Source organism: Mumia spirodelae (assembly GCF_050632745.1).
Classification (GTDB): Bacteria; Actinomycetota; Actinomycetes; order Propionibacteriales; family Nocardioidaceae; genus Mumia.
The window spans coordinates 1-54,875 of the sequence record NZ_JBODSD010000001.1 but is presented as its reverse complement, the minus strand read 5'-3'; the positions used below and the strand labels follow the sequence as shown (position 1 = coordinate 54,875).

Sequence of the window (54,875 nt, the reverse complement as noted above, 5' to 3'; positions counted from 1 at the left end):
GCAGGGACGTCGCGCGCCGCGTTGGCGTGCAGCGTCCCGCAGCCGCCCTCGTGACCGGTGTTGAGCGCTCCCAGCAGGTCCACCACCTCCGCACCCCGCACCTCACCGACGACGAGGCGGTCCGGGCGCATGCGCAGCGCCTGGCGTACGAGGTCGCGGAGCACCACGCTCCCCGCCCCCTCGACGTTGGCGGGTCGCGACTCGAGCGCGACCACGTGCGGATGGTCCGGCCGGAGCTCGCTCGCGTCCTCGACGACGAGCTGCCGCTCGGCACCGTCGGACGCGGAGAGCATCGCCGACAGCAGGGTCGTCTTGCCGGTCCCGGTGCCGCCGGTGACGAGGAACGCGACTCGCGCGCGCACCACCGTGCGGAGCACCTCGCCGATCTCGGCGGTGAAGGCGCCCCGCTCGGCGAGCTCGTCAAGGGTGAACGCGCGCCGGGCGGGCACGCGCAACGACAGGGCCGTGCCCGGCCGGGCGATCGGGGCGAGCACCGCGTGCAGGCGCGTGCCGTCCGGCAACCGCACGTCGACGAACGGCGAGGCGTCGTCCAGCCGGCGTCCGGCCGCGGCGGCCAGGCGCTGCGCGAGGCGCCGCACGGCGTCGTCGTCGTCGAACTCCACGTCGGTGCGTTCGAGGCCACGGCCGCGGTCGACGTAGACGGCACGCGGCCCGTTGACGAGGACGTCGGTCACCCCCTCGGCCCGCAGCAGCGGCTCGAGAGGACCGGCACCGACGGTCTCGCGGTGGAGGGCGTCCACGACCGCGAGCACCGTCGTGTCGCCGTGCACGTGTCCGCCCGCACGCAGGGCCTCCGCGACACGGTCCGGGGTCGGACGCACCCCCGCAGCCGCGATCCGGTCCCGGACCTCGACGACGAGCCCGCGGTCCGGGACGCCTGGACGCTGCCTCACGCCGCGAGCTCCGGCGCGAGCGTGGACCAGACCGACCGCGCCGCCGCGCGCACGGCGGTGCGGCGGGCGAGCGGCCCCACGCCCTCCTCCACCGCACGCCGGAACCTCGGGTCCTCCCCGACCGTCGCCAGGAGAGGCAGGTCGAGGGTCTCGGCGACGAGGTCCGCGGGCAGTCCGCCCCGACGCCGGCGCACGACCACCCTGACGTCGGTCGACCACGCCGACACCCGGCGTACGACGCCGGTCGCCGCCCCGACCCCTCGCACGTCCGCCGGCACGACCACGACCAGCACCGCCGCGCGTGCCACGACCTCCACCGCGGCCTCGTCGAGGTGGCGAGGGAGATCGACGACGACCAGGTCGTGGACGCGACGCACCGCCGTCAGCACCGACCGGACCACCTCTCCAGGAGCGGGGTCGGTGATCCCCCGCTCCCACGAGAGCATCGCGAGCCCGTCCGAGCGCGGGAGCGACCGACGCAGCGCCGCACCGCTCAGCCTGCCGTGCGTCGAGGCGAGGTCGCCCCATCGAAGCCCCTCCACACCCTCGCCCCCGAGCAGCAGGTCGACACCGCCGCCGAGGGGATCGCCGTCGACGAGGAGCACGTCACCACCGCCGCTCCTCGCGTCGCCCGCGGCGCAGCACGCGACCGCGGCCGCCAACGACGACGCACCCGCACCACCGCACCCTCCGACGAAGGCCAGCACCGGCGCGTCGTGCGCTCGACCGTCCGCCCGGTCGGCGAGGACCTCGGCCAGCGCGTCGTCGTCGCGAGGCAGCACGAGCACCTGCTCCGCACCGACCGCGAGGGCGGTGCTCCACGTGGACGGCGGCGGGTCGGCACCGGCCACGACCAGGACGTCGCCCCGCCGCTCGAGAGCCGGTGCCACGTCGGCCAGGAGCACGTCCGCGCCGAGCACCACGACCGACGCGCCGGTCCAGTGCGCACGCGCCGCACCGAGCTCGGGGCACACGACCGGCTCCACCCCGGCGCCGGCGCACAGCCGCAGCACGGCGTCGAGGAGCGGCTCGGAGCCGGTGACCAGCAGCGGCCGCGACGGCACGGCGTCGTACGAAGGAGGCATGCCCGCACAGTGGGTCCGGACGAGGGCGAAGGGCCGCGGTCAGCGTCGACCTGGGGACGACCGGACCCTGGGGACGACCTCGACGCGCCCACGCCCCGACCCGTTATTCGGCGGTGCCTGTCGTACCCCGCTGTCTATGCTGAGCCCGTGACCACGTCCGGCGCGACGCCCGTCCCACCCGCGAGCACGCGCTCCGCGGCCTTCTTCGACCTCGACAAGACGATCATCGCCAAGTCGAGCACGCTCGCGTTCTCCAAGCACTTCTACGACTCGGGCCTCATCAACCGCCGCTCGGTCCTGCGCAGCGCCTACGCGCAGTTCATGTTCGCGCTCCAGGGAGCCGACGAGTCGCAGATGGAGAAGATGCGCGCGTACCTCACCCAGCTCGTCGAGGGCTGGGACGTCGAGACCGTCCGCCAGGTCGTCGCCGAGACGCTCCACACCGTGGTCGACCCGCTCGTCTACGTCGAGGCCGTCGAGCTCATCGCCGCCCACCACGAGGCCGGGCGCGAGGTCGTCATCGTGTCCGCGTCCGGCTCGGAGGTCGTCGAGCCGATCGGCGCGCTGCTCGGCGCCGACCACGTGATCGCCACCGAGCTCGTCGAGGAGGACGGCCGCTACACCGGCGAGATCCTGGTGTACGCCTACGGCGAGAACAAGGCCACCGCCATCCGCGAGCTGGCGGAGCAGGAGGGCTACGACCTCGCCGAGTCGTACGCCTACTCCGACTCCGAGACCGACGTCCCGATGCTCGCCGAGGTGGGCCATCCGTCGGCCGTCAACCCGGACAAGGCGCTGCGTCGCGTGGCCCTGGAGGAGGGCTGGCCGATCCTCGAGTTCGACCAGCCGATCGCCCTGCGGAGCCGGGTCTCGCTGGACTCGACGGGGAGCAAGGTCGCGGTCGCCGGGCTTGCTGCGGCCGCCGTCTCCGCTGCCGCCGGGGTCGCGTTCCACCAGCTCAAGCGTCGTCGCTCGGAGTAGTCGCCGCCGTCGCCGGACCCCGGAGATTGTTATCCGGGAGGGGTAGCCGTATGCGGGACGAGCAGGTACAAAGGAGACAAGAAGGCGGCAGGCCGGACACTCGGTACCCACGCGGCGACCTTCCCGTCCTAGAGGGATATCGCTCACGGGAGAACCCATCGAGGCCCCGGAGCGGTGCTACGGAGTTCAGGACGCTTGGTAACCGAGTCAAAAGCCAGCCGAGGACGCGCCATCTCGTGCAGGTGGCGCGTCTGCCTGTTCGGTGGGCCGTGGCCCACCTCCCGAGCTGACGCGCACGCTGGCTGGGGCACGCTGGCTGGGGCACGGCGGGCTGGGGCCGTACGGCGGGGGCTGGGGCTAGGCGGTCAGGTCGAGGCGGACCAGGGCTCGGCGCTTCCCCCGGCGCTCGACCAGCGTGAACCCCGCCTCGAGAAACACGTCCAGCCTCCCGTGGTAGCGCTCGTCCGCCGGCACCGAGCTGCCCTCGACGTCGACCGGATAGCCCTCGACGTACCGTGCTCCACGCTCGCGGGCGTACGACACGGCTGCGTCGAGCAGCTCGCGCGAGAGACCCGTACGGCGCGCGTCCCGGCGGCTGTAGAAGCAGACGACGGACCACGTGTCCGAGAGGTCGCGCCCCTTCTCCACCGCCGCCACCCGCGACCGGCTCAGACGGACGTTGCACGCCCGTGGCGAGACGGCGACCCACCCCGACGCGACGCCGTCGACGCGGGCGACCAGGCCGAACGGCGTACCGGCCTCGACGCGGGCACGCACGTGCGCGTGACGCTCGTCGGGCGTGCTCTGCGAGTAGTCCTTCGCGGTCATCGAGAAGTACGAGCACCAGCAGCCGCCCTGGACGCCGCCAGGAGCGAACAGCTCCTCGAAGGTGTCCCACGTGCCGGCGTCCACCGCGACGATCTCGACCCCGTCCGGCGACGACCCACCGCGTCGCGAGGTCATCCGCGCCGCCGCGGACCCTTCGGCGGCTCGACCGGCGCGGCCTCGGCGCCGTCGGCGTACGCCTGCGCCGCGTACAGCAGCCACCGGTGCACCCCCGGGGTGCCGTCGGTCTCGTACTCGCGCAGCAGCTTCGCGTAGCCCGCCCCCGCCAGCCGGTGTCCCGCCTCCGGCACCGTCAGGCTGGCCGGGTCCACGCCCTTCGCGACGAGGACGAGACGCTCCGCCGCGCGGGCCACCAGCCCGTTGTCCGACGCGAACGCGCCGGCGGTCGCGATCTCGGCGTGCACCACCGCAGCCACGAGCAGTCCCGGCGCCTGCGTCGGGGCGACGACGGCCTGCGCCAGCGTCCCGAGACGACGTGCCCCCTCCGGCGAGACCGGTCGGCCGAGCTCGTCGTCGGCGACCCGTCCGCGGGCCACCAGCGCGTGGAGCCGCGCGATCGCCTGCAGCGGCGCCGTGCTCCACGTGGGCACCAGCCCGAGCATCTCCGTGCTCATTCGGGCGGCGGCGAGGGCGAGAGGATCGGCCTCACCGCGCCGCAGGCCGTCAGGGTCGTACGGGGCACCCTCGATCGCGGCGCTCGCGGCCGCGCCGAGCAGCAGGGAGTCGGCGGTCATCTCGGGGGTGCTGCGGCGGAGCCCGCGGTCGCGCAGCAGCGAGTCGATGCCGTCGCGGGTGGCGGCGAAGGCCGACGGCACGCCGTCCAGCTCGACCAGCGCAGAAAAGGGGTCAGGCACGCCCTGCAGAGTACCTGGGCCGAGATGACCCGTTGGTAGCCTCGGCCGTGTGGACAGGTCCCCTGAGCGCGCACGCGGGTTCGACGCGTGCGCCAGCGAGTACGCGCTCGCCCGGCCGTCCTACCCCGAGCGCGCGGTGCGCTGGCTCGTCGGCGACGAGCCCGTACGCGTCCTCGAGCTCGGCGCCGGCTCGGGGCAGATGACCTCGGCGCTCGCCAAGGCGGGCCACGACGTGGTCGCGCTGGACCGCTCGGCCGAGATGCTCTCGCAGCTCGCCACGCGCCTCGACGTCCCGGTCGTGAGGGGAGTCGCCGAGCGTCTGCCCTTCCACGCCGGTGCGTTCGACGTCGTGGTCGCCGCGCAGTCCTTCCACTGGTTCGACCCCCTGCGTACGCTGCCCGAGCTCGCACGCGTGCTGCGGACCGGCGGCCGGCTGTCCCTCGTCTGGAACACCCGGGACGAGTCGGTCCCCTGGGTCCGCCGCCTCACCTCGATCATCGACGCCGAGCCGGACGACCTGGAGGAGATCACCGACTCGTTGCCGCTGTCGGGCTTCTTCGACCTGCCGGAGTCGTCCAACTTCGGGTTCTGGCAGCAGCTCGACCTGGACTCGCTCCTCGCGCTCGTCGCGTCCCGCTCGTACATCGCCGCGAAGCCCGCCGCCGAGCGCGAGCGCGTCCTCGAGCAGGTGAAGGGCCTGTATGACAGCCACGCCAGCGGCCACAACGGTCTGCGCATGCGCTACGCCACCCGGTGCTTCCGCGCGGAGGTGCACAAGGACGCGCTCAACGACCCCGACGGTCCCGGCCGCGGGCTGCGCGTCGACCTGGGCTAGGGCGAACGGTCGCCGCGGTCGCCGTGCCTCTGAGGGCGCCGCGCGCGTCTGCTGTGAGCGAACGTGGTCGATTCCGATGGCGCGGACTTGGGTCGCCCGCCTAGCGTGAAGGGGTGACCACCACGTCGCTCGTCCCCGTCCAGCCCGCACCGGAGCCCGCCCCGCTGCTGCGCCAGGCGCTGGGTGACGCACTGCGAGACGAGCGCCGCACCCGCGGCCGCACGCTCCGCGACGTGGCCAAGTCCTCGCAGGTCTCGCTGGCGTACCTGTCCGAGATCGAGCGCGGCCAGAAGGAAGCCTCGTCGGAGATCATCGCCGCGGTCTGCACCGCCCTCGGCATCACGATGCTCGACCTGGTCGCCTCGGTCGCCCGCACGTACGCGCTGCACGAGGGCCACGGCCCCGTCCGCGCCGCCGGTGCACCTCCGTGCCCGGTCGCGATGGCCGCCTGACCTGGTCGCCGTGACGGCCCCGGAGCACCCCGCCACGACGCGTGCTCCGCTGGGCTCGCCGGTCCGCCAGGTGACCACGAAGTACGGCGGCCGCCCGCACTGGGAGTTCGACACCGTCCTCGCCGCCACCGACGACGCCGGCGCCTGGCTCTACATGCCCGCCGGGTCCCGGATGGTCCGTCCCGGCCGGGACGTCCGCACGGTCGTGCCGAGCATCACGCTCATCCCTCGCACCGACCCGTACGTCGCGACCTTCCACGCGGTCGAGGACGACCCGACCGGCCGACTGCGGTGGCGGCTCTATGTCGACATGACGACTCCCGCGGTGTGGGAAGGACCGGACCTCGTGACCATGCTCGACCTCGACCTCGACGTCGTGCTGACCGTCGACGGGGCGGTCGAGCTGCTCGACGAGGACGAGCTCGCCGAGCACCGGGTGGCCTTCGGCTATCCGGACGACCTGGTCGACGTCGCGGAGCGGTCGGCCGAGGACGTCGTCCGCGCGATCGGCGACGGTGCGGAGCCGTTCGGCTCGCTCGGCTGGGACCGGCTGCGCGACGCGGTGCGCGCGTACGGCGGCTGACCCTCAGGCCCTCGACCACACGCCGAGCTCGTTGCCGCTCGGGTCGAGGAAGTGGAACCGGCGACCACCCGGGAACGCGTACGGCCCCTCGACCACGCGGCCGCCCGCAGCCGTGACCGCGTCCGCGCAGGCCTCGAGGTCCTCGGCGTACAGCAGGACCAGCGTGGTCCCGCGCACCACCTCGTCGGCGCGACGCAGGCCTCCCGCCTCCTCGCCTCCCGCCTCTGCGGGCGTGCGGAAGCCGGCGTAGTCGTCGCCGTACGGGACGATCTCCCACCCGAACGCGGCGCGGTAGAAGTCACCGGCGGCCGCGAGGTCGGTGACCGCGATCTCGACGTAGTCGACGGAGCTGGGGACGAGGTGCTCGTGAACGGACATGCCCTCACCGTGGCACGAGGCTCTGACAGTCGGCGGCCGACGCAGGTCCGCGGGGCGGCGGGGATCAGTACGCTGGACGGGTGCGCTTCCTCAACGACCTCCAGCCCCCCGGCGACCTGACCTACAGCGACGTGTTCATGGTGCCGTCGCGGTCCGACGTCGTCTCGCGCTTCGACGTCGACCTCACCACCCCGGACGGTGTCGGCACCACGATCCCGGTCGTCGCCGCCAACATGACCGCGGTCTCCGGGCGCCGGATGGCCGAGACCCTCGCCCGCCGCGGAGGTCTCGCCGTCATCCCGCAGGACATCCCGCTCGACGTCGTCGCGCGGTCGGTGGCGCAGGTCAAGGCCGCGCACCCGGTGTACGACACACCGGTGTCCGTCGCTCCCCACACCACCGTCGGCGAGGCGCTGAGCCTGCTGCCGAAGCGCGCGCACGGTGCCGTCCTCGTCGTCGAGGGCGACAAGCCGCTCGGCGTGGTCACCACGCACGACGGCGCCGAGGTCGACCGCTTCGCGCAGGTCCACGAGGTGATGAGCTCCGACGTCCTCACGCTGGACGCGGCGGACGACCCCCGCACGATCTTCGACGCCCTGAGCGAGCGCCACCTGTCGTACGCCCCGGTGCTCGACGGCGGGCTTCTCGTCGGGGTCGCGACCAAGAAGGGCGCGCTGCGCTCCACGCTCTACACGCCGGCGCTCGACCCGCAGGGCCGCCTCGAGGTCGGTGCCGCGATCGGCATCAACGGCGACGTCCGAGGCAAGGCCAAGGCGCTGCTCGCCATGGGCGTGGACGTGCTCGTCGTCGACACCGCCCACGGCCACCAGGACAAGATGCTGCAGGCGCTGCCGCTGGTCGTGGCCGAGCGGGACGCGCACGAGGCGGAGACCGGCCGGCGGGTTCCGGTGGTCGCCGGCAACGTGGTGTCCGCGGAGGGCACGCGCGACCTGCTGGCCGCCGGGGCGGACATCGCGAAGGTCGGCGTCGGTCCGGGCGCGATGTGCACGACACGCATGATGACCGGCGTCGGGCGGCCGCAGTTCTCGGCCGTGCTCGAGTGCTCCGCGGCCGCGGCGGAGCAGGGGGCGCACGTCTGGGCCGACGGCGGTGTGCGCTACCCGCGCGACGTCGCCCTGGCCCTCGCCGCGGGCGGCGCGAGCGTGATGATCGGCTCGTGGCTCGCCGGCACGTACGAGAGCCCCGGCGACCTGCGCACCGGCGCGGACGGCCGCGCCTACAAGGAGTCGTTCGGGATGGCCTCCGCCCGCGCCGTCTCCAACCGGACCCGCGACGCGGCGGGCTTCGAGCGGGCGCGCATGGCGCTGTTCGAGGAGGGCATCAGCAGCTCGCGCATGTTCCTCGACCCCGAGCGCCCAGGCGTCGAGGACCTCGTCGACCAGATCATCGCGGGGGTGCGGTCGTCGGCCACGTACGCCGGTGCACGGACCATCCCCGAGTTCGCCGAGCGCGCCGTGGTCGGCCTGCAGAGCGCCGCCGGGTACGAGGAGGGGCGCCCGCTGCACGCCAGCTGGTGAGGCCGGCGGCCACGGTCAGTCGTCGTCGCCGAGACCACGCGCCGCGAGCGCGTCGCCGGTCTCCTGGGCCCGCGCCACGACGCGGATGACGAACGGGGACAGGTACGCCCGTGGCCGGCGCTCGAGCCCCCGCGCACGTGCGGCGTCGCGGGTCTCGAGCGCGATCGCGATCGTGCCGGGGATGGCCTGGACGGCGAGGCCGACGGTGAGCGCGACGCGCTCCGGGTCCGCCCCGAACCGCCGGAACGGGGTGATCCACCGGATCATCGCGTCGAGCATCGCGTTGACGGGCGTCGTCGCGGTGAGCACGACCGCCGCCAGAGCGAGGGCGAGCAGGTCGACGACGGTCTCGATGGCGCGGTCCGGCCCGTTGAGCCACCACTGGAACGCCGCGACGACCGCGGCGACCAGGAGCACCCCCCGCGCTGCCCGCAGCAAGGATCCGAGCGCGACCTGGGCGAGCACGGCCGCACCCAGGGCGAGCGCGAGGAAGATCCACGACGCCGGCATGCTCCGCACCGCGACGACCGCGATGCTGAACACCGCGAGCGCGCTGACCTTCACCCCGACGGGCAGCCGGTGCACGATCGAGTCGCCCGGCTGATGGATCCCGACGAGGACGGGCGTGCTCACCGCGCGGCTCCCGTCCGCGCCTCCACGGACGCGACGTAGTCGTCGACCGCGGCCTCCGCCGGACCGTCGTACCGGATGCGCCCGTCCTCCACGACCAGCACGCGGTCGCAGCGGCGGGCCAGCCCGAGGTCGTGGGTGACGAGGACGAGCTGCTGGTCCAGGCCGAGGAGCACGTCGCCGACCGTGCGCGTGTTGGCGAGGTCGAGCAGCGTCGTCGGCTCGTCGGCGACCACGACCGCCGGCTCCACGGCCAGGACACCGGCGAGCGCGAGCATCTGCCGCTGCCCTCCGGACAACGCGTGGACGCTGGTGTCGGCGAGATCGGCCAGCCCGAAGGAGCCGAGCACCTCGATCGCGCGCGCACGTCGGGCGGCGGCTCCCTTGACGTGCCGCCGCAGCGACAGCTCGACGTCCTCGACGCAGGTCGGCATCACGACCTGCGCCGCCGGGTCGGTGAACACGAACCCGACCCGGCGGCGTACGCGTCCTGCGTCCCGCGCGACGTCGACGCCGTCGACGAGGACACGACCCGTGGTCGCGTTCACGAGGCCGTTGACCAGACGCGCGAGGGTCGACTTGCCGGAGCCGTTCGCGCCGACGATCCCGATCCGCGGCTCCGTGAGCTCGAGGGTGGTGGGCTCGAGCACGACCTTGGGGCCGTGCGGGGTGTCGACGGTGACGCCGGCGGCGTCGAAGGTGAGGGTGGGCACGGTCAGGGGTGCAGCAGCTTCGGGAACGCCCGGTGCACCTCGGCCGCGATGATCGCGACGAACGCCGTCTTGAGCAGGTCGCCGGCCCAGAACGGCACGTCCCAGCTCGCGGCGGTCCACAGCGAGACGTCCTGGTGCAGGGCCATGCCGATGATCCCCATCGGGTGGATCACCAGGATGCTCGCGGTGATCGAGCAGCAGAACACCCACACCGCGCGGGTCTTGCGGGTCGGGCCGGCGACGTACTTGACGAGGAAGCCGCCGAGCGCGGCGGCGAACGGGAAGCTGATCAGGTAGCCGGCGCTGATGCTGGTGAACGCGCCGAGGCCCGAGGAGTGCTCGGCGAAGACCGGCAGCCCGATGGCGCCGAGGGCGAGGTAGAGCGTGACGGCCGCGAAGCCGCGTGCCGGACCGAGGAGGCAGCCGGTCAGCATGACCGCGAAGGTCTGCAGGGTGATCGGCACACCGGCGGAGCCGACGGGGATCGCGCCGATGTAGGCGCACGCCGAGATGAGCGCAGCGAAGGCCGCGATCAGGGCGAGGTCGGTGGTCGTGAACCGGCGGCGCGGCGGGGCCGGCGCGGTCGTCGTGGCGTCGGTGCTGGCGTCGAGCGTCATGTCGTCTCCTGAACGGTGTTCACCTGAACGGCGTTCAGGCTAGCCGATAAGGTGGCGCCATGGCCAACAGCCTCCAAGACGTCGTGGACGGAGCACTCACGGTTCTCGACACCCACGGGCTCGAGTTCCTCTCGATGCGACGGGTCGCGGCCGAGCTCGAGGTGCAGCCCAGCGCGCTCTACCACCACGTCCCCAACAAGCAGACGCTGCTGGCGCTGATGGCCGACGAGATCCTCGCCCGGGGCCGGCGCGAGGAGCCGGACGGCGCCTGGGACGACCGCGTCACCGCGCTCTGCCACGAGTACCGCAACGCCATGCTCGCGGTGCGCGACGGGGCCGAGGTGGTCGCGACCGCCTCCGCGTTCGGGCTGGGGGCGCACGAGCCCGAGCAGCGGCTCGTCGCGGCGCTCGACGGGTTCGACGACGACGTCGCGCTCACGGGTGCACGGACGATCATGCTGTTCGTCCTCGGGCACGCGTCGGCCCGCCAGATGCACGAGCAGGCCAGCGCCACCGGCGCGATCGCGCACGACGAGTCGATCGGGTCGGCCGCGTCCTTCGACCTGGGCCTCGGACTCATCATGTCCGGGCTCCGGTCGGCGCTGCCGACCGTCACCGTCTGAGCAGACGCCGACCCGCGAGGCGGCACCTGCGTCAGGAGCGTCTGCTACCGCATCATCTCGCTGAACGCCGACGCCGGCGACGGGGTCGGCGCCTGCGTCTGACCGCCGACGATCTGGCTGGCGAGACGGAACACGTCGATGAGCAGCCGGTCGAGTGTGTCGACGAGCGCCGCCTCGTTGGGCGTGCTGCTCCGGAACAGCTGGGTGTCCACGCTGCGGTGCGCCTCGACCCAGCCGATCGACGACCAGGCCTCGGCGACCGTCGTCGCGACGTCGCCGCGGTAGTCGCTGGTGAGCCGCAGACGCGCCCCACCGCGGTGGCTGAAGATCACGATGCGCCGCATGGACGACGGGCCCTTGGTCGTGGCTTCATGGATGATCTGCCAACCGGGATACGCGGTCACGTTGCTCTCTTCTTCGTTGCTTGCGGTCGCCGAACCAACCTGTCCAATACCGCCCCCGTGCGCGTCATCCTAGCCCCTGGGCGCCCGGTCTTTCACCCACTCCCCCGGGAGTGTCCTGCGTCACACCCGGAACTCGCGATCACTGATATTTCAACGAAGTTTCGTCGAGTGCCGGGCGGATCCCCGGTGAGGCCCGTCACAACCGGCGTACCCCTTGCCGCCCGGCGGCGCCCGCACGCCGTACGCCGCCTGCCGCCGGTCGCACGGGGGCCACCGCTGGGCGATCTCGTCTGCTCCCGCAGTCCTCGCGGCGTGTGACCGGGGGCACAATGGGCGCGGAACGTCTGTCGAGACCTGAGGAAGTGCCGTGGGAGAGTCGCTGTCCAACCTGTTGCACGAGAACCGCCGCTTCGAGCCGCCCGCCGAGCTCGCGGCGCACGCCAACGCGACGGCCGAGACGTACGAGGTCGCGTCCGAGGACCGGCTCGCCTTCTGGGCCGAGGCGGCGCGGCGCCTCGACTGGGAGAAGCCGTTCACCGAGGTCCTCGACTGGTCCAACCCGCCGTTCGCGAAGTGGTTCGCCGACGGCGCTCTCAACGCCTCGTACAACTGCGTGGACCGCCACGTCGAGGCCGGCCGCGGCGACAAGGTGGCGTTCCACTGGGTCGGCGAGCCGGAGGGCGACACCCGCACCCTCACCTACGCCGACCTCAAGGACGAGGTCAGCAAGGCGGCCAACGCGATCGAGGAGCTCGGCGTCGAGGAGGGCGACCGGGTCGCGATCTACATGCCGATGATCCCCGAGGCCGTCGTCGCGATGCTCGCGTGCGCGCGGATCGGCGCGGTCCACACCGTCGTGTTCGGCGGCTTCTCCGCCGACGCGCTCGCCAGCCGCGTGATCGACTGCGGCGCGAAGCTCGTCATCACCGCCGACGGTGGCTACCGGCGCGGCGCACCGTCGGCGCTCAAGCCCGCCGTCGACGAGGCCGTCGCCAAGGTCGAGGCCGAGCAGCCGGGCCTCGTCGAGAACGTCCTCGTCGTCCGCCGTACGGGGCAGGACGTCGCCTGGAACGGCGACGTCGACATCTGGTGGCACGACCTCGTCGACGAGTCCTCGACGGACCACCGCGCCAAGGCGTTCCCGGCCGAGCACCCGCTTTATGTCATGTACACCTCCGGCACGACCGGCAAGCCGAAGGGCATCCTGCACACCACGGGCGGCTACCTGACCCAGGCGGCCTGGACGCACTCGGCGGTGTTCGACCTCAAGCCGGAGACCGACGTCTACTGGTGCACCGCCGACATCGGCTGGGTCACCGGCCACTCCTACATCGTGTACGGGCCGCTGGCGAACGGCGCGACGCAGGTGCTGTACGAGGGCACGCCCGACAGCCCGCACAAGGGCCGCTGGTGGGAGATCGTGCAGCAGTACGGCGTGACGATCTTCTACACCGCCCCGACGGCGATCCGCACGTTCATGAAGTGGGGTGCGGAGATCCCCGCCGAGTTCGACCTCTCGAGCCTGCGCGTGCTCGGGTCGGTGGGCGAGCCGATCAACCCCGAGGCGTACGTCTGGTACCGCGAGACCATCGGCGGCAACCGGACGCCGGTCGTCGACACCTGGTGGCAGACCGAGACCGGCGCGATCATGATCTCGCCGCTGCCCGGCGTCACCGCGGCCAAGCCCGGGTCCGCGATGCGACCGATCCCGGGGATCAGCGCGGAGGTCGTGAACGACGACGCCGAGCCCGTCCCCAACGGCTCGGGCGGCTACCTCGTGCTCACCGAGCCGTGGCCGTCGATGCTGCGCACCCTGTGGGGCGACGACCAGCGGTTCATCGACACCTACTGGTCGCGCTTCGAGAACGTCTACTTCGCCGGCGACGGCGCCAAGAAGGACGAGGACGGCGACATCTGGCTCCTCGGCCGTGTCGACGACGTCATGAACGTCTCCGGCCACCGGCTGTCGACGACCGAGATCGAGTCCGCGCTCGTCTCGCACCCGAAGGTCGCCGAGGCCGCCGTGGTCGGTGCCGCCGACGACACGACCGGTCAGGCCGTGGTCGCGTTCGTGATCCTGCGCGAGTCCGCCGGCGACGGGGGTGAGGAGATCGTCGCCGACCTGCGCGCCCACGTCGCGAAGGAGATCGGCGCGATCGCGAAGCCCAAGTCGATCATGGTCGTCGCGGAACTGCCCAAGACCCGCTCGGGCAAGATCATGCGCCGCCTGCTCCGCGACGTCGCCGAGAACCGCCAGGTCGGGGACGTCACCACGCTGGCCGACTCCGGCGTGATGGACCAGATCAAGACCGGGATGGCGTCCTCCTCGGAGGACTGACCCGCGACACCCGCCCAGGACGTCGTACGCCGGTGGTCACCGCCGTCGCGGACGACGTCCTGGGTCGGCGCTGGGCGGGGCGATGCCCCGGCAGCGCGCTGATCCCCTAGGCTCGACTCGACCGCACTGCCGACGAGGAGTCGTGATGTCCCACCCAGGAGCCCCCGGATCCGCGGACGGTGCCGAGCCCACCATCGGGCGGCTCGTGTCCGACATCAGCCGCGACCTGTCGACGCTGGTGCGCGGCGAGATCGCGCTCGCGAAGTCGGAGCTCCGGGTCAGCGCGAAGTCCGGCGCCGCCGGCGCAGGTCTTCTCGTGGCGGTCGGCGTGCTGATGCTCTTCGTGATCGGCATGCTGTCGATGGCGGGCGGCTTCTTCTTCGCGTGGGTCTTCAACCGCGACATCCCGCTCGGCTTCACCTGGGGCTTCCTGGTGATGACCGGCGTGTGGATCCTCGTCGTGATCATCTGTGCCCTCGTGGGCATCCGGTTCCTCAAGAAGGTCAAGGCTCCCGAGAAGACGATCGCGACCGTGCAGGAGATCCCGGCGGCGCTGAAGGGTCAGGTCGACCCGCGGACGACGATCGACCTGCCGGTCGCCGCCGCCGCGCCGGCGACCCCTGAGCGCACCTCGGGCAAGCACGCGCGGTGACGTCGTACGCGGGCTGACCGCGCCTCCGACCGTGAGCCCTAGGCAGTCTGAGCGCGTCCGGACCTGAGCCGGACCACGAGACCGACCACCACGGCGAGCACCCCGGCGGCGCCGAGCGCGACCATCCACGTCCCGTACGACGTCACGATGGCGTCGTGGAGGTGCGTCATGAGCGTCCTCCCGAACCCGGCGGTCGCCGCAGCCTCGTCGACCGCCTGGTCGCCGCCGGTGATCACCAGGGCCATCTCGACCACGGCGACGACGATCAGCCCGGCACCGAGCAGCGCGAGCGTCGTCCCGCGCCGGCGTGCGACCAGCAGGCACGCGACGACCAGGACGACCGACGCCCCGAGCAGCACCCACGACCACGACGAGAGGTCGCGCGCCCGGTCGAGCAGGTCGCGCTGCTCGGGGGTGCCGAACGCGACGACGAGGTCGCCGGGCGCGCTCAGCTGCGTCCCCAGCCGCCGGTTCGCGGCGTCGGCGACGAGGTTCACCATCGGGGTCAGGTCGACCCCGAGCCGCCCGTCGAGCTCGGCGGGAGGGATGTCGGTGACGTTGAGGCGGTGCGACAGCGCGCTTGTCTCGGCCCACGCGGCGTCGAAGCCGTTGAGCTGGGTCATCTGCTCGGCGACCCGCCGGACCACGGGTTCGGCGAGCCGCCCTGCAGCACCGTCCAGGCCGGCGCCCTCGACCACCCCGTCGGTGACGGTCTCGGCCAGGGCGGCGCGAAACTCCGGGTCCTCGCCCAGCGGACCGGCGAGCGCCACGTATCCGGACTCGTCGACGATGGTCCGCTCGAACCACAGACCCGGTGCCGTGGCGGCGACGGCGACGAGCGCGAGCAGGCCGAGGAGGAAGGACGCCACGGTGCGCATGAACGCAGCCTAGGGGGCGAGCGGTCGCGCGCGGGACGCCGTGCGGGAGGTCAGGGGGTGTCCACCCGGTCGACCAGCCAGGTGGTGCCGCGGCTGTCGCGGCTCATCGTGACCTTGTACTCGCCCACCGACGTCGGCACAGCGACCCTGACGCGGGTCTCGGAGCCGGCCATGATGCGTGCCTCGCCCTCGGGCTTCGCCGCCTTCAGCGACGACGGGTCGACGAACGAGAGGACGGACATCGCGACCGAGGACAGCTGCGGCCGGAGCTCGGAGGTCCACTGCTCGACCGGGACGTCGGGGCGCGCCCACAGGACGACGACCCGGGAGGCGGACTCCTTGGCGAGCTCGTCGGCCTCCTTCGAGCCGAGCGTGCCCGTCTCGACCGAGTGGGAGGGGTTCGTGGCGCCGTCGGCTTCGTCGGGGGACCCGTCGCCGCCACCGCAGGCCGAGACGGCCAGCATCACGAGAACGACAGCGGCCAGCAGTCGGGTCTTCACAGATCTCCTTCGATGGGACGACGACGGCGGACATTCTTCCTCGTCGGGTTCCCCGAAAGCGAATGCGTGACGAGCACAGGTGTCGAGGAGTGACGTACGTCACACGAGGTCAGGCGCACGGGCCGGTGTCCAGGGCCTTGGTAGCGCGGACGCCGTCGCGTGCCGCGTCGCCGACCTGCCCCGCCGTCAGCGCGTAGCCGGTCGAGGAGTCCGAGATGGACGCGGCGAAGATGACCCCGAGGACCCGACCCTGCTCCGAGATCACCGGACCGCCCGAGTTGCCGGGCCGGACCAGCGCCCGCAGGGCGTACACCTCGCGGACCACCTGGGTCGAGCCGTAGATGTCCGGGCTGCGAAGACGCTGCTCGGACCGGATCCGCGCGGCGCGGGCGTCGAACGGACCGTTCTCCGGGAAGCCCAGCACCGCCGCGCTCTGCCCCTGCACGGCGTCCTCGTCGAACGACAGCGCAGGCGCGCCGAGGCCCCGGACGCGGAGCACCGCGACGTCGAGGGTCGGGTCGTAGTGGACGACCGTGGCGTCGTACGTCGTCCCGCGCACCGTCACCGTGGGCTCGTCCACGCCCGCGACCACGTGGGCGTTGGTCATCACGCGCTCCGGGGCGTACACGAACCCGGACCCCTCGAGCCCGCGGTCGCACTCGGCGCGCCCGGTGACCCGCGCGACGCTGCGCCGCGCCGACGACACCTCCGGGCGCTGGAGCACCGCGGGGTCGGGAGCGGCGGCAGGCTCGATCGTCTCGGGGGCGAACGGCTCCAGGTAGCGCGGGAAGAGGGTGGCGTCGACGACGGTGTCGAACGAGTGCAGCGCCGTACGGACGCCCTGCGGCATCACCGAGTCGACCCCGGCGAGCACCTGGGACCCGCGCACTGCGGTGGACGCGCCGGGGATCTGCGATCCGGACACCGCGTAGCCGAGCGCCCAGCACACGACCAGCGACGCGACCGCGCTCAGGGCCACGCCGAGGACCGCGTCGAGCGACCGGGCCGGCGGGTGCGTCACGCGGGCCCGCAGCTGCGCGCCCACGTGCGAGCCGGCGGCCTGCCCGGCGGAGGCGAGGACGAGCACGATGACGACCGCCACGAGCGAACGGACCAGGCCGTGCTCGAGCCGGCTCAGCAGCAGCGGAGCGAGCACCAGGCCGACGATGCCGCCGAGGATGAGACCGACCATCGCGACCGCGCCCGCGACGAAGCCGCGCAGATAGCCGAGGACCGCGTACGAGACGACGACGAGGAGGACGACGACGTCGACGACGTTCATCGACGTCGCCCGCGGGCGGCGTCGGTCTCGATCTCCTCGACCAACGGGTCGCGGGCGGTGCCGGGATAGGGGACGACGCGTCCGGCGTCCCAGGGTCGCTCCCAGCCGACCGCACCGAACAGGCGCGACACGATGCCGGCCGTGAAGCCCCACAGGGTGAGCCCGCCGTTGACGGCGAAGCCCGGACCGACCCAGCCGGACGGGTGCGACACCGAGAAGCGGTTGGCCGGATCGGTCAGCTCGCTCACCGGGCTGCGGAAGACGCTCTCGACCTCGACCGGGTCGACCGCGCCGACCGGGCTCGGGTGCCGCCACCAGCCGAGGACCGGGGTGACCGCGAAGTTGCTCGGCGGGAGCCAGAGCCGGGGCAGCGTGGCGAAGACGTCGACGCCGTCGGGGTCGAGGCCCACCTCCTCCTCCGCCTCGCGCAGCGCCGTCGCGACGGGTCCCTCGTCCTCGGGGTCGGTCGCCCCGCCGGGGAACGCGATCTGGCCGGCGTGCGAGCGCAGCGAGTGGGCCCGCTCGGTGAGAAGGAGGTCAGGACCGGACTCCCCGTCGCCGAAGAGCACGAGCACGGCGGCAGGACGGGCGGTCGAGGGGGCTTCGGGCATGGAGGGCGACAGGAAGCGCGGGCTGTCGATCCCCCGCCCGACCTCTGCGACCGGCCGCAGCCACTCGGGCAGCGCGTCGTCGCCGACCAGCTCACGCTCGTACGTCATGGGACCTCCTCATGCCAGATCGACGCCGAGGTGCTCACGGACCAGCGATCGCAGCTGATCGTACGACGTGATCGGCGTCCGCTCGGTGGCGACGACCACACCGGTTGCGTCCACGAAGACGGTCTGCGGCAGCCCGACGACGCCCAGACCCTTGGCGACGGACTGGTCGGGGTCGGAGACGAGCGGGTAGGTGACGCCCGACTCCTTGGCCAGGCGCAGCGCACCGGCGGGGTCGGGATCGCGGTAGTTGATGCCGAGCATCGCGACCTCGTCGCCGGCCTCGGCGTGCAGCTGCGCGAGGTGCGGGAGCTCGTCGCGGCACGGACCGCACCACGTCGCCCAGATGTTGACGACGGTCGGTTGCGCCGGCAGACCGGGGAGGCTGACCGGCGCTCCACCGCCGAGACAGTCGAGGAGGACGCCGGGCAGGCCACCCTCGACAGCACCCCGCCGGTTGGTCCGCGGGCAGTCCTCGATCCCGGCGTCCGCCTTCAGCGCGCGCAGCTCCGGGGTGTCGACGACGCTCGACCCGGCCTCGTCGGAGGTCGCCGCGCCGCCGTCCGACGGCTGCAGGTCGTCGCCGCCGCAGGAGGACAGGACGAGCGCGGCGACGAGCGCCAGGACGGAGGCCAGCGCGCGACGTGAGCGCGCAGGGCGGCGCCGCGCCAGGGGCGTACCGGTCATGCCCGTCCCTCGGTGCGGAGCAGCTTTGCGGCCACCTCCGGGTCGGTCGGGCCCTCGCCGAACGACGGGCACCAGCGCGCGATCGAGCACGCGCCGCACGCCGGCTTGGTGGCGTGGCAGCAGCGGCGCCCGTGCCAGATCAGGCGCTGGCTCGCCATCGTCCAGTCCTTCTTGGCGATCAGGAGGTCGAGGACCATCTCGGCCCGCACCGGGTCCTTGAGCGCGGCCGCATCGAGGAAGCCGAGGCGCTTGCCGACCCGCTGCACGTGGGTGTCGACCGCGAAGCCAGGGATGCCGAACCCGTTGCCGAGCACCACGTTTGCGGTCTTGCGCCCGACGCCGGGGAGCGTCGTGAGGTCGTCCATGCGTGGCGGGACCTCGCCGCCGAAGTTGTCCACCAGCGCCGTGGCGAGCGCGATGATGCGCTCGGACTTGGCGCGGAAGAAGCCCGTCGGCTTGATGATCTCCTCGACCTCGGAACGGTCGGCCTCGGCGAGGGCGCGGGCGTCGGGATAGCGGCCGAACAGCGCCGGACGCACCGCGTTGACCCGGCGGTCGGTGGTCTGCGCGGACAGCACGGTGACGACCAGGAGCTGGAAGGCGTCGTCGAAGTCGAGCTCGATGTCGGCGTCGGGGTAGGTCTCGGCGAGCACCCGGTCGATCTTGCGGGCACGGCGGACCTGGGACGTCTCCGGCGCAGGCACCTCGGGGAGCTTCGGCTTGGCGCGACGGGGGGAGGCGGCACGCCCTGCGGTGGTCTTCGGCACGGTGCCAGCGTACGGTGCGGTGACGACACGTACGGCGCGGTCGGTGGCGCCGAGTTGTCCGGATGAGGGACAATCGAGGTGCGTGACATTTTCTTCGGTCAAGGAGAACCCGTGGACAACGACGTACTGCGCCAGGCACCGCTCTTCTCGGGTCTGGACGACGAAGCGGCCGAGTCGCTCGGCTCCCAGATGTCGTCGGCGCGCCTGCGTCGGGGCGAGGTGCTGTTCCACGAGGGCGACGAGGGCGACCGTCTCTACATCGTCACCGACGGCAAGATCAAGCTCGGCCGCAGCTCGGCCGACGGTCGCGAGAACCTTCTCGCGATCCTCGGTCCCGGCCAGATGTTCGGCGAGCTCTCGCTGTTCGACCCGGGCCCGCGCTCGGCGACCGCGACCGCGGTGACCGACTCCGAGCTCACCAGCCTCAGCCACGACGACCTGACCAAGTGGCTCAACGACCACCCCAACGTCTCGCGCGCGCTCCTGGGCCAGCTCGCCTCGCGCCTGCGCCGGACCAACGACGTCGTCGCGGACCTGGTGTTCTCCGACGTCCCCGGCCGTGTCGCGAAGGCGCTCATCGACCTGTCGCAGCGGTTCGGGCGCAAGGCCGACGACGGCATCCACGTGCACCACGACCTCACGCAGGAGGAGCTCGCCCAGCTGGTCGGCGCCTCGCGCGAGACGGTCAACAAGGCGCTCGCCGACTTCGCGATGCGCGGGTGGGTCCGTCTGGAGCCGCGCTCCGTCGTGATCATCGACCCCGAGCGGCTGTCCAAGCGCGCTCGCTGACCCTCGCGAGCCACTCCCTGCGCGCCCGCGAGCCACTCCCTGCGCGCCCGCGAGCCACTTTCCGCGCATTCGCGAGCCACTTCCCGCGCGCCCTGTGGATAACCGCGGCACCACCTGGGCCGATGGCGCTTCGATGGGTCGATGGTCGAGGTCCTCAACGACGGTCACCCGTTCCGCAGTCACGAGTGGCGCGACGCCGGGTTCGGGTCCGAGCACGAGCTCCGGCGGGCGCGGCGAGAGAAGCGCGTACGGCCGGTGTTCAAGTCCGTCTACGTCGATGCGTCGGTGCCCGACACCCGCGATCTGCGCATCGCAGCCGCCCATCTCGTCGTCTCCGAGCACACGGTCGTGTCCGACTGCTTCGCGTCGTGGCTCTACGGCGTCGACACGTTCCGCCCGAGCGACCGGCATCTCCTGAAACCGACCCTGGTCGTGCCTCACGGCTCCGGCCGCGTGCGGGCGGTGGGAGTGTCCTGCCGGCAGGCGGTCCTGCCCGGATCCGACGTCACCGAGGTCGCGGGGATCCGGGTCACGACACCCGTGCGCACGGCATCGGACCTTCTCCGCAGGCTGTGGCGACCGTACGCTCTCGCGGCCGCCGACGGCATGCTGCGCGCGGAGCTCTTCGTGCTCGAGGACCTGATCGCGTACGTGGATGCGCTCAAGGGCTATCGCGGTGCGCCCCAGGCACGCGAGCTCGTACGCCTCGTCGACAGGGGCGCGGAGTCGCCGGGCGAGTCCTGGCAGCGGCTGCGGATCGTCGACGCTGGATTTCCGCGTCCCGCCACCCAGCTGCACGTCGTCGACGAGCTCGGGCGCAACCGCTACTTCGACATGGGCTACCGCGAGCTGTTGGTCGCCAGCGAGTACGACGGGCGAGAGTTCCACACGACCGACGAAGCCAAGGCTCGTGACGCGGACCGGCGGGGCTACTTCGAGCGACGGTTCGGCTGGCGGTTCGTACTCGGGACGAAGGAACGCATCCTGGGCAAAGATCCTGCCTTCGAGAACGAGCTCGGCGCGATCCTCGGCATTACTCCGCGCTCACGCCGCTGGTGACGCTCGCGAGCGCACCGAAAGTGGCTCGCGGCCGCACGGAAACTGGCTCGCGGCCGCACGGAAACTGGCTCGCGGGGGTCAGGCGGTGCGGAGGTAGTCCAGCTGCGCCCGCACGGACAGGGTCGCGGCCGGCCACAGGACCGGGTCCACGTCCGCGTACACCGTGCGTACGACGTCCTCGGCCGTCTCCGCTCCGGCGTCCAGCGCCGCACGGACCTGCGCGAGGCGCTCCTCGCGGTGCGCGAGGTACGCGTCGACGACCGCGCCGGCGTCGGGAAGGACCGGCCCGTGCCCCGGGTACAGCCGCACCGTCCCCTCGACGGAGTCGACGGCGGACCGCAGGGCGCGCAGCGACGCGAGGTACGGCCCGAGCGCACCGTCGGGGTGGGCCACGACCGTCGTCCCGCGGCCCAGGACGGTGTCGCCGGTCAGCAGCGCCGCGTCGTCGCGCAGCAGGAACGAGACCGAGTCCGTGGTGTGGCCCGGCGACGCGACCACCTCGAGACGCACGCCGTCCACCTCGACCGTCTCGCCGTCGACGAGCGGGTCGGCGTCGAGGCACAGCGCCGGGTCGATCGCCCGCACCGGAGCCGCCGCCAGCTCGGCGAACCGCTGGGCGCCCTCGGTGTGGTCGTGGTGGCGGTGCGTGAGGAGGACGACGCCGACCGGGGCCGCGACCTCGAGCACACGCCGCAGGTGCGGTTCGTCCAGCTCGCCGGGATCGACGACGACCGACCGCGCTCCGGCACCGGCTTCCGGCGCCCGCAGCACCCAGGTGTTGGTCCCGTCCAGCGTCATGTGGCCCGGGTTGTCCTCGCGCACGCACGTCGCCCAGGGACTCACTGCCCCGCCGTCGAACCGCTCGGTCATGGCAGCTCCGTCTCCAGGTAGAAGGCTCCGTCGATCTCCACCAGCCGCGGCTCGATCGGCGCGATCCGTCGCTGCGCCGCGGCAGCGAGCGCGTCGCCCGCGGAGTCGAGCGCAGCCAGCTCCCGGCACGTCACCGACGTCGGGGGCAGCATCGCCATGTCTCCGGCCTCGACCGACGCGAGCGCGGCGTCCAGCGACATCCACGACGCGTGGTCCGCCTCGCCGGTGAGCGACCCGACCCGCTGCCCCTCGGGCATCACGGCGACGAAGAACCGGGTGTCGAACCGCTTCGGCTCGAAGTCCGGCGTGATCCAGTGCGTCCAGGCGGCGAGCAGGTCGGTCCGCAGCACGAGCGAGCGCCGCCGCAGGAAGTCGGAGAACGCGAGCGTGTGCGCCTCCAGCGCCTGGCGGTCGGCCTGCCAGTCCGCTCCGCTGGTGTCGTCCACCACCGTGCCGGCGTCGGGTCCGGCGAGCAGCACGCCCGCCTCCTCGTACGTCTCCCGGACCGCCGCGCACACCAGCGCCCGGGCCACCTCCGTCGAGCATCCGAACCGCTCCGCCCACGCCTGCGGCTCCGGACCTGCCCACGCGACGTCGGTGTCGGAGTCGCGCGGATCCACGCCGCCGCCCGGGAAGACGTACATCCCGGCGGCGAACGACATCGAGCGCTGTCGCCGCATGAGGTACGCCTCGACGCCCTCGGCCCCGTCGCGCAGCAGCACCACGGTGGCCGCGTCCCGCGTCGGGGCGACCTCGCCGCGGTCACGGCGTTCGGCGTGCTCGGCGATCGACGGGGGCAGCGGCACCCGCATCGTCATGCCGACAGCTCGACGACGAGCTCGACCTCCACCGGCGCGTCGAGAGGCAGGACGGACACACCGACGGCGCTGCGCGTGTGCGCGCCCACCTCGCCGAACACGGCACCGAAGAGCTCGCTCGCACCGTTGGCCACCGCAGGCTGCCCGGTGAAGTCCGGAGTGCTCGCCACGAACACGACCGCCTTCACGACGCGCGCGACCCGGGAGAGGTCGCCGTCGACCTGGGACGCCACGGCGGCGAGCGCGTTGAGCGCGCAGAGGCGGGCGCACTCGTACGCCTCGTCGGCGGTCACGTCCGCTCCGACCTTGCCGGTCGTGATGAGCGACCCGTCGCGCATCGGGAGCTGGCCCGACGTGTAGACGTACGACCCGGTCCGCAGCGCCGGCACGTACGCCGCCACCGGCGGGACGACCTCCGGGAGCGTGAGGCCGAGCTCGGCGAGGTTCTCCTCGGGCGTCGGCATCAGGATCCCTCCACCGGGCGCTTGAAGTAGGCCACGAGGTTCTCCGGGTTCATCCCGGGGACGATCTGCACCAGCTCCCAGCCGTCCCGACCGAAGTTGTCGAGGATGGCCTTCGTCGAGTGCACGAGGACCGGGGCTGTCATGTACTCCCACTGCGTCATGGATCGACTGTATCCGCACCCGCCTTCGGGCCACCCTCTACGCTCGACATCGTGGCGGGCGAGAGACGGCTCCACGTCGTGACGGGCAAGGGCGGGACGGGCAAGAGCACCGTCGCTGCCGCACTCGCCCTCGGCCTGGCCGCCGAGGGACGCAAGGTGCTGCTCTGCGAGGTCGAGGGGCGCCAGGGCATCGCGCAGCTCTTCGACGTCCCCCCGCTGCCGTACGAGGAGCGTCAGGTCGCCGCCACCGACGACGGCGCGGTGTACGCGCTCGCGATCGACGCGGAGGCGGCGCTCCTGGAGTACCTCGCGATGTTCTACCGGCTCGGACGGGCGGGCAAGGCGCTGGACCGGTTCGGGGTGATCGACTTCGCGACCACCATCGCCCCCGGCGTGCGGGACGTGCTGCTGACCGGCAAGGTCTACGAGGCGGTACGCCGGCGCGAGGCCGACGACTCGTACACCTACGACGCGGTCGTCCTCGACGCCCCGCCGACGGGCCGGATCACGCGGTTCCTCAACGTCAACGAGGAGGTCGCGGGGCTCGCCAAGGTGGGGCCGATCCGCAGGCAGGCGGACTCGATCATGACGATGATGCGCTCGCGTCGTACGGCGGTGCACCTCGTGACGCTGCTCGAGGAGATGCCCGTCCAGGAGACGATGGACGCGATCAACGAGCTCACCGACGCGGGGCTCGGCGTGGGGCACGTCGTCGTCAACCAGGTCCTCCCCTCACCCCTGTCCGAGGCCGCCGCCGAGCGGATCGCCTCGGGCGCCCTCACCGCGGCCTCCGTCTCGCGGAGCCTGGCCCGCGTGGACGTCGCGGTCGATCCCGACGCCGCCGACGGGCTGCTCACCGAGGGTCGCGAGCACGTCGCCCGGCAGCGGCTGCAGGCGCACCAGCGGGCGGTGCTGCTCGAGGCCGACGCCCCCGTGGTCGAGCTCCCGCACCTCGAGGGCGGTGTCGACCTCGGCGGCCTGTACGCCCTGGGTCGGCGCCTGGTCGAGGGAGGCGTGCGGTGAGCCCCGCCGGTACGCCGTCGCGCACCGGCACCCGTACGGGGTCGCGCACGGCGTCGCGGACCCGTCCTCCCGCGCGCAGCCGCACCCTCGACACGGGACGCGGCGCGGAGACCTCCCCGGTGCTCGACGTCGACGCGATCCTGGACGACCCCACGATCGAGATCGTCGTCTGCTGCGGCTCCGGCGGGGTCGGCAAGACCACGACCTCGGCCGCGCTGGCCCTGCGCGCCGCCGAGCGCGGACGCAAGGTCTGCGTGCTCACCATCGACCCCGCGCGCCGTCTGGCGCAGTCCCTGGGCCTCAACGCGCTGGACAACGTCCCTCGCCCGGTCGAGGGCGCCGGCGCCCAGGGCGGCTCGCTCGACGCGATGATGCTCGACATGAAGCGGACCTTCGACGAGGTCGTCGAGGCGCACGCCTCTCCCGAGAAGTCGGCCCAGATCCTGGCCAACCCCTTCTACCAGGCGCTCTCCAGCTCGTTCGCGGGCACGCAGGAGTACATGGCGATGGAGAAGCTCGGTCAGCTGCACGCGGAGGCGGTCGCAGGTGGCGAGGCCCCGGGCGGCGAGGGGCGGCGCTGGGACCTGATCGTGGTCGACACCCCGCCGTCGCGGTCCGCGCTCGACTTCCTGGACGCGCCCGAGCGGCTCTCGTCGCTGCTCGACGGGCGGCTGATCCGGCTGCTGCTCGCTCCTGCCCGTGGCCCCGCCCGCATCTTCTCGGCCGGGTTCGGGATGGTGACGTCGGCGCTCAACAAGGTCCTCGGCGCCCAGGTGCTCACCGACGTCCAGACCTTCGTCGCCGCCTTCGACACGTTGTTCGGCGGGTTCCGTCAGCGTGCGGAGGCGACGTACGCGCTGCTGCAGGACCGCGGCACCGCGTTCCTCGTCGTCGCCTCGCCCGAGCCGGACGCGATCCGCGAGGCGTCGTACTTCGTCGAGCGGCTCAGCCAGGACGACATGCCCCTGGCAGGCCTCGTGGTCAACCGGATGACCGTGCCGGCGTTCTCGCTCGACGGCGACGACGCGCACGCGGCGGCACGGCGCCTGGAGGGCCGGTCGCGCCCGACCGCCGACGACAAGGTCGTGGCCGGGCTCCTCGAGGTGCACGCCCGCGGCGAACGCGTGGCTGCGCGCGAGCGGCGCGTCGTCACCGGGTTCGTGGCGGCGCACCCGCGGGTCCCGCGCGTCGAGGTGGCCGGCCTGGCGACCGACGTGCACGACCTCGCAGGACTCACCGAGATCGGCGACCTGCTCTCCGGCCAGCAGCCGGCCACGGTGGGCGACTGAGGCTCAGGTCGGGTGAAGGCTCAGACGGCGACCGGGGTGCCGGTCGGCTGGCTCGCCCGCGCGGCCTCGAGCAGCGAGCGCCACGAGGTGACGTTGGGCCGGCGGCGCAGCAGCGCACGGCGCTCCCGCTCCGTCATGCCGCCCCAGATGCCCCACTCGATGTCGTTGTCGAGTGCCTCGGCGAGGCACTCGAGCTTGACCGGGCACGACCGGCACATCTGCTTGGCGCGGTTCTGCTCCGCGCCCTTGACGAACAGCGCGTCCTGTGATTCCTTGCAGGCGGCCACCGTGGCCCAAGACTCGTTCCAGCTCATGATCCGAACACCCTCCCCGAGACGATCACCGAGATTCGCTGGTGATACACACAGCCTCTCGGTGTCGCAGGGGCCATACCAGACCCCCAGGGATCATTCGCCATAGTTCTTTCGGACTATCAGTGGGGAGGTCGACGTCCGCGAGCAGTTGGTGCCTGACCGGCGCTCCCGTACCCTGGGGCCCATGAATCTGGGCCCCAGTCGACACGACGACGAAGGCGTGGGGGCGGCGCGTGCCATCGGCTCCATGGCACTTCTCAGCCTCTTCGCCGGAGTGCTCGTCGCCGGACTCGCGATCCCGGTCGCCGCGTTCGTCGGAGTCACCTCCAACAGCGTGGCCCGCGGCTTCGACGAGCTGCCGCTCGAGCTCCGCGAGACCCCGATCCCGCAGCGGTCCAAGGTCCTCGCGGCCGACGGCTCGCTGCTGACCTACTTCTACTCCCAGAACCGGCAGGACGTCCCGCTGTCGAAGATCTCGCCCGTGATGCAGCAGGCGGTGGTCTCCATCGAGGACGCGCGGTTCTTCGAGCACGGTGCCCTCGACATCAAGGGCACGCTCCGCGCCCTGGTCAACAACGCGACCGACGGCCAGACCCAGGGCGGCTCGTCGCTGACCCAGCAGCTCGTCAAGAACATCCTGGTCCAGCAGGCCTCCACCCCGGAGGAGCGCCGCGCCGCGACCGAGGTGACGCCGGCCCGCAAGATCCGCGAGCTGAAGTACGCGATGTCGTACGAGGAGAAGCACAGCAAGCAGAAGATCCTCGAGAACTACCTCAACATCTCCTACTTCGGTGACGGCGCGTACGGCGTCAGCGCCGCTGCACGGCACTACTTCTCCGTCGACGCCTCGGAGCTCTCCCTGACGCAGGCGGCGACGCTGGCCGGCCTGGTGAAGAACCCCGTCGAGTACGACCCGGTGACCTACCCCGAGAACGCCCTGCGCCGCCGCAACATCGTGCTCTCGGCGATGGAGGCCCAGGGACTCATCACGCGGTCGGTCGTGCAGGCCGCGATCGAGCAGCCGCTCGGGCTCAAGATCACCCGCTTCTCCAACGGCTGCGTCAGCACCAAGGCGCCGTTCTTCTGCGACTACGTCCGTCGCTACCTGCTGCAGGACGAGTCGCTCGGCAAGAACGAGGACCAGCGCCTCCACACGCTCGAGACCGGCGGCCTGGTCATCAAGACCACCTTGGAGCCGAAGTTCCAGCGCGCCGCCGACAAGTCGGTCCAGGGCCGCGTGTCGCCCACCGACAACGCGATCGGCGCCCAGGCGCTGGTCGTCCCGGGCACCGGCGCGGTGCGCGCGCTCGCGCAGTCGCGGCCGATGGGCAACAACAAGAAGGCCGGCGAGACCTACATCAACTACACCGTGCCCAAGTCGCTCGGTGGCGCCAACGGGTTCCAGGCCGGGTCGACGTTCAAGGCGTTCACCGCCGCGGCGGCGCTCGAGAAGGGCTACCCGACCAACACCTTCTTCAACTCGCCGCAGTCGATGAACATCAGCGGCTTCAGCCAGTGCGACAAGCAGGGCGCGGGCTCGTGGCAGGTCAGCAACTCGACCGGCGCGGGCGGCTTCGACCTGACCCGCGGCCTTCGCCAGTCGGTCAACACCTACTTCGCCCAGCTCGAGCGTCTGGTCGGTCTGTGCTCCACCACCAAGATGGCCGCGAAGATGGGCATCCCGGTCCCGGACATCAACGACACCTACCCGTCGTTCACGCTCGGCACCCTCGACGTCAGCCCGCTCGACATGTCGGCGGCGTACGCGACGTTCCCGGCGCGCGGCAAGTACTGCGAGCCCATGCCGGTCACGCTGATCACCAACAACAAGGGCGAGACCGTCAAGGACTACAAGCCGACCTGCGAGAAGGTGCTCTCCACGGCTGCGGCCGACTCGATGAACCAGATCCTGCGCGGCGTCCAGGAGGGTGGGTTCGGCAACGCCCTCCAGCTCGACAAGCCGTCCGCGGCCAAGACCGGTACGACCCAGAACAGCCGCGCCGTGTGGTACATGGGCTACACGCCCAAGCTGGTGACCTCGTCGATGATCGCCGGCGCCAACCGTGACGGGCACTGGAAGTCCCTCATCGGCACCGAGCTCAACGGCACCACGATGTCGTTCAACTCCGTCGGTGGTGCAGCGCTCGCCGGTCCGATGTGGGCCGACACCATGCGCGCGATCATGGACGACCTGCCCTACGCCAACTTCGAGTCGCCGGGCAGCCTCGGACCGCGTCCGTCCGACACGCCGCTCGCCCCCAAGAAGGAGCCCAAGAAGAAGGGCGGCGGGGGCGGCGACAACGGCGGCGGGGGCGGCGACGATCGACCCGGTCGCGGCAACGGCGGCGGCGGTGGCGGAGCCGGCGGCGCTGGTGGCGGCGGCGGTGGTGGCGGCGGCGGAGGCCGCGGCTGACCGCAGCCGAGACGTGTGAGCGGCGGGCGCCTCAGGCGCCCAGCTGCTTGCGCACCTCGGCCGCGAGCGCGGCACCGTCGACCCGACCCTCGGTCCGCGGCTTCAGCAGTCCCATGACCTTGCCCATGCCGCGCATGCCCTCGTCCGCGGCACCCGACTCCTCGATCGCCGCGGACACGAGGGCGCTCACCTCGTCGGCTCCGAGCTGCTCCGGCAGGTAGTCGGCCAGGATCCCGGCCTCGTCGCGCTCCTTCTGAGCGAGCTCCGGGCGGTTGCCCGCGTCGTACGCCTCGGCGGCCTCACGACGCTTCTTGGACTCGGAGGTGATGACGGACTGCACCTCGGCGTCGGACAGCTCCTTGGCCTGCTTGCCCGCCGTCTCGGCCCTGCTCACCGCGGACAGCACCATGCGCAGCGTGGACGCCCGGAGGGAGTCGCGCTCCTTGATGGCGGTGGTGAGGTCCTGGCGCAGTCGGTCCTTGAGCTCGCTCATGCGGCCATCATCGCCCACGGCGGGCGTCGCGAGCACACCGATTCCCCCGCCACGGGTGTGGCACCCTTGCAGGCGTGCACCCCCTGACGAAGACGCTCCTGGCCACCGCAGCCACCGGCGCGGGCGCGCTCGCGTACGCGTCGCTCTACGAGCGACAGGCGTTCGTGGTCCGCGAGTTCGACGTCCCCGTCCTCCCCGCGGGAGCGCGCCCGATCACCGTGCTGCAGATCTCCGACGTGCACATGACACCCGGTCAGACCCGCAAGCAGCACTGGCTGCGCAGCCTGGTCGAGTACGAGCCTGACCTCGTCGTCAACACCGGGGACAACCTCTCGCACCTCGAGGCCCTGCCGGCGGTCCTGCACGCGTACGAGGACCTGCTCGACGTGCCCGGAGTGTTCGTGTTCGGCTCCAACGACTACTTCACGCCGACGGTCAACAACCCGGCGCGCTACCTCCTCGGCCCTTCCGGCATGCGCCGCCGCTCGCCGGACCTTCCGTACGAGGAGATGCGCACCGCGTTCACCGACGCGGGCTGGATCGACCTCAACAACGCGACCGGGCGCGTGGACGTCCGCGGGCTCTCGCTGTCGTTCGCCGGCCTCGACGACCCGCACATCGACCGCGACGACCTCGCGGCGATCCCCGCCTCCGCCGACCCGACCGCCGACCTCGCGGTCGCCGTCGTCCACGCGCCGTACCTGCGGGCGATCGACGCGTTCAACGTCCAGGGCTACCCGCTGATCCTCGCGGGGCACACGCACGGTGGGCAGCTGCGCGTCCCGGGGTTCGGGGCGCTCGTGACCAACTGCGACCTCGACCGGCGCCGCGCGCGGGGGCTCCACCAGCACCGGACGGCCGGGCACGACAGCTCGTGGCTGCACGTGTCCGCAGGGTGCGGGACGTCGCCGTACGCGCCCGTCCGCTTCGCGTGCCGACCCGAGGCGTCGGTGCTCCGGATGCGTCCGGTAGACTCTCCGAGGAACTGAGCGCGGGACCTCTCGCAGGACGTTCCACCCGCACGAGTGCGGGGGCCACGGGGTGTGGCGCAGCTTGGTAGCGCGCGTCGTTCGGGACGACGAGGCCGCAGGTTCAAATCCTGTCACCCCGACAGCGTGAGCCCCGGATCCAGCAGGGTCCGGGGCTTCGTCATACCCGGGCCTCACCCCTGACGGGCGATGCGAGACCCTCCCCTCCCGCAGAGGGTGGACCCATGGCTACGTACTCCGAGGACCACCCCGACTTCACGAACGCCGATCGTGGCTTCGTCGGCACGATCACACCGGCCGCCATCACCGACGCCTCCGGCACGGTGATCTTCGACGCGGACGCGCTCTCGTTCGCCGCCGGGGACGCGCCCGCGTCGGTGCACCCCAGCCTGTGGCGACAGGCGAAGCTGACCGGACGGCACGGCCTGTACGAGGTGGCGCCCGGGTTCTACCAGGTCCGCGGCTTCGACATCTCGAACATGACGCTGGTCGAGGGAGACACCGGCGTCGTGGTCATCGACCCGCTCGTGAGCGCGGAGACCGCCGCCGCGGGGCTGGCGCTCTACCGCGAGCACCGTGGCGACCGCCCGGTGACCGCCGTCGTCTACACCCACGCCCACATCGATCACTTCGGCGGCGTGCTGGGCGTCGTCGACGCGTCCACCGACGTCCCGATCGTGGCACCCGAGCACTTCCTCGAGCACGCGGTCTCGGAGAACGTCTACGCCGGCGTCGCGATGCTGCGCCGCGGCTACTACTACGACGGCCACCCGCTGGACGCGTCTCCGTCGGGCTCGGTCGGCATCGGCCTCGGCCCGCGCGCCTCCGCCGGGACGGTGGGGCTGCTGCCGCCCACGCTCGACATCACCGCCACCGGGCAGGAGGAGACGCTCGACGGCATCCGGTTCGTCTTCCAGCTGACGCCCAACACCGAGTCGCCGGCGGAGATGAACTTCTTCTTCCCCGACCACCGGGTGCTCTGCATGGCCGAGAACGCGACGCACAACATGCACAACCTGCTCACCCTGCGGGGCGCGCAGGTCCGCGACTCGCGGATCTGGTCGCGCTACCTCGCGGAGGCCGTCGAGCTGTTCGCCCACGACAGCGACGTCGTCTTCTCGTCGCACCACTGGCCGACCTGGGGCACCGACGCGATCATCGGGTTCCTCACCGAGCAGCGCGACCTCTACGCGTACATGCACGACCAGACGCTCCGGCTGATGAACCAGGGCCACACCGGCAGCGAGATCGCCGAGACGCTGCAGACACCGTCGTCGCTCGAGGACGCGTGGAGCACCCACGGCTACTACGGGTCGCTGAGCCACAACGTGAAGGCGATCTTCCAGCGCTACCTCGGCTGGTACGACGGCAACCCCGCCCACCTCTGGGAGCACACCCCGGAGAACAAGGCGAGCCGGTACGTCGAGCTGCTCGGCGGCGTCGACCAGGTGGTCGCCGCGGTACGCCGGTACGCCGACGCGGGCGACCTGCGGTTCGCGGCGGAGCTCGGCAGCCACGCGGTGTTCGCCGAGCCGGGCAACGCCGAGGCGCGCGAGGCGCTCGCGACCGTCCTCGAGACGCTCGGGCTCGGCGCCGAGAACGCGACGTGGCGCAACTGCTACCTCACGGGTGCGTACGAGCTCCGGGGCGGCGAGCCGACGGGCTTCGTCTCGGCGAGCGGCATGGCGAGCGCGCTCACGACCACGCAGCTGTTCGACACCCTCGCGATCCGGCTCGACGGTGCGAAGGCGGCCGGGACCACGGCCAGCATCCGCTGGGAGCTCACCGACAGCGCGGAGGCGTACCGGATGGAGCTGTCCAACAGCGCGCTCGTCCACTTCCCGACGAAGCGTGACGACCCGGCGGACGTCACCGTACGGCTGACGCGTCCGCAGCTGCTCGCGCTCTTCGGCACGGGAGCGCTCGAGGGCCTCGACACCTCGGGTGACGCGAGCGTCCTCCCGACGCTCCTCGGGCTGACCGACGAGCCGGATCCGATGTTCAACGTCGTCGAGCCCTGAGGCTGCGCGGGGGTGGCCCGACGGCCACCCCCGTCGTACGGGAACGGCGTCTATCGTGTGGCCATGCCCACTCCTCAGGTGACGCACGAGGTCCTCTGGGAGCCCGCTCCCGACGCCCGCCGTACGACCCGGATCGGCGCCTTCATGGACTGGGTGGCGGACCACGGTGGCCCGTCCCTCGCCGATGCCCGGGCGCTGCACGGCTGGTCGGTCGACGACCAGGACGCCTTCTGGCGCGCGGTGTGGGCGTTCTTCGCGATCCCGGCGACGGTCACGGACGCTGACGACCAGGGCGTTCCGGCCGTCGCGCTGGTGCCGGCCGCGCCGGGGGAGCCCCCGATGCCGGGGCGGACCTGGTTCCCGGGCGTGGCGCTGAACTACGCCGAGGCGATGCTGCGGATGCCCGGCCGCGCGGACGACGACGTCGTGGTCGTGGGCCGGTCGCAGTCGCGCGACGACGTCACCTGGACGGCCGCCGAGCTGCGGGACGCGGTCGCGCGGGCGCGGGCAGGTCTCGTACGGCTCGGCGTCGGGCGCGGCGACCGCGTCGTCGCGTACGCACCGAACGTGCCGGAGACCCTCGCACTGCTCCTCGCAGCAGCGAGCCTCGGCGCGGTCTTCTCGTCGTGCGCGCCGGAGTTCGGGACGAGGAGCGTGATCGACCGCTGGGGGCAGATCGAACCGACCGTGATGCTGGCGGTCGACGGCTACCGGTACGGCGCGAAGGCGGTCGACCGGCGCGAGGAGGTCGCGGCGATCCAGGCGGCGCTGCCGACGCTGCGGGCGGTCGTGTGGCTGCCGTACCTCGATGGCGAGGCGCCGCCCCCCGAGGGTGCGACGACCTGGTCGGAGCTGGTCGCGGAGCCGGCCGAGCCCGCGTTCGACCGTGTGCCGTTCGACCACCCGCTCTACCTGCTGTTCTCGTCGGGGACGACGGGCCTGCCGAAGCCGATCATCCACAGCCACGGCGGGATCACCGTCGAGCACACGAAGTCGATCGCGCTCGAGCTCGGGCTGGGTTCGGAGGACGTCTTCTTCTGGTACTCGACCACCGGCTGGATGATGTGGAACCTCCTGGTCTCGGGGCTGCTCACCGGGTCGACCGTCGTCCTGTACGACGGCAACCTCGCGCACCCCGACCTCGGGTCGCTGTGGCGGATGGCCGACGAGCTGGGCGTGACCTACTTCGGGACCAGCGCGCCGTACCTGCTCCAGTGCCGCAAGGAGGGCCTGGTCCCGAAGGAGGTCGCGGACCTGTCGCGGGTGCGCGGTCTCGGTTCGACGGGCGCGCCCCTGCCGGCCGAGGGGTTCCGGTGGGTGTACGACGCGGTCGCGCCGGACGTACGCCTCGGCTCGCTGTCCGGCGGCACCGACGTCTGCACGGGCTTCGTCGGCGCGAACCCGATGCTCCCGGTGTACGCCGGCGAGATCTCCGGAGCCTGCCTCGGCGTCGCGGTCGCCGCGTACGACACCGACGGGCAACCGGTCGTCGACGAGCTCGGCGAGCTGGTCATCACGGCGCCGATGCCCTCGATGCCGCTCGGGTTCTGGGGCGATGACGACGGCGCGCGGTACCGCGCGGCGTACTTCGAGGACTTCCCCGGCGTCTGGCGCCACGGCGACTGGATCACGATCCGGCCCGACGGCTCGTGCACCATCACCGGGCGCAGCGACGCGACGCTCAACCGCGGCGGGGTGCGCCTCGGGACGGCGGAGTTCTACACCGTCGTGGAGGGCCTCGACGAGGTGACGGACAGCCTCGTCGTGCACCTCGAGGACTCCGAGGGCGGTGCAGGGCGCCTGATGCTCTTCGTGACGCTGACCCCAGGGCTCGACCTCGACGACGCCCTCCGGAGGCGGATCCGCGACGCGCTGCGCCGCCAGCTCTCGCCGCGCCACGTCCCCGACGTGATCCACCAGGTGCCGGGCGTTCCGCGGACGCTGTCGGGCAAGAAGCTGGAGGTGCCGGTGAAGAAGATCCTCCGTGGTGCCGACGTGGACGACGCCGCATCGCGCGGGGCGCTGCAGAACCCCGAGACGCTGACCGCGTACGAGGCCCTCCGCGAGCACCCCACCCCCTGACCGGCGGGTCACCTTCTGGCGACCCGGTCAGTCGGGGAGGGTCGGCATCGCGAAGCCCTCTCCGCGCCTGACGAGCGAGCCGCGCAACACCGCCGCCGAGCCGAACCGCTCCCGGACGTCGTCGAGCGCGAGGTCCAGGGTCGCCGTGTCCGGCTCGCCGAACGGCAGCTCCAGCTGACCGCCCGCGTGCGGGTCGAAGCCGCTCACGCTGATGCCGACGAGGGTGCACCCGCGCTCGCGGATCAACGGCTCGGCGACGTCGAGCAACGACCGCGCGACGATGAGCAGCCGCTCCGTACGAGCCGTCGGACGCGGCAGGGTGTGCGAGCGGGTCGCGCGGGTGAAGTCGTCGAAGCGGAGCCGCAGCGTGACCGTCCGCCCCTCGCGCTCGGCCTTGCGCATCCGGCGTGAGACCCGGTCGACCAGGCCGGCGAGTGCGGAGTCGATCTCCTCCATCGTCTTGGGTCGTCGGCCGAGCGCCCTCTGCGCGCCCACCGACCCGCGCCGCTTGCCGGTCTCCACCGGGCGCGGGTCCTGCCCGTTGGCGAGGCTGTGGAGGTGGTAGGCGGCCGCCCGCCCGACGTACGCGGCGAGGGCGTGCGGCGGGACCGCGGCGAGGTCGCCGATGTTCTCGACGCCGCGGGCCCGCAGCTTGGCCGCGGTCTTGGCGCCGACGCCCCACATCCGCTCGACCGGCAGCGGGTGCAGGAACGCACGCTCGCCGTCCACCGGGACGACGAGGAGTCCGTCGGGCTTGGCGAAGGCGCTCGCCACCTTCGCGAGGAACTTCGTCCGCGCCACGCCGACCGTGATCGGGAGTCCGACCTCCTCGAGGACCCGCTCGCGCAGGCGCGCCGCGATGGACTCGGGCGAGCCGACCAGGCGGGCCAACCCGCCCACCTCCATGAACGCCTCGTCGATCGAGATCGGGTCGACCAGCGGCGTGGTGTCGCGGAAGACCTCGAAGACCGCCTTGCTCGCCGCGGAGTACGCCTCGAACCGCGGCGACGCGACGACGGCCCCCGGGCACAGGGACTTGGCCTCCACGATCCCCATCGGCGTGCGGACGCCGTACGCCTTGGCCTCGTAGCTCGCCGCCACCACGACCCCGCCTCCGACGAGCACCGGCCGCCCGCGCAGCGCCGGGTCGTCGCGCTGCTCGACCGAGGCGAAGAACGAGTCGAGGTCGGCGTGCAGGATCGTCGCCTCGCCGTTCATCGACCGCACCGCCTCACCGATCTGGATCGTTCGAACACATGTTCGCATACTTCCGGCGAACCTGAGAGCAAGACTCAGCCAGCGTTCACCGCGCGTACACCTGCGCCTCGCTGCGGCCTCACCCGCCCTGGTGACGCTCGGGTCATGAACGAGCAGATCACCACGATGCGCCGACCACGAGTCGTCGCGCACCGGGGCGCCAACGACGTGGCGCCGGAGAACACGCTCGCCGCTGTCACCGCAGCGGTCAAGATCGGCGTCGACGCGGTCGAGGTCGACGTCCAGTGCACCCGCGACGGTGTGCCGGTCGTGATCCACGACCCGACCCTCGCGCGGACCACCGACGTCGCCCTGCACCGGCCGGACCGGATGCACGACCCGATCTCCACCTTCACCTACGACGAGGTACGACGCCTCGACGCCGGCTCGTGGCGCGACGCGTCCTTCGCCGGCGAGCCCGTCCCCACCCTCGAGCAGGTCCTCGACGCGCTGCGCGCCACCGGGGTCGGCCTGCTCCTCGAGATCAAGCACCCGGAGTCCCAGCCCGCGCTGGTCGCCGCCGTCGCCGAGGTGCTGCGCTGCTTCTCGCCGGGAGTCAGCGTGACCGCGCAGAGCTTCCACGCACCCGCCCTCCACGAGCTCGGGCGGCTGCTCCCGGAGGTCCCGCGCGGGCTCCTCGTCCGCTCGGCGCCGCGCCACCCCGCGCTGGAGGCCTGGGCGTCGGCGGTGAACCCGTGGCACGGGACGGTCACCTCGGCGTACGTCCGCCGCGCGCAGCTCGCGGGTCTCGAGACCTATGTGTGGACCGCGAACGGACGCTCGGCGATCCTGCGTGCCGCCGACGCGGGCGTCGAGGGGATCATCACCGACCGCCCCCGTCGGGCGCTGGACATGCTCCGGAACCGCGCCGACGTCCAGGTGTCCTCGTGACGCGCCGCGCGGGGACCCACCGCCGCGAGACGACACGCCCCACGACTCCTCGTACGTGGCGCAACGCGGTGGCCCGCAGCGTCCACACGTTCACCGGTCGGCTCGCCGGCCAGGACGCGCTCGGCTGTCAGGACTAGCAGTCAGGACGTGCATTCGTGACCAGGAACTGGCCGCAGATGCACGTCTTGCGGTGCGGCGCGAGCGCGCCGGTCAGACCCCGGCGCCCAGCCCGGCGTCACGTGCCGCAGCGACGGCCCCGGCGCGGTCGCGTACGGCGAGCTTCGTCAGGAGGTTGGAGACGTGGTTGCGGACCGTCTTCTCGCTGAGCGACAGCGCCTGCGCGATCGCTGCGTTGCCCATCCCCCGCGCCACCAGGTCGAGCACCTCGAGCTCGCGGTCGGTGAGGTCGGGGAACGGACGCGGTCCTGCGGCCGCGCGTCCTGCCGGCGGCGCGGACACGTACGACAGCGCCCGGTCCGCGACTCCGTGGCCGACGATCAGGTCGCCGACGGCCACCGACCTGATGGCGCGTTCGAGCCGGTCCGGTGGTGACGACTTCAGCAGGTAGCCCCGGGCGCCGGCGCGCATCGCGGCCAGCACGGAGACGTCGTCCTCGTGCATCGTCACGACGAGCACCTTGAGGTCGGGGTACGCCGAGACGAGCTCGCGCGTCAGGACCACCCCGGACTCGCCGGCGAGGTCGAGGTCCATCAGCACCACGTCCACCGAGGCGTCGATCCGGGCGCGCGCCTGTTCGGGCCCGTCGGCCTGGCCGACGAGGTCGATGCCGTCGAGGGAGCTGAGCAGTCCCGCGATCCCCAGCCGGAACACCGGGTGGTCGTCGACGACCACGACGCGGATGGCGGCGCTCACACGACCACTTCGTCCGTACGCGGCGTCAGCGGCAGCGTCGCCTCCACGCGCGTGCCGCGGTCCCCGACCCCCGAGACCACGACCTGGCCGCCCAGCTCGCTGGCACGCTCGACCATCGCCCGCAGGCCGACGCCCTCGCGACGCTGGACCGGGATGCCCTCGCCGTCGTCGGTGCAGACCACCCGAAGCAGGCCGTCGCTGACGGCGACCTCGAGCGCACACGCATCCGCACCGCTGTGCTTCGCGGCGTTCGTCACCGACTCGCTCGCGATCGCGTACGCCGCTGCGGCCACCGGCATGGTCAGCCGCGGGAGCGACCCGCACCGCAGGGAGACCCGCATGCCGTTCTGCTCCCAGCGGGCCGCCATCTCCTGCAGGGCAGGACCGAGGCCGAGCTGCTCGATCGCCGGTGGCAGGAGGCTGTGCGAGAGGGCGCGGACGTCCTCGATCCGCTGGTCCAGCTCGCCGGCGAGGCTGTCGATCAGCGACTCGGCGAGGTCGGGATCGGTGCGGAGCGCGTTGCGGACACCGTGGATGCCGAGGCGGAGACCCGCCAGCCAGGGTCCGAGCCCGTCGTGGAGCTCGCGCCGGATGACCTTGCGCTCCTGGAGCCGCGCGCTGGTCAGGCGCTCGCGGGCGGCGTCGGCCTCGCGCAGCGCCAGAGTGAGGGCGAGGCCGGCGGCGAGCAGGTCGCTGAGGTCCTGGATCGCCTTCACAGTCCGGGCACCGAGCCACTCGCCGGGCGGTGCCGTGACCACGAGGCGTCCGATCTCCTTGCCGCGGTGCACGACAGGCAGGTCGAGGTCGTTGGTCGACGGGGTCCCGTACGACGCCACGTCCGCGCCGTCGATCCGCAGCGCGACGGACTGCAGCCGCAGCGACGTCGCGACCCGGGTCACGAGGACGTCCAGAAGCTCCCGCTCGTCCTCCGACGCGAAGCCGGCGCCGATGCCGCTGACCGCGCGGTGCGGGGCGAGCGCGTCGCCGTACACGAGGGCGCTGACCCGGTCACCTGCCCACTGCCGCAGGAACGGCGCCGCCAGCACGACGACGACGGCACCTGCGGCCTGGCTCGCCGCGGCGTCGCCGAAGGCTCGCTGCATGGCGACGACCGCCGCGACGTACACCGTGATGAGGAGGACGACGAGCACGCCGGCGACCAGCGAGCGGCTGACCGCGAGGTCGATGCTCCAGAGCTGGTGCCGCAGGACGACCGCGAGGAGGGCGCCGGAGAAGAGGACCTGGCACACGAGGTGCAGCAGACCCGGGATCCAGGACGGGAGGGAGTAGTCGATCAGCGGCAGGAACGAGACCGCCATCACGGCGACGCCGATCGCCAGCCAGGCGAGCGCCGTCTGGTCGCGCGAACGCTCGTGGACGGCCCGCCAGGCCACCGCGGCCGCCGTGACGAGCCCCATCGCGATGACCGCCACGAGCATGCCGCGGGGGTCCGACATCGGGAAGAGCATCCGCTGGACGGTGAAGGCCACCGTGAGCCCGGACCCGACGGCGAGTCCTACCCACGACCAGACGTCGAGCCGGTCGTCGCGCATCAACCACGGGATCACGAGGAAGAGCGCGAGCGTCCCGGGGACCCACGCCCACGAGTACGTGTGCTCGAGCAGCGCGACCGGCGGCCAGCCGTGCGTCTCGACCAGACCCCGGTACGCCCCGCCGAGGGCGGAGAGGCCGCCGCCGATCGCGGTCAGGCTGAGCAGCCATGCGACCACGTGGCGGCGGCGGCTGAGGATGACGGCGGCCACGGTCCCGTACACGGCCGAGACCGCGACGTCGACGAAGAGGAACAGGGCGCTCTCGCCGAGCTCCGGCGTGGCCGCGAGGTACGCCACGGCACGGGCCACCCTCGGGGCACCTCCCCGGGAGCCGGGGAGGGGACGTGGAGCGGCGGCGGGCGGCGCGACGTCGGTCATGATGTCCAGACGATAAGGGAACGAGCCCACCCCCGTTGTGCCTTTCGACGAGCTCGTCCCCTCTCCTCCGGCCGACCGCGCCGAGGCCTCCGCCGCCGCCATCAGGCTGCGTTCCGGTACGCCCGGTCGCCGACGGTGAAGCCGATCGCGGTCACGAGCAGCCAGACCGGACCGACGAAGCCGGCCATGTACTGCAGCGGCGAGATGCCGACCAGCAGCGTGAGCGCCCCGAGCGTCGCACCCACGATCCCGATCCAGCGCGGCGCCGCCTTGTGCTTGAGCGCCGCCACGGCGATCGCCACGCCGGTGAGCCCGGCGCCGACCCACAGCCACGGGATCGTCGCGATCCAGTGGTTGTAGAACGCGATGGTCTCCGGGACGTCTTTCTCGACGACCTCGGCGGCGAACAGGAACTCGGTGTCCAGGCCGGACCCGAGGAGGTTCGCGACCGCGGTCAGCCCGATGCCCGAGGCGGCGACCCCTCCGAGGAGGCTTCCGGCCGGCAGCGTCGCCCCGAGGCGGCGGAGCAGGCCGAGCGCGAAGACGACGAGGGCCACGATGCCGGTCACCATCGCGACGTGCATGACGATCAGCTGACCCTTGGCGTCGGAAAGACGCTCCGCGATCGCGGTCGGGTCAGAGTAGTCGAGGTCGGGGTCCCACAGCCCCATCGAGACGACGATCGTCACGAGGCCGAGCACGGCGGCGACGACGCCGGAGACGGCCCAGGCGCGGGTACGCACCGGTGCTGCCGCGTCCTGCCGCCCCCGCGACGGCGGGTCCGCGAGGAACACCTCGCCCATGGATGTCGGATCCTTCATGTCAGTGCCTTCCTGGTCGTTGTTGACCAGAGCACTGTCGCGGTCCCGGCGTCCCGGGTCCCAGGGCTCGGCGTCCCGACCTGCCGGGACGTTCCGGGCGGGTGCCCGGGACCCGCTCAGGACTCGGGCAGCTCCTTGCGCTGCTGCTTGCGGACCTTGCGCTCGAGCTTGTCGCGCTCCTTGGCGATGTACTTCTCGCGGTTGGCGGTCTTGTCGATCGCGTCGCCGAACGCGAGGACGGCGACGATGATCGGCCAGGGGAAGTGCGGGTCCCAACCACCCGCGAGGCTGATCGCCAGCCAGATGCCCGTGCAGATCAGCGTGACGGTCGCCGCCTCGACCCACGCGTCGCGGCGCTTGCGCTCGTACGCCTTCACCGCGTCGCGCGAGACGTCAGGGACGCCCGCACGGCGGACCGGCGCGGCCGCCGCCCCGGTCGTCGGCACCAGGTCCTCCATCAGCGGGAGGAAGTCGGCGTAGGTGCGCGCCCGGACCGCGGCGTCGGACCGCTCGTCGTACTCCTCACGGCTCAGCCGCCCGTCGGAGAACGCCTCGCCGATGACGTCGGCCAGCACGGCACGGTCGGCGTCGCCCGTGCGCAGCGCGGACACCGCCGGATCCCGCGGGTCACGCGTGAACCGTCCCCAGGGATCACCGGATGGGATGATCTCGCTCACGTGCCCGATCGTCGCACATCGAGCGGTCCGGCGGCGTCCGGTCGGTCATGCCTCCTGAGACGTTCGCGGCGGAACGTTCTTGTTGAGGCAGAACACGTTGTCGGGGTCGTACCGGTCCTTCACGGCCGTGAGCCGGTCGAAGTTGTCCCGATAGCTCGCCATCACGCGGTCGAGCCCCTCGTCGTCCTGCAGCATGTTCACGTAGGCCCCGCCGGCCGAGTACGGGTGCAGCGCGTCGTGGTACTCGCGCGTCCACCCCCGCACCTTCTCGAAGCCCTCGGCCTCCGGGTCCACGCCGACGATCACCTGGGCGTACCGCGCCTGACGGTGGCTGAAGGCGGTGTCGTTGCGCCCGACGCGTCCGGCAGCGCCGTTGATCGGGTAGAGGTGCATCGTCGACTGGGGCGTGGGGAGCGTCGGCCCGTAGCGCTGGTGCACCGCGAGCGCGTCGTCACCGAGCGCGTCGACGAAGTCGGCCCGCCAGTACCACTGGTGGCCGGGCGGGTACAGCGCGTCGAACGCGCTCTGCAGCGCCGGGAAGGGCATGGTGCCGACACCGTCCATCAGCGGACCCATGTCCCGGAACGGCGCCAGCGCCTCGGCTGCCCGCTCCTCCGGGGCGTTGATGCACCACACCAGCGCCGCGACGACGTGGCCCTGCAGCTCCGCCGGGAACGGGTCCACGGGAGGCACGGTCACGAAGCCGAACCAGCAGCTCACCTCGTCGGGAGCCTCGCCGATCATGGCGTCCCAGGCCTGCATGACCTCGGTGGCGCGGTCGACGTCGAAGAACATCGGCCCTCCGACCACGTCGGCGACCGGGTGCGCACGGAACGTGAACGAGGTCACCGCACCGAAGTTCCCTCCACCGCCCCGCAGCGCCCAGAACAGGTCCGGGTGCCGTTCGGCGTCGGCGGTGACCACCGACCCGTCGGCGAGGACGACGTCGGCCGAGAGGAGGCTGTCGATGGTGAGACCGAACTGGCGCGCCAGGTAGCCGAGGCCGCCGCCGAGCGTCAGTCCGCCGACGCCGGTGGTCGAGATGATCCCGCTGGGCACGGCGAGCCCGAAGGCGTGCGTCGCGTGGTCGACGTCGCCCCAGGTGGCGCCGCCCTCGACGCGGACGACGCGCTCGGCGGGATCGACGTGGACGCTGCGCATCCGCGACAGGTCGACGACCAGCGCGTCGTCCCCGACGGCGAGGCCGCCGGCGTTGTGCGCCCCGCCGCGGACGGCGACCGGGAGTCCGTGCTCGCGTGCGGCCCGTACGGCGGCGACGACGTCGGCGGTGTCCACCGCCCGAGCGATCAGCCGCGGGTGGCGGTCGATGCTCCCGTTGTAGACGGCGCGGGCGTCGTCGTAGGCGGCGTCCCCGGGCTCGATGAGCTCGCCCCGGAACCCGGGGACGTCGATGCGTGCGTTCTGCTGTGTCTCTGTGGTGGTCGTCATGGCGACGACGCTAAGGAGGCGTCCGCGTGCTCCTCGTCGGTGCGGAGCCCCTACGTTCGGCCGCCGACACCCCCACGTTCGCGGTCGCCGACCCCCAGGCGGCGGGCCTCCTCGGCGGCCTCACCGCGCGTCGTCACGCCGAGCTTGGCGAGCACCGCGCTCACGTGGTGCTCGACCGTCTTCGGCGAGACCACCAGCTGCTGGGCGATCGCGGTGTTGGACGCGCCGGCGACGATCAGGGAGAGCACCTCGAGCTGGCGGTCGGTGAGTCCCGACGGGTTGCTGCGTGTGCTCGGTCGGCGCCCGCGCGGCGCCGACGTCACCCCGAGCGCCCGCAGCCGCGCCCGGACGAGGCGCAGCGCCGCCACACCCCCCAGCCCGTCGAGCAGCTCGGCCGCCTCGCGCAGCGCCGCCTCGTCCCCGGCGGAGACCAGCGCGAGCGCCTGCGAGTACGGCTCTCCCAGCTCCTTCCACGCGAGCGCGGCTCCTCGTGGGTCGCCCGCGATCTCCAGCCGGAACGGCGTCGAGCACCCGTCGGGAGGTCGCTCCAGCAGTCCGGCGCGGAAGCGCCAGACGGCGAGCTCGCCGACGTCCCACGGGGTCCCGAGCTCGAGCCCGAGCGCGTACGTCGCGGCCGTGGCCTCTTCGACGCCCCGGTGGTCTCCGGCGAGCCACGCCGCCTCCGCCCGGGCGCACGCGACGGGCCGCAGCCGCTGGAGCTCGGCCGAGCTGGACGCGCGCGCCCAGGCCCGGTCCAGGAGCTCGTCAGCCTCAGGGTCCCCGCGACGGATCGCGAGCAGGGCCTCCGCCTCGAGCGACGGCACCAGAGGCGTCTCGACCTGCGCCACGTCGGCGGCCGCGGCGTCCCAGTCGCCGGTCGCGAGGTCGACGAGCGCGCGCATCGCGTACAGGTAGTCGGCGAAGTTGGAGAGCTCGTTCTCGCGCGCGACGACGAGGGCGTCGTCCATGATCTCCCGCGCTCGCGCGTACTGCCGCTCGTCCTTCAGGAGCCAGGCCGCGTTGACCAGGCCGCGGCACGCCTCGTGCGGGATCCCGTGGTCGGACGCGGCGTCGGCCGCCTCGCGGAGCGTGGCGACACCGCCCTCGAGGTCGGTGCGCGCGACCGTGGTGCCGATGTTGATGCGGGCGTGGACCACGACCTCGTGGTCGCCGTGCGCGGACCCGATCGCGAGCGCGCGCTCGCCGAACGCGACGGCCTCCTCGTCGCGCTGGGCCAGCATCGCGAGCTGGGAGAGGTTGGTCAGCGCCAGCGTGTGCTCGCGCGAGTCCGGGAGGCCGTCGAGGGCGTCCATCGCCTCACGTCCCGCACGCTCGGCCCCCGGCCGGTCTCCCGCCCACCAGCGGATCCGCGACAGCCAGCGCAAGGACTCCGAGGACCGCAGCGGGTCCCCGATGCCCGCCCGGACGCGTACGGCCTCCTCGCGCGCGCTGACCGCGTGCTCGGCCTGACCGGCGAGATAGGCCTCTGACGAGAGCAGGTCCAGCGCATCCGCCCGGGCCCGCGGCGGAAGCAGGTCTCCGTGCTGCAGCGCCCGGGCGAGCAGCTCGACGGACTCCCGGTGCGAGCGGGCACCGGCGGCCTGCTCCCCTGCGGCGATCCCGTGCCGCAGGACCGCGTCCGCGTCGCCGGCCATCCACGCGTGGTGGGCCAGCCGGGCGTGGGAGGCCCCGTGAGCAGCCAGCTGCTGGAGCACGAGGCGGTTCAGGTCGCGGCGCCGCTGGCCGCCCAGCTCCGCCTCGACCGCCCACCGCGCGAGCTCGTGCTGGAAGCGGACGGTGCCGTCGTCCGCGACGAGCAGCCCATGACGTTCGCCCTCGGCGACGTCGGCGTCGGCGCCCAGGCAGGCCTCGACCAGCCACCCTTCGGCGCGGCCCGGCACCACGCTCACGAGCTCGGCCGTCGCGCGGCCCGCCGTCGAGACGCGGGCGAAGCGCCCGAGGACCGCGTCGCGGACGCTGGCCGGGACGCGACCAGGCCCGCCGGAGACGATCTCGGTGACGAAGAAGGGATTCCCCCCGGTCAGCGCGTGCACGGCGTCGGCGTCGGTCGGCGCTCCCGTCAGCCGGCCGACCGCCTCCACAGAGAGGGGTGCGAGGAGCAGGCGGTGCGCCCGTGACGGCGGGATGGCCGCCAGCGCACGCCGCAGCGGATGGTCGGCCGCCACCTCGTCGTCGCGGAAGGTGAGCACCAGCAGCAGCGGCAGCTCCTCGATCCGGCGCGCGAGGACCGTGATCACGTCGAGGGTCGCCTCGTCGGCCCAGTGGACGTCCTCGAGCACGCACACCGTGGGTTCCTCGCGGACGGTCGCGAGCACCGCGCTGGGGGCGTCCACCCCGTCCGCGAGGGCACGGCCCAGGCTGGGCGCGTCGTCGGCGAGCTCCAGGACGGCGCCCAGCGGGCGGGGGACGACGAGGTCGTCGGAGGACCCGACCAGGACCCGTACGTCGTGCCGCGCCGCGCGCGAGGACCCCCGACGGTCCGGGTGGCCCTCAGGGTCGACGGTCTGGGCGAGGAAGCACCGCACCAGGCTGGTCTTGCCGATGCCGGCCTCGCCCTGGATCAGAGCAACGCTCCCGTGGCCACGCTGCAGATCGTCGTACGCCGTCCGCATCTCGGCCAGGGCGCTGCTGCGCTCCAGCAGTCGCATCGCCCCAGTGTCACCCAGGCCGAGGACCGCCCCCTAGGTCTTTGCGGCCAGCAGGGGAAGGACGAACCTGTAGGCCTCGTACGCCGGCCCGTCCGGCCCGAACCAGCGAGCGGGGTAGGAGCCGAGCGGGGTCCATCCGCGGCGGGTGTACACGGCGCGCGCCGCCTCGTTGTGGGCGACCACCTCGAGCGCGAGCGGCCGTCCCGCACCCCGGGCGTACGCCTCGACCGCGTCGAGCAGCATCCGCGCCGCGCCGCTGCCCCGTGCTTCAGGGGAGACGAAGAACCGGGCGAGGGTCAGGACCGCCCCCGGCTCCGCGCCGAGCGCCTCCGCCGAGACGGGGTCGGCACCCGGCTGGAGCGCAGCCTGACCGACCACCGCGCCGTCGAGCTCCGCAACCCACGCGGGGCCGTCGGGCTCGAGCAGCCACCCGGCCTCGACGTGGTCGCCGACGATCGGGTAGCGGTCCTGGGCGTGGACCTGCCCGAGGATCGCGACCAGCGCCGGGACGTCGCCGCTCTCGCGCGGACGGACGACGATCGCCTTGTCAGCGCGCAGCGTCGTGCTTCCGAGCGACGATGAGCTCGGCGATCTGGATCGTGTTGAGCGCCGCACCCTTGCGCAGGTTGTCGTTGCTCACGAAGAGCGCGAGGCCACGGTTGCCGTCGATGCTCGAGTCCTGACGGATCCGGCCCACGAGGCTCGGGTCGACCCCGGCAGCCTGCAGCGGGGTCGGCACGTCGACGAGCTGGACCCCGGGTGCGTCCGCAAGGAGCTCACGCGCACGGTCGGGCGTGAGCGCGTCCGCGAACTCGACGTTGAGCGACAGCGAGTGCCCGGAGAAGACGGGCACACGGACGCAGGTCCCCGAGACGCGCAGCTCAGGGATGCCGAGGATCTTGCGCGACTCGTTGCGGAGCTTCTGCTCCTCGTCCGTCTCCTCGGTGCCGTCGTCCACGATCGAGCCGGCCAGCGGGAGCACGTTGAACGCGATCGGAGCGACGTACTTCTGGGGCTCGGGGAAGTCGAGCGCGGAGCCGTCGTACGTCAGCGCACGCGCGCCCGAGACGACCTTCTCCGCCTGGGTGGCGAGCTCCTCGACGCCGTCGAGCCCGGAGCCGGAGACCGCCTGGTAGGTGCTGGCGACCACGCGGACGAGTCCCGCCTCGTCGTGCAGCGGCTTGAGGACCGGCATCGCGGCCATCGTGGTGCAGTTCGGGTTGGCGATGATGCCCTTGACCGCCTGGTCGATCGCCTCGGGGTTGACCTCCGAGACCACCAGCGGGACCTCGGGGTCCTTGCGCCAGGCCGACGAGTTGTCGATGACGGTCACGCCGGCCTCGGCGAAGCGCGGCGCCTGGACGCGCGACATCGTTGCACCGGCGGAGAACACGGCCACGTCGAGACCCGTCGGGTCGGCGGTCGCCGTGTCCTCGACGACGACGTCCCGCCCAGCGAAGGACAGCGTCTTGCCCGCCGACCGCGCCGAGGCGAAGAACCGGATCTCCTCGATCGGGAAGGCACGCTCCTCGAGGAGGGTGCGCATGACGCCGCCGACCTGTCCGGTCGCGCCGACGACTCCGATCCTCACTCCGTTGGCCATGGGTGGTGCTCCTCTTCCTAGCGGCCGGTGCCGCCGTACACGACGGCCTCGACCTCGCCCGCGTCCAGGTCGAACGCGCGGTGTGCCGCACTCACGGCATCATCGATCTGCTGCTCGTTGACGACAACCGAGATTCTGATCTCGGAGGTCGAGATCATCTCGATGTTGACGCCGGCGTCGGCGATCGCCTTGAAGAAGCGCGCCGAGATGCCCGGGTTGGTGCGCATGCCCGCGCCGATCAGCGAGATCTTGCCGACCCCGTCGTCGTACTGGAGCTGCGCGTAGCCGACCTCGTCCTTGAGCCGCGCCAGCGCCGTCATCGCGGTCTGGCCGTCGGCGCGCGGCAGGGTGAAGGAGATGTCGGTGAGACCGGTCGAGGCGGCCGACACGTTCTGGACGATCATGTCGAGGTTGATCTGCGCGTCCGCGAGCACCTCGAAGATGCGGGCGGCCTCGCCGACCTTGTCGGGGACCCCGACCACGGTGATCTTGGCCTCGCTGCGGTCGTGCGCAACGCCGGAGATGATCGCTTGCTCCATCACGGGGGCCTCCCCATCGCCTGCTGACAGAAGTTCGTTGATCCGTTCCGCGCTCACCACCCAGGTGCCCTCCTTGGAGGAGAACGACGAGCGGACGTGGATCGGCATGTTGTTGCGGCGCGCGTACTCGACGCAGCGCAGGTGCAGGATCTTGGCGCCGTTGGCCGCCATCTCCAGGGTCTCCTCGTACGAGATGACCGGGATGCGGCGGGCGACCGGGACGATCCGCGGGTCGGCGGTGAAGATGCCGTCGACGTCGGTGTAGATCTCGCAGACGTCGGCGTCGAGCGCTGCGGCGAGGGCCACGGCGGTCGTGTCGGAGCCGCCGCGGCCGAGCGTGGTGATGTCCTTGCTGTCCTGCGAGACGCCCTGGAAGCCCGCGACGATCGCGACCGCGTCCTCCTCGATGGCCCTGCGGATGCGGCCCGGCGTGACGTCGATGATCTTGGCGCGGCCGTGCGACGAGTCGGTGATCACGCCGGCCTGGGACCCGGTGAACGACTGGGCCTGCTGGCCGAGGTTGCCGATCGCCATCGCGAGCAGCGCCATCGAGATCCGCTCGCCCGCGGTGAGGAGCATGTCGAGCTCGCGCCCGTCGGGGAGCGGCGACACCTCGTGGGCCAGGTCGAGCAGCTCGTCCGTGGTGTCACCCATGGCGGAGACGACCACGACGACGTCGTGGCCGGCCTTCTTGGTGGCGACGATGCGCTGCGCGACGCGCTTGATGCTGGCGGCGTCGGACACCGACGAGCCGCCGTACTTCTGCACGACTATCCCCACGGACGTTCCTCGTATGCTTCGATGTCGGGTGGCAGGACGCCACGCTGCGCCCACGTCAGTCTAGCCGCGGGTCCCACGGCCCCTCGGCGGCGTCTCGGCGTGCGGGCGGAACGACGTTCTGCTCTGCTGTGCCTGAGCCTGACCACCGCGGACTCCCCCGGCCGCATCGCCAAGGGGAGAACCATGCCTATCCAGCCCGCCGAGCACGCCGCCTACGAGCGCGACCACGCCGCCGCTCGCGACGTCAGCGTCAACCCCCTCTTCGTCCGCGAGGGCGAAGCCACATCCGTCCCCCGCTTCAAGATCCCCGCCGAGCCGCTGCTCCCGGAGACCGCCTACCAGATCGTCCACGACGACGCGATGCTCGACGGCAACGCCCGGCTCAACCTGGCCACGTTCGTCGGCACGTGGATGGACGACCACGCCGGGCGCCTCTACCTCGAGGCCGCGGACAAGAACATGGTCGACAAGGACGAGTACCCCGCGACCGCGGCGGTGGAGACCCGCTGCTGGACGATGCTCGCCGACCTCTGGCACGCCCCCGACCCGCTCAGCGCCATCGGCACCTCGACGATCGGCTCCTCCGAGGCGTGCATGCTCGGCGGTCTCGCGCTCAAGCGCCGGTGGCAGCACGCGCGCAAGGAGGCGGGCAAGCCCGCCGACCGGCCGAACCTCGTGATGTCGAGCGCGGTGCAGGTCTGCTGGGAGAAGTTCTGCAACTACTTCGACGTCGAGGCCCGCTACGTCCCGATCACCGACGACCACCGGTGCCTGGACGGCCACGACCTCGAGCGGTACGTCGACGAGAACACGATCGGCGTCGTCGTCATCATGGGCGTCACCTACACGGGCGTGTACGAGCCGGTCACCGAGGTCGCCGCGGCGCTCGACCGGATCCAGGCCGACACCGGGCTCGACATCCCCATCCACGTCGACGGCGCCTCCGGCGCGATGGTCGCTCCCTTCGTCCAGCCGGACCTCGCGTGGGACTTCCGGGTCGACCGCGTGGCGTCGATCAACACCTCCGGCCACAAGTACGGCCTGGTCTACCCGGGCGTCGGCTGGATCGTCTGGCGCGACACGGCGGCACTGCCGGAGGACCTGGTGTTCCGGGTGAGCTATCTCGGCGGCGACATGCCGACGCTCGCGATCAACTTCTCCCGCCCGGGCGCGCAGGTGCTCCTGCAGTACTACCTGTTCCTCCGCCTGGGCTGGGAGGGCTATCGCGCCGTCCAGCAGACGTGCTCCGACGTGGCGCAGTACCTGTCGGCGGAGATCGCGAAGATGGACGCCTTCGACCTCTGGAACGACGGCAGCGACATCCCCGTGTTCGCGTGGCGGCTGAAGGAGGGGCACACGGAGAACTGGAACCTCTACCACCTCTCCGACCGCCTGCGGATCAAGGGCTGGCTGGTCCCGGCGTACCCGATGCCGGCGGACCTGACCAGCATCACGGTGCAGCGGATCGTCGTCCGCAACGGGCTGAGCCACGCCCTCGCGGCGCACCTGCTCGAGGACATCAAGACCGAGGTCGCCTACCTCGACGGGCTGACGTCGCCGATGCCGACGACCGACCAGCACCCGACGTTCCACCACTGACCTTCCCGCGGATCTCGATCGCGCCCGGCCATCTCGATCGCAATGGGCTGGACCGTACGCCGTCGGCGCGCGCAGTCTGGAAGCACGGCTCGGGCCGTGCTCCGGCTGGACGCTCCGAGGAGGCAACGATGCTCACCGGCACGGCATACACGGCGATGGTCCCCGTACGCGACGTCGCTCGCGCGAAGGACTTCTACGAGAACACCCTGGGCCTGAAGGGCGCCGGGGACACCATGGACGGCGGGTACGCGTTCACGACGGCGGACGGGCACCAGCTCGCCCTGCTCCCGGACCCCGACGGCAGGCCGACCGGCCGCACGATGCTCAGCTTCGAGGTGCCCGACCTCGGCGCCGAGGTGAACGCGCTCGAGGGTGCCGGCGTGGCCTTCGAGGACTACGACACCCCCGGGCTCAAGACGGAGAACCACATCGCCGCGATGGAGGGCGAGTCCGCGGCGTGGTTCAGCGACACCGAGGGCAACATCCTCTGCCTCCACACCGTCACGTCGTAGCGGGATCCTGCCCGGCGTCGAGCTTCGCGGCGCCGGGCTCCTCGGCGCCGGCGCGCGCGATGAGGGCGGCGATGCCGTCGAGCAGGAGGTCGAGACCGAACGAGAACGCGGCCTGGCCCATCTCCTCGTAGCCCGGCTCGCCGACCGCCGGCATCGGCGGCATGCTCGCGGCGAGGCGGGCGAGGTTGGGGAAACGGTCCGGGTCGGCGAGGACACCGATCATGTTCTCGAAGGCGACGACGGGCTTGCCCTCGGCACGCCGCCGGTCGGCCGCGGCCGCCTCCTCCGCCGCCATCCGCGACTCGGCGAGCGAGTAGGCGCTGATCGCCCCGATCGCCTGCAGCTTGTCGTCGTCGCGCAGCGGGGTGTCGGCGAGCGCGTCGAGGCCTCGCTCGATCCACGCGAACGCGCTCGGCCCCATCGGTGGGTTGCTCATCGGCATGTGGGCGAGCCAGGGGTGCTCGGCCAGCATGTCCTGCTGGAGCATCGCCCATGCGCGCATGCGCTCGCGCCAGGTGTCGCCGACGAGCTCGACCTCGTGCGCGACCGATGCGCTCTCGTTCCACATCAGGGAGAGCAGCGCCTCCTTGTTGGCGACGTGGCGGTAGAGCGCCATCGTCGAGAACCCGAGCTGCTTGGCGACGCGCGCCATCGACACCGCATCGAGGCCTTCGGCATCGGCGATCTCGACGGCGGCGGCGACGATCGCGCTCGCGTCGAGCTCGGGACGGGGCCCGCGACGGCCGCCGGGGCGACGCCCCCAGAGCAGGGCGAGCTCGTCGGGGAGCTCCTTCTCGCTGCTGCTCACCGCGCCTCCTCTGGTCCCGTCCGGCTCCGCCACGATACGGCCTTGCCAGGATCTGCGTACGCCGTATACGGTTTAGCGTATGGCATACACAGTAATCGTTGACGACCTCCGGAAGAGCTACGGCTCCACCGAAGTGCTGCGGGGGGTGGACCTCCGGATCGAGACCAGCAGCGTGCTGGGCCTCCTCGGCGCGAACGGCGCCGGCAAGACCACGCTGGTCCGGGCGCTGGCGACCCTGATCGGCATCGACGGCGGACGGGCCGAGGTGGCCGGGCACGACGTGGCGACCGAGCCGCAGGCCGTCCGCCGCGCGATCAGCCTCACCGGCCAGTACGCCGCGGTGGACGAGGTCCTCACCGCGCGGGAGAACCTCGCGATGGTCGCGCGGCTGCGACGGCTCTCCCGGACCGAGACGACCGCGCGCACCGGCGACCTGGTCGAGCGCTTCGGTCTCGGGTCGATCGTGGACCGGCGCGCCTCGACCTACTCCGGCGGCCAGCGTCGGCGGCTCGACCTCGCGATGAGCATGGTGGTCCCCCCGACCCTGCTGTTCCTCGACGAACCGACCACCGGGCTCGACCCTCGTAGCCGCGACCAGGTCTGGGCGACGGTGCGCGAGCTCGCCGACTCCGGCGTCACGGTGCTGCTGACGACCCAGTACCTCGAGGAGGCCGACCAGCTCGCCGACCGCATCGCGGTCCTCGACGGCGGCCGGATCGTCGCCGAGGGGACGCCCGAGGAGCTGAAGACGCAGGTCGCCGGCGAGGTCGTCCGCCTCTCGTACGGCGACGCGTCCACGTACGAGGCCGCGCTCGCCACCGTGCGTACGGCAGGGGTGGCCCCAGACCCCGCGCTCCTCACGATCGACGTCCCCAGCGACGGCACGCCGGAGTCGCTGCGCGCGCTGCTCGACGGTCTCGAGACCGCCGGCGCCTCGCCCCGCCGCGTCGGCATGCACGCACCGAGCCTCGACGACGTCTTCCTCACCCTCACCGCCCCGAAGCAGGAGGCCCTCCGATGAGCACCACCACGACCCGCGCGCGCACGCCCCGGATCAGCGACGTCGTCCTGGACGCGCGCGTGATGATCCGGCGCGGGCTCCTGCGCTCGGCACGCGATCCCGAGGCGTTCTTCACCGCACTGGCGCTGCCGGTCGCGCTGATGCTGCTGTTCGTCTACGTCTTCGGCGGAGCGATGTCGACCGGAGTCGACTACGTCGACTACGTGGTGCCCGGGATCATCCTGCTGTGCGCCGGCTTCGGCGCCGGGACGACGGCGGTCGCCGTGGCCGACGACATGACCAACGGGATCGTCGACCGCTTCCGCTCGATGCCGATCACCGCCGGCGCCGTGATCGTCGGGCACGTGGTCGCCAGCGTCGCCCGCAACGCGATCGCGACCGCGCTCGTCATCGCGGTCGCCCTCCTGATCGGGTGGCGACCGGACGCGACCGCCGTCGAGTGGGTGGGCGCGATCGGGATCCTGGCGGTGTTCGTGCTCGCGATCTCGTGGCTCGCCGCGACCGTCGGTCTGCTTGCACGGAGCAAGGACGCGGCCAACGCGTTCACGATGGTGCTCGCGTTCCTCCCTTACGTCAGCACGGCCTTCGTCCCCGCCGACACGCTCCCGACCGTGCTGCGCGGGTTCGCCGAGCACCAGCCGATGACGCCGGTGATCGAGACGCTGCGCGGTCTGTGGATGGGGACGCCCATGGAGAACCAGGCCTGGTGGGCCCTGGCGTGGTGCGGGCTCATCCTCGTGGTGTCGGCGGTGGCGTCCGCGCGGCTGTTCCGCCGTCGCACCTCCTGACCCCGGGTCATTCCCTGGCGTCTCCGGGTCACCGTCTGGCGTCTCCGGGTCACTCTCGTACGACGGTGGACCGGTCCTCGGCGAGGAGCTGCTCGGTCAGCTGGTCGACCAGCTCCTCGACCTCCGGCTCGCGTCCCCACTCGTCGATGTAGTGCTGCAGGCGCGCCCGCTCGTTCGCGCGGATCGCCTCCGCCGCTGCGTCACCGTCGGCGGTGGCCGTGACCGTGTCGCCGTCGACGGCGACGAACCCGCGGGCGGCCAGGGCCTCGGCCACCCGTCGTACGGCCTCGGGCGACCGTCCGGCGCGCTCGGCCATGGTCGCGATCGACCGGGGGCCCTTGAGCGAGGCGCGGGTGACCATCCAGCACTCCTCTGGCGCGAGCCCGAGATCGAGGTCGCCCGCCAGCGCCTCGTACACGCGCAGCGGGTCCAGCCTCCCCACGCGCCGCCACAGGAGGAGACGCAGCTCCTCGAGCGACGTGCGGCTGGAGGGCAGCGCGAACGAGTGGCCCGCCGACTCGCCGGGCCCGGTACGCCCGGTGACCCGCCGCAGCCGGACCTCGGGGATGAGCCACGTGAGGGCGAACGCGAGCAGCGCGACCGGCACGGCCGCGAGGAACACGATGTGGATCGCGTCGGCGTACCCGTCGAGGAACCAGACCTGCACCTCGGGCGGGCACTGGCCCAGCCCGAGGGCCGAGCCGCGCAGGGCGTCGGCACCGCAGGCGCCGGTCGCGGCCGCCGGGACGTCGCGCGTGAGGGCGTCCTGCAGCGCGCTGGTGAGGACCGCGCCGAACGCCGCGACGCCGACCGAGCTGCCGATCGTGCGGAAGAAGGTCGCGCCGGACGTGGCGGTGCCGAGGTCGCGGTAGTCCACGGCGTTCTGCACGGCGAGCACCAGCACCTGCATGACCATCCCGAGCCCCAGACCGAGCACGAACATGCTGGCCGAGGACTCGAGCGTCGTCGTCTCGCGGTCCATCAGCGACAGGAGGAAGAGGCCGAGCGCGGTGACCCCCGTCCCGACGATCGGGAAGACCTTGTAGTGGCCCGTGCGGGTGATGAGCTGCCCGCTCCCGATCGAGGTCAGGAGCAGGCCGAGCATCATCGGCAGCATCTCCAGGCCGGACTCCGTCGGGGTCGAGCCCTTGATCTGCTGCAGGTACAGCGGCAGGAACGTGATCGCGCCGAACATCGCGAAGCCGATGACGAAGCCCACTGCCGACGTCGTGGTGAAGACCCGGTTCGCGAAGAGGCGGAGCGGGAGGACCGGCTCGGCGGCGCGCTGCTCGACGACGACGAATGCGATCAACGCGACCACCCCGAGCGCGACGCAGCCCCACACCTGCGGCGAGCTCCACTCCCAGGTCGAACCACCCAGGCTGGTGACCAGCACGATCACGGTCGCGACCGTCCCAAGAAGGAGGATTCCCGCGTAGTCGATGCGAGGGTTGCGGTCGGGCCTCGTACGCGGCAGGACCGCCGTGACGACCACGAGCGCCACCGCCCCGAGCGGGAGGTTGATGTAGAACACCCACTCCCACGACAGGTTGTCGACGAAGAAGCCTCCGAGCAGCGGACCCGCGACGCTCGCCACCCCGAACACTGCCCCGAAGGCGCCCTGGTAGCGCCCGCGCTCCCGCGGCGAGACGACGTCGCCGATGATCGCCTGGGAGAGCACCATCAGCCCGCCGCCCCCGACCCCCTGCAGCGCCCGCCACGCGATCAGCTGGCCCATCGTCTGCGACGTCCCCGCGAGGGCGGACCCGGCGAGGAAGATCACGATGCAGAGGATGAACAGGGTCTTGCGCCCGTAGAGGTCGCCGAGCTTGCCCCACAGCATCGTGGTGACGGTCGACGCGAGCATGTACGCCGTGACGACCCACGACAGGTGCTCGGCGCCTCCGAGGTCCTGGACGATCGTCGGCAGCGCGGTCGAGACGATGGTCTGGTCGAGCGCGGCGAGGAGCATCGCGAGCATCAGCCCGCCGAAGATCGTCCAGACCCTCCCCGACGGCAGGCTGTCAGGCTCCGCCACCTCCGGCTCTCGACCTGCCATCGCACTCCCCGTCCGCCCTGGGGCGATTCTCGGTCAGGGCACGGGATGCCGCGCGACGGAGCACCTAGGGCTTGCCGCGTCGCCCCTTCAGCGCCCAGCCGATCGCGACACCGACGAGGAGGACGAGTGCCAGCGTGAACCACAGCGGCGAGGACCACTCGAGGAACAGGAAGCTGATCGTCGTGCCGTCGCGGTTCTGCACGACGAAGACGATCGCCACCACGAGCAGGACCAGCGGGAGCCACCGCTGCTTGAGGAAGGCGACGGCCTTGTCACCGGGTCCTGGTCTCCCCGGCGGTGGAGTCGCGGTCATGCCGGGCAGCGTACCCGGACGCGGGCCGCCTGCGGACGTGCCGCTAGGTGTGATGTCCAGCCAGGTTGTTCAACCTGGTGATGGGTGCGGCTTTGCCGATTGCTGAGTGGGGCCGGTGGTGGTTGTACTCGTGGAGCCATGCTGGCAGGGCGGCGAGGCGGGCTGATTCGGAGTTGTAGAACTTCTTGAAGGCCCAGCCCTCGGCCAGGGTGCGGTGGAAGCGCTCT

The 54,875-nt window shown here is 72.3% G+C and carries 57 protein-coding genes and 1 tRNA gene (1 of these 58 running past the window's edge); 23 read left to right on the top strand and 35 right to left on the bottom strand.

All coding sequences use genetic code 11. The annotated features are described in order from the left end of the window. Positions 1-914, bottom strand: the 5' portion of a protein-coding gene (locus ACQSSQ_RS00290) for a TadA family conjugal transfer-associated ATPase (RefSeq protein WP_431325027.1). Its footprint begins 346 nt before the window's first position; the window shows 914 of its 1,260 coding nt (coding positions 1-914); the start codon lies at positions 912-914; its stop codon lies beyond the left edge, outside the window. Further along, on the bottom strand, positions 911-1,999 hold the full coding sequence (gene ssd / locus ACQSSQ_RS00285; RefSeq protein WP_431325026.1) for a septum site-determining protein Ssd: 1,089 nt from the start codon (positions 1,997-1,999) through the stop codon (positions 911-913). The genes ACQSSQ_RS00290 and ssd overlap by 4 nt, the downstream gene beginning before the upstream one ends. A 147-nt stretch (positions 2,000-2,146) precedes the next feature. Here ssd and ACQSSQ_RS00280 point away from each other — a divergent pair, with 147 nt between their 5' ends. Next, positions 2,147-2,980, top strand: coding sequence for an HAD family hydrolase (locus ACQSSQ_RS00280; protein WP_431325025.1), 834 nt, complete (start codon positions 2,147-2,149; stop codon positions 2,978-2,980). 357 nt (positions 2,981-3,337) lie between these two features. Here the strand turns inward: ACQSSQ_RS00280 and ACQSSQ_RS00275 are convergent, their stop codons facing one another. Continuing rightward, positions 3,338-3,943 (bottom strand): GNAT family N-acetyltransferase, encoded by a 606-nt coding sequence (locus ACQSSQ_RS00275; protein ID WP_431325024.1) that lies wholly within the window; start codon positions 3,941-3,943, stop codon positions 3,338-3,340. Continuing rightward, complete coding sequence (locus tag ACQSSQ_RS00270; protein WP_431325023.1) at positions 3,940-4,680, bottom strand: oxidoreductase; 741 nt, start codon at positions 4,678-4,680, stop codon at positions 3,940-3,942. Before ACQSSQ_RS00270 ends, ACQSSQ_RS00275 begins: the two co-directional genes overlap by 4 nt. A gap of 49 nt (positions 4,681-4,729) precedes the next feature. Between ACQSSQ_RS00270 and ACQSSQ_RS00265 the strand changes: the two genes are divergently transcribed. The 3 genes from ACQSSQ_RS00265 to ACQSSQ_RS00255 all read left to right on the top strand — a co-directional run bounded on the left by ACQSSQ_RS00265 (position 4,730) and on the right by ACQSSQ_RS00255 (position 6,550). Further along, positions 4,730-5,515 carry a class I SAM-dependent methyltransferase gene (locus tag ACQSSQ_RS00265; RefSeq protein ID WP_431325022.1) on the top strand — a complete coding sequence of 262 codons (786 nt, stop codon included), beginning with the start codon at positions 4,730-4,732 and terminating at the stop codon, positions 5,513-5,515. A gap of 113 nt (positions 5,516-5,628) precedes the next feature. After that, the gene (locus tag ACQSSQ_RS00260) at positions 5,629-5,967 is read left to right on the top strand and encodes a helix-turn-helix domain-containing protein (RefSeq protein WP_431325021.1); all 339 of its coding nucleotides are present in this window, start codon (positions 5,629-5,631) and stop codon (positions 5,965-5,967) included. A gap of 10 nt (positions 5,968-5,977) precedes the next feature. Next, a complete protein-coding gene (locus tag ACQSSQ_RS00255) occupies positions 5,978-6,550 on the top strand; it encodes a DUF402 domain-containing protein (RefSeq protein ID WP_431325020.1) in 573 nt (190 codons plus the stop codon). 3 nt (positions 6,551-6,553) lie between these two features. Here the strand turns inward: ACQSSQ_RS00255 and ACQSSQ_RS00250 are convergent, their stop codons facing one another. After that, a complete protein-coding gene (locus ACQSSQ_RS00250; RefSeq protein ID WP_431325019.1) occupies positions 6,554-6,928 on the bottom strand; it encodes a VOC family protein in 375 nt (124 codons plus the stop codon). An 80-nt stretch (positions 6,929-7,008) separates the two neighbouring features. Between ACQSSQ_RS00250 and ACQSSQ_RS00245 the strand changes: the two genes are divergently transcribed. Then, the gene (locus ACQSSQ_RS00245) at positions 7,009-8,466 is read left to right on the top strand and encodes a GuaB1 family IMP dehydrogenase-related protein (RefSeq protein ID WP_431325018.1); all 1,458 of its coding nucleotides are present in this window, start codon (positions 7,009-7,011) and stop codon (positions 8,464-8,466) included. A 15-nt stretch (positions 8,467-8,481) separates the two neighbouring features. Here ACQSSQ_RS00245 and ACQSSQ_RS00240 read toward each other — a convergent pair whose 3' ends face one another. The 3 genes from ACQSSQ_RS00240 to ACQSSQ_RS00230 are packed head-to-tail and all read right to left on the bottom strand — an operon-like array spanning position 8,482 to position 10,426. Continuing rightward, complete coding sequence (locus tag ACQSSQ_RS00240) at positions 8,482-9,099, bottom strand: CbiQ family ECF transporter T component (protein ID WP_431325017.1); 618 nt, start codon at positions 9,097-9,099, stop codon at positions 8,482-8,484. Then, a complete protein-coding gene (locus ACQSSQ_RS00235) occupies positions 9,096-9,809 on the bottom strand; it encodes an energy-coupling factor ABC transporter ATP-binding protein (protein WP_431325016.1) in 714 nt (237 codons plus the stop codon). Before ACQSSQ_RS00235 ends, ACQSSQ_RS00240 begins: the two co-directional genes overlap by 4 nt. 2 nt (positions 9,810-9,811) lie before the next feature. Beyond that, a complete protein-coding gene (locus tag ACQSSQ_RS00230) occupies positions 9,812-10,426 on the bottom strand; it encodes a biotin transporter BioY (RefSeq protein WP_431325015.1) in 615 nt (204 codons plus the stop codon). Between the two features lie 59 nt (positions 10,427-10,485). On the opposite strand from ACQSSQ_RS00230, the gene ACQSSQ_RS00225 reads away from it, so the two are divergent. Beyond that, positions 10,486-11,049, top strand: a complete 564-nt coding sequence (locus ACQSSQ_RS00225; protein ID WP_431325014.1) for a TetR/AcrR family transcriptional regulator C-terminal domain-containing protein — start codon at positions 10,486-10,488, stop codon at positions 11,047-11,049. A gap of 44 nt (positions 11,050-11,093) precedes the next feature. On the opposite strand, the gene ACQSSQ_RS00220 is transcribed toward ACQSSQ_RS00225, so the two are convergent. Beyond that, positions 11,094-11,453, bottom strand: a complete 360-nt coding sequence (locus ACQSSQ_RS00220) for a hypothetical protein (protein WP_431325013.1) — start codon at positions 11,451-11,453, stop codon at positions 11,094-11,096. Between the two features lie 367 nt (positions 11,454-11,820). On the opposite strand from ACQSSQ_RS00220, the gene acs reads away from it, so the two are divergent. Further along, the gene (gene acs, locus ACQSSQ_RS00215) at positions 11,821-13,791 is read left to right on the top strand and encodes an acetate--CoA ligase (RefSeq protein ID WP_431325012.1); all 1,971 of its coding nucleotides are present in this window, start codon (positions 11,821-11,823) and stop codon (positions 13,789-13,791) included. Between the two features lie 145 nt (positions 13,792-13,936). Continuing rightward, the gene (locus ACQSSQ_RS00210) at positions 13,937-14,443 is read left to right on the top strand and encodes a phage holin family protein (RefSeq protein ID WP_431325011.1); all 507 of its coding nucleotides are present in this window, start codon (positions 13,937-13,939) and stop codon (positions 14,441-14,443) included. A 38-nt stretch (positions 14,444-14,481) separates the two neighbouring features. Here ACQSSQ_RS00210 and ACQSSQ_RS00205 read toward each other — a convergent pair whose 3' ends face one another. The 6 genes from ACQSSQ_RS00205 to nth all read right to left on the bottom strand — a co-directional run bounded on the left by ACQSSQ_RS00205 (position 14,482) and on the right by nth (position 19,273). Beyond that, positions 14,482-15,321, bottom strand: coding sequence for a hypothetical protein (locus ACQSSQ_RS00205; RefSeq protein ID WP_431325010.1), 840 nt, complete (start codon positions 15,319-15,321; stop codon positions 14,482-14,484). Between the two features lie 50 nt (positions 15,322-15,371). Next, entirely contained in the window at positions 15,372-15,821 is a 450-nt protein-coding gene (locus ACQSSQ_RS00200; protein ID WP_431325009.1) for a hypothetical protein, read from the bottom strand. A 109-nt stretch (positions 15,822-15,930) separates the two neighbouring features. Further along, complete coding sequence (locus tag ACQSSQ_RS00195; protein WP_431325008.1) at positions 15,931-17,103, bottom strand: MarP family serine protease; 1,173 nt, start codon at positions 17,101-17,103, stop codon at positions 15,931-15,933. Beyond that, positions 17,100-17,822, bottom strand: coding sequence for an NUDIX hydrolase (locus ACQSSQ_RS00190; protein WP_431325007.1), 723 nt, complete (start codon positions 17,820-17,822; stop codon positions 17,100-17,102). Before ACQSSQ_RS00190 ends, ACQSSQ_RS00195 begins: the two co-directional genes overlap by 4 nt. 9 nt (positions 17,823-17,831) lie before the next feature. Continuing rightward, positions 17,832-18,506: a TlpA disulfide reductase family protein gene (locus ACQSSQ_RS00185; protein ID WP_431325006.1), complete on the bottom strand. Its 675-nt coding sequence runs from the start codon at positions 18,504-18,506 to the stop codon at positions 17,832-17,834. Then, entirely contained in the window at positions 18,503-19,273 is a 771-nt protein-coding gene (nth, locus tag ACQSSQ_RS00180; RefSeq protein WP_431325005.1) for an endonuclease III, read from the bottom strand. Before nth ends, ACQSSQ_RS00185 begins: the two co-directional genes overlap by 4 nt. A gap of 111 nt (positions 19,274-19,384) precedes the next feature. On the opposite strand from nth, the gene ACQSSQ_RS00175 reads away from it, so the two are divergent. Beyond that, complete coding sequence (locus ACQSSQ_RS00175) at positions 19,385-20,062, top strand: Crp/Fnr family transcriptional regulator (protein WP_431325004.1); 678 nt, start codon at positions 19,385-19,387, stop codon at positions 20,060-20,062. 141 nt (positions 20,063-20,203) lie between these two features. Further along, positions 20,204-21,121, top strand: a complete 918-nt coding sequence (locus ACQSSQ_RS00170; protein ID WP_431325003.1) for a type IV toxin-antitoxin system AbiEi family antitoxin — start codon at positions 20,204-20,206, stop codon at positions 21,119-21,121. A gap of 78 nt (positions 21,122-21,199) precedes the next feature. On the opposite strand, the gene ACQSSQ_RS00165 is transcribed toward ACQSSQ_RS00170, so the two are convergent. The 4 genes from ACQSSQ_RS00165 to sp36 are packed head-to-tail and all read right to left on the bottom strand — an operon-like array spanning position 21,200 to position 23,434. Continuing rightward, the gene (locus ACQSSQ_RS00165; protein ID WP_431325002.1) at positions 21,200-21,991 is read right to left on the bottom strand and encodes an MBL fold metallo-hydrolase; all 792 of its coding nucleotides are present in this window, start codon (positions 21,989-21,991) and stop codon (positions 21,200-21,202) included. Continuing rightward, positions 21,988-22,809 carry an NUDIX hydrolase gene (locus tag ACQSSQ_RS00160; RefSeq protein WP_431325001.1) on the bottom strand — a complete coding sequence of 274 codons (822 nt, stop codon included), beginning with the start codon at positions 22,807-22,809 and terminating at the stop codon, positions 21,988-21,990. Before ACQSSQ_RS00160 ends, ACQSSQ_RS00165 begins: the two co-directional genes overlap by 4 nt. After that, positions 22,806-23,273: a RidA family protein gene (locus ACQSSQ_RS00155; RefSeq protein WP_431325000.1), complete on the bottom strand. Its 468-nt coding sequence runs from the start codon at positions 23,271-23,273 to the stop codon at positions 22,806-22,808. The genes ACQSSQ_RS00160 and ACQSSQ_RS00155 overlap by 4 nt, the downstream gene beginning before the upstream one ends. Next, the gene (gene sp36, locus ACQSSQ_RS00150) at positions 23,273-23,434 is read right to left on the bottom strand and encodes a Sp36 family protein (protein WP_431324999.1); all 162 of its coding nucleotides are present in this window, start codon (positions 23,432-23,434) and stop codon (positions 23,273-23,275) included. The genes ACQSSQ_RS00155 and sp36 overlap by 1 nt, the downstream gene beginning before the upstream one ends. A 51-nt stretch (positions 23,435-23,485) precedes the next feature. On the opposite strand from sp36, the gene bagA reads away from it, so the two are divergent. Together bagA and bagB are read left to right on the top strand one after the other, a co-directional pair. Beyond that, positions 23,486-24,457 carry an ATPase BagA gene (gene bagA / locus ACQSSQ_RS00145; RefSeq protein ID WP_431324998.1) on the top strand — a complete coding sequence of 324 codons (972 nt, stop codon included), beginning with the start codon at positions 23,486-23,488 and terminating at the stop codon, positions 24,455-24,457. A 119-nt stretch (positions 24,458-24,576) separates the two neighbouring features. Next, positions 24,577-25,746, top strand: a complete 1,170-nt coding sequence (gene bagB / locus ACQSSQ_RS00140; RefSeq protein WP_431326755.1) for an ArsA family ATPase — start codon at positions 24,577-24,579, stop codon at positions 25,744-25,746. A gap of 20 nt (positions 25,747-25,766) precedes the next feature. Here the strand turns inward: bagB and ACQSSQ_RS00135 are convergent, their stop codons facing one another. Next, complete coding sequence (locus ACQSSQ_RS00135; protein WP_431324997.1) at positions 25,767-26,060, bottom strand: WhiB family transcriptional regulator; 294 nt, start codon at positions 26,058-26,060, stop codon at positions 25,767-25,769. Positions 26,061-26,307: 247 nt separating this feature from the next. Between ACQSSQ_RS00135 and ACQSSQ_RS00130 the strand changes: the two genes are divergently transcribed. Beyond that, the gene (locus tag ACQSSQ_RS00130) at positions 26,308-28,473 is read left to right on the top strand and encodes a transglycosylase domain-containing protein (protein WP_431324996.1); all 2,166 of its coding nucleotides are present in this window, start codon (positions 26,308-26,310) and stop codon (positions 28,471-28,473) included. A gap of 31 nt (positions 28,474-28,504) precedes the next feature. Here the strand turns inward: ACQSSQ_RS00130 and ACQSSQ_RS00125 are convergent, their stop codons facing one another. Further along, the gene (locus ACQSSQ_RS00125; RefSeq protein WP_431324995.1) at positions 28,505-28,966 is read right to left on the bottom strand and encodes a GatB/YqeY domain-containing protein; all 462 of its coding nucleotides are present in this window, start codon (positions 28,964-28,966) and stop codon (positions 28,505-28,507) included. 74 nt (positions 28,967-29,040) lie between these two features. Between ACQSSQ_RS00125 and ACQSSQ_RS00120 the strand changes: the two genes are divergently transcribed. From ACQSSQ_RS00120 to ACQSSQ_RS00105, 4 genes are all read left to right on the top strand, one after another. Beyond that, complete coding sequence (locus ACQSSQ_RS00120; RefSeq protein ID WP_431324994.1) at positions 29,041-29,955, top strand: metallophosphoesterase; 915 nt, start codon at positions 29,041-29,043, stop codon at positions 29,953-29,955. 48 nt (positions 29,956-30,003) lie between these two features. After that, a tRNA-Pro gene (locus ACQSSQ_RS00115) sits at positions 30,004-30,077 on the top strand. Between the two features lie 102 nt (positions 30,078-30,179). Further along, complete coding sequence (locus ACQSSQ_RS00110) at positions 30,180-31,976, top strand: alkyl/aryl-sulfatase (protein ID WP_431324993.1); 1,797 nt, start codon at positions 30,180-30,182, stop codon at positions 31,974-31,976. A 63-nt stretch (positions 31,977-32,039) separates the two neighbouring features. Beyond that, a complete protein-coding gene (locus ACQSSQ_RS00105) occupies positions 32,040-34,058 on the top strand; it encodes an acetoacetate--CoA ligase (protein WP_431324992.1) in 2,019 nt (672 codons plus the stop codon). A gap of 27 nt (positions 34,059-34,085) precedes the next feature. On the opposite strand, the gene dinB is transcribed toward ACQSSQ_RS00105, so the two are convergent. Then, complete coding sequence (gene dinB / locus ACQSSQ_RS00100) at positions 34,086-35,276, bottom strand: DNA polymerase IV (RefSeq protein ID WP_431324991.1); 1,191 nt, start codon at positions 35,274-35,276, stop codon at positions 34,086-34,088. 144 nt (positions 35,277-35,420) lie between these two features. Between dinB and ACQSSQ_RS00095 the strand changes: the two genes are divergently transcribed. Both ACQSSQ_RS00095 and ACQSSQ_RS00090 read left to right on the top strand, forming a co-directional pair. Then, positions 35,421-36,206: a glycerophosphodiester phosphodiesterase gene (locus tag ACQSSQ_RS00095; protein ID WP_431324990.1), complete on the top strand. Its 786-nt coding sequence runs from the start codon at positions 35,421-35,423 to the stop codon at positions 36,204-36,206. Next, positions 36,203-36,343, top strand: a complete 141-nt coding sequence (locus ACQSSQ_RS00090) for a hypothetical protein (protein WP_431324989.1) — start codon at positions 36,203-36,205, stop codon at positions 36,341-36,343. The genes ACQSSQ_RS00095 and ACQSSQ_RS00090 overlap by 4 nt, the downstream gene beginning before the upstream one ends. 73 nt (positions 36,344-36,416) lie before the next feature. Here ACQSSQ_RS00090 and ACQSSQ_RS00085 read toward each other — a convergent pair whose 3' ends face one another. From ACQSSQ_RS00085 to ACQSSQ_RS00045, 9 genes are all read right to left on the bottom strand, one after another. Beyond that, positions 36,417-37,079 (bottom strand): response regulator transcription factor, encoded by a 663-nt coding sequence (locus tag ACQSSQ_RS00085; RefSeq protein ID WP_431324988.1) that lies wholly within the window; start codon positions 37,077-37,079, stop codon positions 36,417-36,419. After that, positions 37,076-38,941, bottom strand: a complete 1,866-nt coding sequence (locus ACQSSQ_RS00080; RefSeq protein WP_431324987.1) for a sensor histidine kinase — start codon at positions 38,939-38,941, stop codon at positions 37,076-37,078. The genes ACQSSQ_RS00085 and ACQSSQ_RS00080 overlap by 4 nt, the downstream gene beginning before the upstream one ends. Before the next feature lie 170 nt (positions 38,942-39,111). Further along, positions 39,112-39,831, bottom strand: a complete 720-nt coding sequence (locus ACQSSQ_RS00075) for a hypothetical protein (RefSeq protein WP_431324986.1) — start codon at positions 39,829-39,831, stop codon at positions 39,112-39,114. A 116-nt stretch (positions 39,832-39,947) separates the two neighbouring features. Further along, on the bottom strand, positions 39,948-40,508 hold the full coding sequence (locus ACQSSQ_RS00070; RefSeq protein WP_431324985.1) for a DUF1707 SHOCT-like domain-containing protein: 561 nt from the start codon (positions 40,506-40,508) through the stop codon (positions 39,948-39,950). A gap of 45 nt (positions 40,509-40,553) precedes the next feature. Next, entirely contained in the window at positions 40,554-41,957 is a 1,404-nt protein-coding gene (locus ACQSSQ_RS00065; RefSeq protein ID WP_431324984.1) for an FAD-binding oxidoreductase, read from the bottom strand. 50 nt (positions 41,958-42,007) lie between these two features. Beyond that, complete coding sequence (locus ACQSSQ_RS00060) at positions 42,008-44,626, bottom strand: ATP-binding protein (RefSeq protein WP_431324983.1); 2,619 nt, start codon at positions 44,624-44,626, stop codon at positions 42,008-42,010. A gap of 33 nt (positions 44,627-44,659) precedes the next feature. Continuing rightward, positions 44,660-45,241: a GNAT family N-acetyltransferase gene (locus ACQSSQ_RS00055; protein WP_431324982.1), complete on the bottom strand. Its 582-nt coding sequence runs from the start codon at positions 45,239-45,241 to the stop codon at positions 44,660-44,662. Then, complete coding sequence (locus ACQSSQ_RS00050; RefSeq protein ID WP_431324981.1) at positions 45,174-46,229, bottom strand: aspartate-semialdehyde dehydrogenase; 1,056 nt, start codon at positions 46,227-46,229, stop codon at positions 45,174-45,176. The genes ACQSSQ_RS00055 and ACQSSQ_RS00050 overlap by 68 nt, the downstream gene beginning before the upstream one ends. Before the next feature lie 17 nt (positions 46,230-46,246). Then, entirely contained in the window at positions 46,247-47,548 is a 1,302-nt protein-coding gene (locus ACQSSQ_RS00045; protein ID WP_431324980.1) for an aspartate kinase, read from the bottom strand. Positions 47,549-47,731: 183 nt separating this feature from the next. Between ACQSSQ_RS00045 and gad the strand changes: the two genes are divergently transcribed. Continuing rightward, positions 47,732-49,147 carry a glutamate decarboxylase gene (gene gad / locus ACQSSQ_RS00040; protein ID WP_431324979.1) on the top strand — a complete coding sequence of 472 codons (1,416 nt, stop codon included), beginning with the start codon at positions 47,732-47,734 and terminating at the stop codon, positions 49,145-49,147. A 128-nt stretch (positions 49,148-49,275) separates the two neighbouring features. Further along, entirely contained in the window at positions 49,276-49,659 is a 384-nt protein-coding gene (locus ACQSSQ_RS00035; protein ID WP_431324978.1) for a VOC family protein, read from the top strand. Here the strand turns inward: ACQSSQ_RS00035 and ACQSSQ_RS00030 are convergent. Beyond that, complete coding sequence (locus tag ACQSSQ_RS00030) at positions 49,649-50,467, bottom strand: TetR/AcrR family transcriptional regulator (RefSeq protein WP_431324977.1); 819 nt, start codon at positions 50,465-50,467, stop codon at positions 49,649-49,651. The two genes, ACQSSQ_RS00035 and ACQSSQ_RS00030, sit on opposite strands and share 11 nt — an antisense overlap. A 79-nt stretch (positions 50,468-50,546) precedes the next feature. On the opposite strand from ACQSSQ_RS00030, the gene ACQSSQ_RS00025 reads away from it, so the two are divergent. Both ACQSSQ_RS00025 and ACQSSQ_RS00020 read left to right on the top strand, forming a co-directional pair. Then, a complete protein-coding gene (locus ACQSSQ_RS00025; RefSeq protein WP_431324976.1) occupies positions 50,547-51,488 on the top strand; it encodes an ATP-binding cassette domain-containing protein in 942 nt (313 codons plus the stop codon). Continuing rightward, a complete protein-coding gene (locus tag ACQSSQ_RS00020; protein WP_431324975.1) occupies positions 51,485-52,276 on the top strand; it encodes an ABC transporter permease in 792 nt (263 codons plus the stop codon). The genes ACQSSQ_RS00025 and ACQSSQ_RS00020 overlap by 4 nt, the downstream gene beginning before the upstream one ends. Before the next feature lie 49 nt (positions 52,277-52,325). On the opposite strand, the gene ACQSSQ_RS00015 is transcribed toward ACQSSQ_RS00020, so the two are convergent. The 3 genes from ACQSSQ_RS00015 to ACQSSQ_RS00005 all read right to left on the bottom strand — a co-directional run. Further along, the gene (locus ACQSSQ_RS00015; RefSeq protein WP_431324974.1) at positions 52,326-54,335 is read right to left on the bottom strand and encodes an MDR family MFS transporter; all 2,010 of its coding nucleotides are present in this window, start codon (positions 54,333-54,335) and stop codon (positions 52,326-52,328) included. A 64-nt stretch (positions 54,336-54,399) separates the two neighbouring features. Beyond that, positions 54,400-54,648 carry a LapA family protein gene (locus ACQSSQ_RS00010; RefSeq protein WP_431324973.1) on the bottom strand — a complete coding sequence of 83 codons (249 nt, stop codon included), beginning with the start codon at positions 54,646-54,648 and terminating at the stop codon, positions 54,400-54,402. Positions 54,649-54,691: 43 nt separating this feature from the next. Then, on the bottom strand, positions 54,692-54,875 hold a 184-nt coding region (locus tag ACQSSQ_RS00005), incomplete at its 5' end, for an integrase core domain-containing protein (RefSeq protein ID WP_431324972.1).

Excerpts from the sequence above, each read along its gene's own strand:
- ACQSSQ_RS00160 (WP_431325001.1), bottom strand. The coding sequence starts at position 22,809 with ATGACGATGCGGGTGCCGCTGCCCCCGTCGATCGCCGAGCACGCCGAA.
- ACQSSQ_RS00195 (WP_431325008.1), bottom strand. The coding sequence starts at position 17,103 with ATGAACGTCGTCGACGTCGTCGTCCTCCTCGTCGTCGTCTCGTACGCG.
- gad (WP_431324979.1), top strand. The coding sequence starts at position 47,732 with ATGCCTATCCAGCCCGCCGAGCACGCCGCCTACGAGCGCGACCACGCC.
- ACQSSQ_RS00225 (WP_431325014.1), top strand. The coding sequence starts at position 10,486 with ATGGCCAACAGCCTCCAAGACGTCGTGGACGGAGCACTCACGGTTCTC.
- ACQSSQ_RS00110 (WP_431324993.1), top strand. The coding sequence starts at position 30,180 with ATGGCTACGTACTCCGAGGACCACCCCGACTTCACGAACGCCGATCGT.
- ACQSSQ_RS00075 (WP_431324986.1), bottom strand. The coding sequence starts at position 39,831 with ATGAAGGATCCGACATCCATGGGCGAGGTGTTCCTCGCGGACCCGCCG.
- ACQSSQ_RS00275 (WP_431325024.1), bottom strand. The coding sequence starts at position 3,943 with ATGACCTCGCGACGCGGTGGGTCGTCGCCGGACGGGGTCGAGATCGTC.
- ACQSSQ_RS00135 (WP_431324997.1), bottom strand. The coding sequence starts at position 26,060 with ATGAGCTGGAACGAGTCTTGGGCCACGGTGGCCGCCTGCAAGGAATCA.
- ACQSSQ_RS00170 (WP_431325003.1), top strand. The coding sequence starts at position 20,204 with ATGGTCGAGGTCCTCAACGACGGTCACCCGTTCCGCAGTCACGAGTGG.
- ACQSSQ_RS00125 (WP_431324995.1), bottom strand. The coding sequence starts at position 28,966 with ATGAGCGAGCTCAAGGACCGACTGCGCCAGGACCTCACCACCGCCATC.
- ACQSSQ_RS00130 (WP_431324996.1), top strand. The coding sequence starts at position 26,308 with ATGGCACTTCTCAGCCTCTTCGCCGGAGTGCTCGTCGCCGGACTCGCG.
- ACQSSQ_RS00060 (WP_431324983.1), bottom strand. The coding sequence starts at position 44,626 with ATGCGACTGCTGGAGCGCAGCAGCGCCCTGGCCGAGATGCGGACGGCG.
- ACQSSQ_RS00025 (WP_431324976.1), top strand. The coding sequence starts at position 50,547 with ATGGCATACACAGTAATCGTTGACGACCTCCGGAAGAGCTACGGCTCC.
- ACQSSQ_RS00010 (WP_431324973.1), bottom strand. The coding sequence starts at position 54,648 with ATGACCGCGACTCCACCGCCGGGGAGACCAGGACCCGGTGACAAGGCC.
- ACQSSQ_RS00035 (WP_431324978.1), top strand. The coding sequence starts at position 49,276 with ATGCTCACCGGCACGGCATACACGGCGATGGTCCCCGTACGCGACGTC.
- ACQSSQ_RS00185 (WP_431325006.1), bottom strand. The coding sequence starts at position 18,506 with ATGACCGGTACGCCCCTGGCGCGGCGCCGCCCTGCGCGCTCACGTCGC.
- ACQSSQ_RS00050 (WP_431324981.1), bottom strand. The coding sequence starts at position 46,229 with ATGGCCAACGGAGTGAGGATCGGAGTCGTCGGCGCGACCGGACAGGTC.
- ACQSSQ_RS00210 (WP_431325011.1), top strand. The coding sequence starts at position 13,937 with ATGTCCCACCCAGGAGCCCCCGGATCCGCGGACGGTGCCGAGCCCACC.
- ACQSSQ_RS00105 (WP_431324992.1), top strand. The coding sequence starts at position 32,040 with ATGCCCACTCCTCAGGTGACGCACGAGGTCCTCTGGGAGCCCGCTCCC.
- ACQSSQ_RS00190 (WP_431325007.1), bottom strand. The coding sequence starts at position 17,822 with ATGACGTACGAGCGTGAGCTGGTCGGCGACGACGCGCTGCCCGAGTGG.
- sp36 (WP_431324999.1), bottom strand. The coding sequence starts at position 23,434 with ATGACGCAGTGGGAGTACATGACAGCCCCGGTCCTCGTGCACTCGACG.
- ssd (WP_431325026.1), bottom strand. The coding sequence starts at position 1,999 with ATGCCTCCTTCGTACGACGCCGTGCCGTCGCGGCCGCTGCTGGTCACC.
- ACQSSQ_RS00095 (WP_431324990.1), top strand. The coding sequence starts at position 35,421 with ATGAACGAGCAGATCACCACGATGCGCCGACCACGAGTCGTCGCGCAC.
- ACQSSQ_RS00155 (WP_431325000.1), bottom strand. The coding sequence starts at position 23,273 with ATGCCGACGCCCGAGGAGAACCTCGCCGAGCTCGGCCTCACGCTCCCG.
- ACQSSQ_RS00020 (WP_431324975.1), top strand. The coding sequence starts at position 51,485 with ATGAGCACCACCACGACCCGCGCGCGCACGCCCCGGATCAGCGACGTC.
- ACQSSQ_RS00015 (WP_431324974.1), bottom strand. The coding sequence starts at position 54,335 with ATGGCAGGTCGAGAGCCGGAGGTGGCGGAGCCTGACAGCCTGCCGTCG.
- ACQSSQ_RS00205 (WP_431325010.1), bottom strand. The coding sequence starts at position 15,321 with ATGCGCACCGTGGCGTCCTTCCTCCTCGGCCTGCTCGCGCTCGTCGCC.
- ACQSSQ_RS00250 (WP_431325019.1), bottom strand. The coding sequence starts at position 6,928 with ATGTCCGTTCACGAGCACCTCGTCCCCAGCTCCGTCGACTACGTCGAG.
- ACQSSQ_RS00065 (WP_431324984.1), bottom strand. The coding sequence starts at position 41,957 with ATGACGACCACCACAGAGACACAGCAGAACGCACGCATCGACGTCCCC.
- ACQSSQ_RS00230 (WP_431325015.1), bottom strand. The coding sequence starts at position 10,426 with ATGACGCTCGACGCCAGCACCGACGCCACGACGACCGCGCCGGCCCCG.
- ACQSSQ_RS00165 (WP_431325002.1), bottom strand. The coding sequence starts at position 21,991 with ATGACCGAGCGGTTCGACGGCGGGGCAGTGAGTCCCTGGGCGACGTGC.
- dinB (WP_431324991.1), bottom strand. The coding sequence starts at position 35,276 with ATGAACGGCGAGGCGACGATCCTGCACGCCGACCTCGACTCGTTCTTC.